This window comes from Pseudomonas coronafaciens pv. oryzae str. 1_6 (assembly GCF_000156995.2).
GTDB lineage: Bacteria > Pseudomonadota > Gammaproteobacteria > Pseudomonadales > Pseudomonadaceae > Aquipseudomonas > Aquipseudomonas tremae.
This window is the reverse complement of the sequence record NZ_CP046035.1, coordinates 5,410,001-5,467,671: the sequence shown is the minus strand read 5'-3', so window position 1 is coordinate 5,467,671 and position 57,671 is coordinate 5,410,001. Positions and strand designations below refer to the sequence as shown.

Sequence of the window (57,671 nt, the reverse complement as noted above, 5' to 3'; positions counted from 1 at the left end):
TCATTGAACCAGGCCGGTGCATTGATCGCTGGTGGGGCAGAAGCCGGCGACGAACTGCCGAAAATCGGGTTCTGTGTCGGCTGGCTGGTTTCACGCTGGTATGGCGCACCGGCAGGAGCCATTTTAGGCTGTTGCTGCTGACGACGGCGCGCGATGAAGCGGAAGATCAGGAAGGCGATCAGGCCCATGATCAGGATGTCGAACAGCTGCAGGCCGTTGAAGCCGTCGCCCATAAACATCGACGCCAGCAGGCCACCGGCAGCGATACCGGCCAATGGGCCTAGCCAGCGGGAGGCGCCGCTTGCGGCAGGGGCAGGGCGGCCAGCAGCGTTAGGTGCAGCGGCCGGAGCCGCCGGTGCGGTCTGGCGTGCCTGATGCGTAGGCGCCGAGCCCATACTCTTGCCGCCACCGAAGCGCGCGGCATTCACATCCAGGCTCATGGTGAGCCCGATGCAAAGCGCCATCGCGATGCTTAGAAAACGTTGCATAAGGGTATTCCCGTTTTGTGATTGCATGCGCGCCATGTTGCACAGCAGAGGCCTGTGTGACCAGCGCGTTAGTGTTTCGGACTTTTACACAAATAGCGTAGGACTTTTCAGCGCGCTTCGTAAGATGTGCATGAGGGTTATCGTTCATCACTTCAGCGTGGGAATGCGTTGGGTGACGCTTCGCGTCATAAATCTGCGTTGCACCGCGCATTCCAGCCCTAAGCAGAGCGTCTGGAACTGCATTACCACGCTGAGTGGGAACGATATTCACGTCCATGCCGTTCGGCCTACAACGGCACCAGCTTCGCATACCCCATCATCAGCCACTTGCTGCCTTCGGAGAAGTTGACCTGCACGCGCGCCTGAGCGCCTGCGCCTTCGAAGTTGAGGATCACGCCTTCGCCAAACACCGCGTGCTGCACACGCTGGCCCATGGTGAACTCGGTTTCCGGAATGCCGGTGCCGTTGAACAGGCTGCTGCTGTTGAACTTCGGCGTGCCACCGAACGGACGGTTGACGCTGTTGGACAAGCGCACTTCCTGAATCAGCGCAGGTGGAATCTCCCGCACGAATCGCGAGACCTTGTTGTAGGTCTCGCTGCCGTACAGACGACGCGTTTCGGCGTAGGTCATCACCAGCTGTTTCATCGCGCGGGTAATGCCCACGTAGGCCAGACGGCGTTCTTCTTCCAGGCGACCCGGTTCTTCCAGGCTCATCTTGTGCGGGAACAGCCCTTCTTCCATGCCCACCAGAAACACATGCGGGAATTCCAGACCCTTGGCGCTGTGCAAGGTCATCAACTGAATACTGTCTTCGTGTTCCTGCGCCTGCGTATCGCCAGCTTCCAGTGACGCATGGCCCAGGAAGGCCGCCAATGGTGTCAGATCTTCTTCGCTCTCGTGGTTCTCGAAGGCCCGTGCAGCGCTGACCAGTTCCTCAAGGTTTTCTACGCGAGCCTGGCCTTTCTCGCCTTTTTCCTGTTCGTGATACGCGATCAGCCCGGACTGTTCGATGACCGTCTGGGTCATCAGGTGCAGCGGCATTTCCATGACCTTGGCGGACAGGTTCTCGATGAGTTCGATAAACCCGCCCAGCGCAGTGGCCGCGCGGCCGGTCAGGCCCTTGTTGGCGACCAGCAGACGCATGGCTTCCCACATGGAAACGTCGGCATGACGCGCATGCTCGCGAATGGCTTCGACGGTTTTCTCACCGATGCCGCGCGCCGGTACGTTGATCACCCGCTCCAGCGCCGCATCGTTACCGCGGCCTTCCAGCAGGCGCATGTACGCCATCGCGTTCTTGATCTCGGCGCGTTCGAAGAAGCGCTGTCCGCCATAGATCCGGTATGGAATGCGCTCGCGCAGCAGTGCTTCTTCCAGCACTCGCGACTGGGCGTTGGAGCGGTAGAGAATGGCGATATCGTTGCGCGATATACCGGTTTTCAATGCGCTTTCAATGGTCTCGACCACGTAGCGCGCTTCGTCGTGCTCGTTGAAGGCGGCGTACAGATTGATCAGCTCACCATCACCGACATCGGTCCACAGCTCTTTGCCCAAACGACCGCTGTTGTTGATGATCAAGCCATTGGCGGCCTTGAGAATGCTCGCTGTGGAACGGTAGTTCTGCTCCAGACGTATGACTTCTGTGTCCGGGAAATCGGATGAATATTGGTGGATATTCTCGATCTTCGCGCCGCGCCAGCCGTAAATGGACTGATCATCGTCGCCGACCACCATCAGGCTGTCGCCACCTTGGGCCAGCAGACGCAACCAGGCGTACTGCACGGCGTTGGTGTCCTGGAATTCGTCGACCAATACGTGGCGGAAGCGACGCTGATAGTGCGCGAGCAGGCCCGGATTGTCGCGCCACAGGTCGAGCGCTCTCAGCAGCAGTTCGGAGAAGTCGATGACGCCGGCCCGCTGGCAGGCGGCTTCGTAGGCTTCGTAGACGCTTTTCATGGTGGTCAGGAAAAGGTCGCCGCTGGCCTGAATGTGCTTGGGGCGCAGACCCTCGTCTTTCTGACCGTTGATGAACCACTGGGCCTGACGCGCGGGCCAGCGTTGCTCATCCAGGCCAAGCTCGCGCATCACACGTTTGACCAAGCGTTGCTGGTCATCGCTGTCGAGAATCTGGAAGGTCTGCACCAGCCCGGCTTCCTGCCAGTGCGCACGCAACAGGCGGTGTGCCAGGCCGTGAAAGGTGCCCACCCACATGCCGGCCGGGCTGATGCCCATCAGCTGTTCGATGCGGTGACGCATCTCGGCAGCCGCCTTGTTGGTGAACGTCACCGACAGCACCGAATGCGGCGAGGCTTGCTCGACCTGCATCAGCCAGGCGATGCGATGCACCAGCACACGGGTTTTGCCGGAGCCTGCACCGGCCAGGACCAACTGACGACCCAATGAGGCGGCTACGGCCTGACGTTGGGCATCGTTGAGAGAATTAAGAAGAAGAGAGAGATCATCGCGCATCGGCGCATTCTAGGGTGCTGCGCCAAGGTCGGCAAACCATGCTTTGCGTCAGACAACAAAAAACAGACGGTGCAGACGACCGGTCATCGCCTGCGGTGCGCGTCGGATGTGCCCCGGCTACTTTTACTTATCGAGCAGCCCGCCAGGTGGGTTCGTCCTTTCCCATGATGTAGGATTATTCCCACATTTTTTTGCGAATTATCCTTTCAAAGCCTGTGCAGTGCGTCTCAGCGTCGTTTAACTGGGCGGTTTGCAGGTCATGTAGTATAACTACAAGAAAGCTACACCCAGCCCATAATCCTCTTGCCGAGTCTGCCTCTTGAATCTGCTGCAACACATCGCCCAGTCACGTGATCTGCTTCGCAAATCGGAGCTCAAGGTAGCCGACCATGTGCTGCTTGACCCTGCGGCCGTGATGCACAGTTCCATGGCTGATCTGGCGCACAGCGTCGGGATCAGCGAGCCGACCATTGTGCGGTTCTGCCGCGCCATCGGTTGCACCGGGTTTCAGGACCTCAAGCTCAAGCTGGCCCAGAGCCTGGCGGCGGGTGCCAGTTTTGGGCAGTTCGCGATTCATGAAGACGATTCGGTCGCTGACTACAGCCTGAAGATTTTCGACACCACGCTGCACACGCTGATGGAGGTGCGTGAAAACCTTGACCCTCACGCGCTGCAACTGGCCGTGACAGCGATGGCCGGTGCCAACCGGGTCGAGTTCTACGGTTTCGGTGCCTCTGGCGCGGTGGCTGCCGATGCGCAGCACAAGTTCTTCCGCTTATTGCTGACGGCAGCGGCCTATTCCGACCCGCACATGCAGGCCATGTCGGCCGTTACGCTCAAGCCCACCGATGTAGCCGTGTGTATCTCCCAGTCGGGGCGTTCCAAGGATTTGCTGATCACGGCCAATCTGGTTCGCGAGAGCGGTGCAACCCTGATCACGTTGTGCCCCAGCCAGACGCCGCTGGCAGAACTGTCCTCGGTCAATCTGGCCATCGACGTGCATGAAGACACCGAAATCTACACGCCGTTGACTTCCCGCATTGCGCATCTGGTGGTCATCGATGTGCTTGCGATGGGTGTCGCCATGGCGCGGGGCCCGAGCCTGGTCAATCACCTGAAGAGCGTAAAGCGCAGCCTGCGCGGCTTGCGCCTGTCGCCGAAGTCGATCAAGACCCACGAAGACTGATTACCGCTGACAGAGCAGAATTCATCGATTTGTCACCTGCGTGCCGCCTGACTGTCACTCGTGCGCCTCATTCTGATGCTCCCGTAAAACGTATTGGGAGACAGGACATGGCTCGGCATTACGATGATTTACCCAACAGCACCGTGAAAACCCGCCGTCAGCAGGAAGATCAGCGTCGCATGGAGTTTCGTCGGGCAATTGAGAGCTACAGTGAAGCGCGTCAGCTCAATCAGGAGCTTTGCGACTATATGGAAGGCATGCACAGCGCCGTCTGGCAGACTATCAAGTTGCCTGCGGTCGACCGTCGAAGCGCTCGACAAGCTGGGTGATCTGCGCACGTTCGGTGCGGATGAACGCCAGAAACGCATTCGCGACAGGCGAAAGGCGTTTGTCTCTGGCCTGAACCACGCACCAGCTTCGGTATAACGGCAGCTCCGCCACGGGCAGCTCCACGAGCGTGCCGGTGGCGAGTTCGTGGCAGACTGCGTGCCGCGTCAGCATGGCCAGGCCCAGGCCAGCCACCACGCATTCGCGTTGGGCCTCACTGGACGACACCTCAAGCGTCTGGGCGAAATGCACGTGTTTCTCTTTGAAGTATTCCTCGCAGGCTCTACGGGTGCCCGAGCCTGTTTCCCGGGTCAGCAGTGGCCACGGCTCGAGATCCCTCAAGTTCAGTGTTTCACGACTGCTCAGCGGATGATCCGGTGGCGCGATGGCGACTATCGGGTTATTCAGGAACGGCAGAAACTCTAGTCCCATGTCTAGTGGAACTGCTGACATCACTACCAGATCGTCGCGGTTATCCGACAATCGCCTGATGATCTGCGCACGATTGACCACCATCAAGCTGAGACTGACTTCCGGGTAGCGACGTTTGAACGCGGCGAACAGGTGCGGGATGAAATACTTGCAGCTCGACTCTACGGCCAGCTTCAGTTGGCCTTGCAGCGATCCCTGCATGTCCGACAGCTGCATGTCCAGATTTTCCAGGCGCCCGAAAATATCCCGGCTGGCCAGCTGCAGTGCTTCGGCCGCCTCGGTCAGGTAGAGCTTCTTGCCGACGTATTCGAACAGCGGCTGGCCGATCAGCTCTTCAAGCTGCTTTATCTGCAAGCTGACGGCAGGCTGGGTCAGCGACATTTCTTCGGCTGCGCGGCTGTATGAGCGCAGATCGCACACTTCGTTGAAAATGCGCAGCTGACGCAATGTCATGCGCATCAAGGACTTACGCATTCAAAAAGCCTTTTTGATCGTGTAGGAAAAGCAACTATAAGCTTTTACTTATGTACGACCCAATTTTTACTCATTTTTGTTAATCCCTGATCCGGACTAGGGTGTGCCTGCGACATCGAGTCACATGCCAGGTTACAAAAAAGTGCGGGTACAGCGCTTGCCTGGATGTGCTGACCGGTTTGGTCTTTAGGGTCGAGGAATCATCAGTGATAACAAAAATTCTGATCGCCAACCGCGGAGAGATCGCCGTCCGCATCGTGCGCGCGTGTGCCGAAATGGGCATTCGCTCGGTGGCGATATTCTCCGATGCTGACCGGCATGCCTTGCACGTCAAGCGTGCGGACGAAGCCTACAGCATTGGTGCCGAACCGCTGGCGGGCTACCTGAACCCGCGCAAGCTGGTCAATCTGGCCGTGGAAACCGGGTGCGATGCGCTTCACCCCGGTTATGGTTTTCTGTCTGAAAACGCCGAACTGGCTGATATCTGCGCCGAACGCGGCATCAAGTTCATCGGCCCTTCGGCGGAAGTGATACGGCGCATGGGCGACAAGACCGAAGCGCGGCGCAGCATGATCAAGGCCGGGGTGCCGGTAACGCCCGGCACCGAGGGCAATGTGGCCGACATTCAGGAAGCATTGGTCGAAGGCGAACGCATTGGCTATCCGGTCATGCTCAAGGCCACTTCCGGCGGTGGCGGGCGCGGCATCCGGCGTTGCAACAGCCGTGAGGAGCTGGAGCAGGCGTTCCCCCGGGTGATTTCCGAGGCGACCAAAGCCTTTGGCTCGGCAGAAGTCTTTCTGGAAAAGTGCATCGTCAACCCCAAGCACATCGAAGCGCAGATTCTGGGCGACAGCTTCGGCAATGTGGTGCATCTGTTCGAGCGCGACTGCTCGATACAACGTCGTAACCAGAAGCTGATCGAGATCGCTCCCAGCCCTCAATTAACGCCTGAACAGCGCGCCTACATCGGCGATCTTTCGGTGCGTGCCGCCAAGGCTGTCGGTTACGAAAACGCTGGCACTGTGGAGTTTCTGCTCGCCGAGGGCGAGGTGTACTTCATGGAGATGAACACCCGTGTGCAGGTCGAGCACACCATTACCGAAGAAATCACCGGTATCGACATTGTCCGCGAGCAGATCCGCATCGCGTCCGGACTGCCTCTGTCGGTCAAGCAGGAGGACATTATCCACCGCGGTTTTGCTTTGCAGTTCCGAATCAACGCCGAGGACCCGAAGAACAACTTCCTGCCCAGTTTCGGCAAGATCACTCGTTATTACGCGCCCGGCGGGCCTGGTGTGCGTACCGACACGGCTATTTATACCGGCTACACCATTCCGCCGTTCTACGACTCGATGTGCCTGAAGCTGATCGTCTGGGCGCTGACCTGGGAAGAAGCAATGGATCGCGGCCTGCGCGCTCTGGACGACATGCGCCTGCAAGGGGTGAAGACCACGGCGGCGTATTACCAGGAAATCCTGCGCAACCCGGAATTTCGCAGTGGTGAGTTCAACACCAGTTTTGTCGAGAGCCACCCCGAGCTGACCAATTACTCGATCAAGCGCAAACCCGAAGAGCTGGCTCTGGCCATTGCCGCCGCCATTGCCGCACACGCCGGTCTGTAAGGAATATTGAAATGTCCAAGAAGATTTTCGTAACCGATACCATCCTGCGTGACGCTCACCAATCGCTGCTGGCGACCCGCATGCGCACTGAAGACATGCTGCCGATCTGCGGCAAGCTCGACAAGGTCGGCTACTGGTCGCTGGAGGTCTGGGGCGGGGCAACGTTCGATGCCTGCGTGCGCTTTCTCAAGGAAGACCCTTGGGAGCGCCTGCGTCAGCTGCGCGCGGCGTTGCCCAATACGCGTCTGCAAATGCTCCTGCGCGGTCAGAACCTTCTCGGTTATCGGCATTACAGCGATGACGTGGTCAAGGCGTTCGTGGCCAAGGCGGCGGTGAATGGTATCGACGTGTTCCGGATTTTCGATGCGATGAACGACGTGCGTAACCTGCGCGTTGCCATCGAGGCGGTGAAAGCCGCCGGCAAGCATGCGCAGGGCACAATCGCGTACACCACCAGCCCTGTGCACACGATCGAGGCGTTCGTTGCGCAGGCCCGGCAGATGGAGGCGATGGGTTGCGACTCGGTGGCGATCAAGGACATGGCCGGCCTGTTGACGCCTTATGCCACGGGCGAGTTGGTCAGGGCGCTGAAAAGCGAGCAGTCGCTGCCGGTGTTCATTCACTCGCATGACACGGCCGGTCTGGCCGCGATGTGTCAGCTCAAGGCGATCGAAAGCGGCGCCGACCATATCGATACCGCAATCTCCAGCTTCGCTTGGGGCACCAGCCACCCTGGCACCGAATCGATGGTTGCGGCCCTCAAGGGCAGCGAGTTCGATACCGGTCTGGACCTGGAGTTGCTGCAGGAAATCGGTCTGTATTTCTATGCAGTGCGTAAGAAGTATCACCAGTTCGAAAGCGAATTCACGGCAGTGGACACCCGTGTGCAGGTCAATCAGGTGCCTGGCGGGATGATTTCCAACCTGGCCAACCAGCTCAAAGAGCAGGGCGCGCTCAATCGCATGAGCGAAGTGCTGGCGGAAATCCCCAGGGTGCGTAAAGACCTGGGTTACCCACCGCTGGTGACGCCGACCTCGCAAATCGTCGGCACTCAGGCGTTCTTCAATGTGCTGGCTGGCGAGCGTTACAAGACCATCACCAATGAAGTGAAACTCTATCTTCAAGGCGGGTATGGCAAGGCGCCGGGGCAAGTCGACGAGAAGCTGCGTCGTCAGGCGATTGGCAATGAAGAACTGATTGATGTTCGTCCCGCCGACCTGCTCCGGCCGGAGATGACCAAGCTGCGCGCCGACGTTGGCGCGCTGGCCAAATCCGAAGAGGACGTGCTGACCTTCGCGATGTTCCCGGACATTGGCCGAAAGTTTCTTGAAGATCGCGCGGCCGGAACGCTGACGCCGGAAGTGTTGCTGCCGATTCCCGAGGCCGGCAGCGTTGCCAAAGCGGGCGGCGAGGGTGTGCCGACCGAGTTCGTCATTGATGTACACGGTGAAACCTACCGGGTCGACATCACCGGTGTGGGCGTCAAGGCCGAGGGCAAGCGTCATTTCTACCTGACCATCGATGGCATGCCGGAAGAAGTGGTGTTCGAACCCCTCAATGAATTTGTCGGCGGTGGCGCCAGCAAGCGCAAGCAGGCCAACGCCCCTGGTCACGTCAGCACCGCCATGCCGGGCAACATCGTGGATGTGTTGGTCAAGGAGGGCGACATGGTCAAGGCCGGTCAGGCTGTGCTGATCACTGAGGCCATGAAGATGGAAACCGAAGTCCAGGCATCCGTCGCGGGCAAGGTCGCGGCAATCCATGTTGCGAAGGGCGACCGCGTCAATCCGGGCGAGATACTGGTCGAGATCGAAAGCTGATCAGCCGCCTCGGCTAATTCAACCGTTTACCTCAGGGAAGCACTCGTGGCTTCCCTTTTTTTTCTACAGGCGGGCTCAGCCGCAAAGGGGATGCAGAGTACCGGCACGATAGTCGAGATTCTCGTTCCGCACGCTCCAGCGTGGGAATGCAGTTCTTGACGCTCTGCGTCGCACGATAGTTGATGCCCGCAGGGCGTGGGAGTTTCAGGAGGTTACGATGGGCTGCGAAGCTGCCCTGAAACTGCCCGGTCGCTTGCTTCATCGAAACGCTTCAAGACCCTTGATCTGCTGCCCATTCGCAAAGTTATCCACAGCCAGCCAACTTTCAAATGCCCGTTGCATGGCTGGCCATTCGCTGTCGATTATCGAGTACCAGTTCGTGTCTCTGCTCTGTCCCTTCACCACCATGTGCTGGCGGAAGGTGCCTTCGTAGCTGAAGCCGAACCGTTCGGCAGCGCGTCTGGAGCGGGCGTTGTTGGCGTTGCATTTCCATTCCAGGCGTCGATTACCCAGCGCAAAGGCTTCTTTGGCCAGCAGGTAAATGGCCTCGGTGCCTTTTGGTGTGCGCTGCATGGCTGCGCTGAAGGTGACATGGCCTATTTCGATCCGGCCGTGCGCCGCCACGATCGACATCAGGCTGATGACGCCTTGCGCCTTGTCGGTATGTTGATCGACGATGGCATAAAACCAGGGGTCGCTGGTGGCCTGGTGCCCGGTCAGCCATGCATCAAACGCATCGCGGTCGATAAAAGGGCCACAAGGCAGATAGTCCCAAAGCTTCGGGTCGGCTCCCGGTCCTTGAAGCGCGGCCCACACGTCATCCCCGTGACGCGCAACATCGAGTTTTTCCAGGCGAATGAAACGGCCTTTCAGTGTTTGCGGTGTCGGCAGTGTGGCGGCCTGCCAGTCGAGCAGCGTGTCAGACATGGATTACTTCCCGTTTCAGAGCGCTTTGCGAAATTGGATTAGGCCAGGCCGCTCGGCAATCCGCTCGTACAACTGAATGGCCGTAGCGTTGCTTTCATGGGTCAGCCAATGCACCTTGTCGCAGCCATCGGCCTTGGCGGTGGCGTAGACGAACTCGATCAACTGCCTGCCGACGCCCGTACCACGATGCTCCGGGGCGACGAACAGGTCCTGCAGGTAGCACGCATTGTGGATGCTCCAGTTGGAGCGGTGATAGATGAAGTTCACCATACCCACCGCCTTGCCATCCAGCCATGCCAGCGCCGAATGGGTGGCTTCGTTCGGGTCGATCATGCGTGCCCAGGTCACTTCGCTCACGCCAGCAGCGAGTTCGGTCTTGTAAAAGCTCAGGTAGGCCTGCCAAAGGGGTAGCCAGGCCTGATGATGCTCGGCAGCGACGGGGCGGATGCGTATATCTTTCATGAATTTCTCCTTTCAGCTCATCCAGCGAGCGATTTGCTGGTCGTTTGCATGCTCGCTGGCAGCGAGGCCATCGCGCACGCCGGCAAGGTCCCGGGCATTGCGGTTCTGGCTGAGTTTGCGTTTGCCCTGCAGGCGCTGCACGGGAAGGGCAAACCCGACGATTGCGCCGAGCATTTTGGCGATGTAGTCCGCAGGCGCATCAGTGATCGACCATGGCTGTTTACGATCAGACTCGTGCCGATCGGTCAGGTCGCTCAACAATCGGTGCAGGCGTTCCGGGTCATTGAAGCCGCTGGCGTGACCGTAAGCGTGTACGGCCAGGTAGTTCCAGGTAGGTACGACCTTTCCGTGTTCAGCCTTGCTCGGGTAGAACGACGGGCTGACGTAAGCATCATCTCCCGGGAAGATCACCATCGCTTCGACGCCGGCGCTCAGTTGCTGCGATTGCGGGTTGGTCTTGGCCAGATGCCCGTAAAGAGTGCCATGAAGGCCTTCGCTACGCCGCAATAGCAGCGGCAGGTGGGTCGCATGCAGACCGTCCTTACCCTGCGTCACGAGAATCGCCAAGCGGGTTTGGTCCATTTGCTCATGCAGGTTGAGCGTTTCGTTTTCCTGGAAAGCATTCGGTATATACATGGTGATTTTCCTTGGCAGACCGGGGCCATCCTAGGCAAGGTATTGGTTCGTTGTAAGATCCACTTTCAGTCTATTTGATAGAGCCAATCGGATGCCCGCAGACCACGTTGTATTCCCGTCTACCCTCATCGGTGTGCAGCTGGACCCGCGCCAGGGGTTGAGTAAACAGCTTTATGCGGTTCTGCGTGAGCGCATCCTCGACGGCCGCTTGAGCGGTGCAACGCGGTTGCCGGCCAGCCGAGACCTGGCGAAGTCATTGGCTATTTCTCGCAACAGCGTGATGCGTGCATACGATCAGCTCTACGCGGAAGGTTTCATCGAGGGGCGGGTGGGCGATGGTACTTACGTTGCGCAGCTTTCCAGCAGCCGTCCTGCGCTTCAGGACAACCCTGGCAGAAAACTATCCACCAACTTGTCCACAGGTTTGCCCACAGGCTTATGCACAGCCTTGTCCACAGAAAGCGCAGAAAATCCTGCGGATATTGGCGAACAAGTTATCCACAGCCGGGCAATGAAGTTGATCGAAAGCCATCAGTTGCGCGACCCGTCAGGCGAAGGTCCCAAGGCGTTCAGGGTGGGCGTTCCGGCGTTCGATCTGTTCCCGTTTGCGCTGTGGGGCAGGCTGTATGCGGCTTTCTGGCGTAGGCCTGATCTTCACCAGTTAGGCTATGGCGCTGCTGCGGGAGAGTGGCATTTGCGAGAGCTGATTGCAGTCTATCTGCGTTCTTCGCGAGGGCTGCACTGTCGTGCTGAGCAAATTGTGATCACCAGCGGCGCGCAACATGCCATAAGCCTTTGTGCACAATTGCTGTTGGCGCCGGGGGAGGCTGTCGCCGTCGAGAATCCGGGCTACCGCGCTGCCGGTCATGCGTTCGCCGTGGCTGGTGCCCGATTGCAGGGTGTGGCTGTCGATGCTGAGGGTATGCGCTGCGCCGATCTAGACCAGTCGGATTGCAGGCTGGCGTATGTCACGCCTTCGCATCAATACCCCACAGGCGTGGTCATGAGTCTGGCGCGCCGGCTGGAACTGCTGGCTTGGGCCGAAAAGAACCAGAGCTGGATCGTCGAAGATGATTACGACGGTGAGTACCGTTACAGCGGCGCACCTTTGGCGCCGCTGGCTGCACTCGATCAGACGGGCCGTGTGCTGTATGTCGGCACGTTTGGCAAAATTGCTTTTCCGGCTTTGCGCCTTGGGTATCTGGTTCTCCCTGCAGCCCTGGTTCAGCCGTTCAGCCAGCGTAAGGCTGTGGACATGCGCCATACCGAAATCAGTGTTCAGGCGGTCATGGCTCAGTTCATGGCAGCTGGGCATTTTCAACGACACATCCGCCGCATGCGTCGTGCAGCGCTCAGTCGTCGAGATGCGCTGCTGGCCGGCTGGCCTGAGAATATTGCCGGCTGCCAGGCGATGCCCAGAGTCGTGGCGGGCCTGCATGTGATGATCAAAGTGGACAGCGTCGCGCGTGAGCAAGCGCTGATTGCCAAGGCCATGAGCGTCGGTGTCGAAATGAACGCCTTAAGTGAATACTGGCTACCCGACTCCTGCGAGCCTATGGATAACCGTGCCGGGTTGGTGCTGGGTTTCGCCGCAGTGCCGGAACCCGCGATTGCGGATGCATTGAACAGGCTACGCGTGGCTTGGTCGGAGTAGGTCGGCAGTACCCGTATACTCCGCACTTTCTGCTACCTGTCTTCGAGATACCCATGAACAACTCTCTTACTGCAACACCCGGACGCAAGTTCGGCGCGCCGCTGGCTGCGTTGTTCCTGCTGCTGATGGGCGCCCAGTTTCTGCTGCTCAGCGTTGGCACTCGCCAAGTCATGCTATGGATCGTGGGCGCCGCGCTGGGGATTGCGCTTTACCACGCAGCATTCGGTTTCACGTCGGCATGGCGGGTTTTCATCCGTGAACGGCGTGGCGCCGGCTTGCGTGCGCAAATGGTGATGCTGGCCGTCGCCGTAGTGCTGTTTTTTCCAGCGCTGGGCGCGGGCACACTGTTTGGCCAGCCTGTTACCGGTCTTGTCGCGCCGGTCGGCGTGTCGGTCGTGGTTGGTGCGTTTATTTTCGGCATCGGCATGCAACTAGGCGGTGGCTGTGCGTCCGGCACGTTGTTCACCGCAGGTGGCGGCAATGCGCGAATGCTGGTGACGCTGCTGTTTTTCATCCTGGGCTCGCTGATTGCCACCCATCATGTGGACTGGTGGTTTGCCTTGCCGTCGTTGCCGCCGATTTCAGTGGTCAAGACCTTCGGCGTACTGCCGGCGCTGATCGCCAATCTGGCGCTGTTTGCCTTGATCGCTCTGGTGACCATCAAGCTGGAAAAGCGCCGTCATGGTCAGCTCGAAGCGCCGGTCACCACTGAACATCGTGGTTTCTCTCGTGTGTTTCGCGGGCCGTGGGTTCTGATTTGGGGCGCCGTGGCGCTGGCGATTCTGAATTACGCGACGCTGGCACTGGCGGGGCGTCCTTGGGGCATCACCTCGGCATTCGCCCTGTGGGGCGCGAAAGCAGCCAGCGGTCTGGGCGTCGATGTCGGCAGTTGGGTGTTCTGGCAGAGCGCTGCGAATGCCAAGGCTCTGGCCGCGCCTGTGTGGGAAGACATCACCAGTGTGATGGACATCGGCATTATGCTGGGCGCCTTGCTGGCAGCCGGACTGGCCGGACGTTTTGCGCCTAGCCTGGATATCCCTGTGCGGTCGCTGGTTGCCGCGGTTGTCGGTGGGCTGCTGCTGGGTTACGGCTCCCGACTGGCTTACGGTTGCAACATTGGCGCCTATTTCAGCGGTATTGCGTCCGGCAGCCTGCACGGCTGGCTGTGGCTGATCGCTGCCTACATCGGCAACGTGGTCGGTGTCCGGTTGCGTCCGTTTTTCTTTACCGGAGAGCGGCCGCAAGTAGCATTGACTGGCTGCTGAAACGTTTCATACCCCGAGATAAAGCGGGCCGTTTGCGAACCATCTGCCGAATTGGCATTCAAACGCCAGGCAATAGCGATTCGAATGCGCGCTCGCTTAATCATCAATGGGGTAGTCCTGTGCAGCAAACGATCATTTCGAAAGTACGTTTTCTCGGCAAGACCATTGGTTACGTAGGTTGGTCGCTTTTTTGGCTGCTGATCTGGGATGTCATTGTCACTGTTGATTTCATGCTGTTTTTCGATCGAAAGATCAACCTGCCTTCGTTACCCCTGACCTTGCTCGGCTCAGCGCTGGTGGTGCTGACCAGCTTTCGTAATTCCAGTGCCTACAACCGCTGGTGGGAAGCGCGAACGCTGTGGGGCGCAATGGTCAACAGCTCGCGCAGCTTTGCTCGTCAGGTCTTGACGCTGGTCGAGGACGATGACGGTATCAACCCGGTCAAGCCTATTCTGCTGCGCCGCCACGTGGCCTACGTGAAGTGTCTGTCGGCACATTTGAAAGGTGTCGAGTGTGGCGAAGAGATCCAGCAACTGATCCCCCGCGAGGAATTCGAGCGCCGCCACGACACCAACAACTTTCCCAACGACGTGCTCAATGTGTCAGCTGCACTGTTGGCGAAGGAGTACCAGGCGGGGCGTCTGGACAGCATTCGGCTGGCGCGTCTGGAGTCGACCATGGTGGACCTTTCCAATTGCCAGGGCGGCATGGAGCGTATTGCCAACACGCCTTTGCCTTATCCGTACGTGGCATTCCCAAGGCTGTTCATCACGCTGTTCTGCGTGATCGTACCGATCGGTCTGGTGGAAACACTGGGCTGGTTCACGCCGCTGGCGTCCACCGTGGTGGGCTTCATGCTGTTGGCTATCGAGAAGATCGGCACCGACCTGCAAAGCCCGTTTCGTGCCAGTGAACACGTAATTCAGACGAATGCGCTGTGCAACAACATCGAACGCAACCTCGATTCGATGCTCAGATGCGCGCAGGAAGAAAGCAAGGCTTCGTAAGGAGGATGAGGCGTTCCGCATGTGCGGGACGCCTCGGACAAAGCAGGGCCGCTACAGCGGCTTAACGCAACTCGCCACACAGATCCAGTTCGACCAGGCGGCGAACGTCCTCGGTCGACAGGCCTGCGCCAAGCAATGCATGCAACTTGCCCAGCGCCGCCTCACGGGTCATGCCACCCCCGGAAAGCACGCCTGCGCTGCGCAGGCGGCTACCCGCTTCATACACGTCCAGCTCGACACCGCCTTCGTGGCATTGAGTGATCGCGACAACGCAGATGCCGTGCGCGCGCGCGTTTTCCAGACTGGCAATGAATTGCGGATCGTCGCTCGGCCCTGTGCCGTTGCCGAAGCATTCGAGCACCAGGCCCTGAATACCGCTGTTGATCAGGCCGTCGAGCTGCGCGGCGCCAATCCCGGGGAATAATGGCAGCACCGCGACATTGCCCAGCGTTCTGGGCTGACGGTAATCCAGCGCATCCGGTAGCGAAACGGCGGAGAAACCACCGCGCGAGCGTTGCAGGGGCGCAAACGGCTGACGCCCGAAGCTGCGGATTTTCGCGCAGCGGGTGGGCGCCATCAGTTGTCCGTGGAAGTACAGCTGCACGCCGGAAACCAGGCCTGAGCCCAGCGCGAGCAGGGCGCCATTGACGTTTTCCCAAGCATCGCTGTCCTGCACACCGGCAGGCAGCATCGAACCCGTGAACACCACCGGGGCGTCGAACCCCAGCAGCTGGAAGCACATGGCCGCAGCGCTGTAGGCCAGGGTGTCGGTGCCGTGCAGTACCAGCACCGCATCGCAACCGTCGACATCCACCGCCTCGATCACCGCGTCCCGCAGGCGCAGCCAGTAGGCTGGCGTCATGTTGGCGCTGTCGATCAGTGGCGACATCTCGCGAAAGTGCCACTGCGGTACGACCAGTTCAGGGTGCTCTGCCAGTTGCCCGGCCATCCGCGCCTCGAACCCCGAGGCGGGAGCCAGGCCGTTGGCGCTGGCTTGCATGCCGATGGTGCCGCCGGTGTAAAGAACCATCACGCGTCGAGCGGGTTTATGTGCATCAAGAGTCATGGTTCTTCTCCGGCGTAACGTCGCGTTTTATCGTGCTTCAGGCGCCGGCTTGGCGGCCATTTCGGCGTCGTGTGTCGACTGGCGAGTCGGGTTGGCCGGCCATGCGTTGCGGTCCAGGTCCAGGTCCGGGAACTGACTGGAGTCGAACACCGGCGTCTTGACGCCCGCACGGCGCTGAGCATCGTAGTCGTTGAGGATGCGCTTGACCACTTTGAACAGCATGGCCAACGCAATCAGGTTGACGAACGCCAGCATGGTCATGGTGATGTCTGCAAAGGCCAGCACGTCTTTCAGATCGACCACGGCACCCCACAGGATCAGTGCCAGAACCGCGATACGGTAAAGCACGATGGCCTTGAGCTTCTCGCCAAACAAAAACCGCAGGCTGTTTTCGCCCAGGTAGTAGTTGTAGAGAATCGAGGTGAAGACGAACAGCGCCAGCGCCACGCTGATGAAGATTCGACCCCAGTCACCGACCACGGCGGCCAGCGAGTTTTGCGCCAGTACGATGCCGTTGCCGTCGTAACCGATGTCGTAGATACCCGACAGCAGGATCAGCAGGGCGGTGCAGGTGCAGATGACGAAAGTGTCGAGGAATACGCTGAACGCCTGAACCACACCCTGCGCCACTGGGTGTTCTACGTGCGCCACAGCAGCTACGTTGGGCGCGCTGCCCAGGCCAGCTTCGTTGGCGAAGACGCCGCGCTTGACGCCCATCACGATCGCGCTGCCGATCAGGCCGCCAAACACTGGATCAATGCCGAAGGCGCTTCGGACGATGGTCATCAGCATGGCTGGAACGTGATCGATCTGCAGAACGATGACGTAGATGGTGACTGCGATGTAGATCAGGGTCTTGACCGGAACCAGCAGATCGGAAATAGCCGCGATACGCTTGATGCCGCCGATGAAGGCCAGGCCGAGCAGCACAACCAGGCACAGGCCGGTGGTCGTGGTGTCGATATTGAATGCGCTTTTCAACGAGTCCGTCACTGCGTGGGATTGCAGGCCGTTGAAGGCGAAACCGAATGTCACCAGCAGCAATACTGCCATGACCATACCCAGCCAGCGTTTACCCAGGCCGTGCTGGATGTAATACGCCGGACCGCCACGAAACTGGCCCTCGGAATCCTTGCGCTTGTAGAGCTGCGCAAGCGAACACTCGATGAAGCTGCTGGACATGCCGACCAATGCGGTGACCCACATCCAGAACACAGCACCCGGGCCACCGAGCGTCACGGCAATGCCGACGCCTGCAATGTTGCCCGCACCGACGCGGCCCGCAAGGCTGAGCATCAGGGCCTGAAACGAACTCAGCTGGCCGGCGCTACTGCGCAGACTGTCGCGAAAAACCGAGAACATGTGGAAAAAGTGTCGAAACTGGACGAAACGCGAGCGGATCGTGAAGTAACTACCCAGGCCAACGATAAGTACGATCAGTACCTTACCGGAGAGAAAGTCGTTAATCATTTCCAACATTTTTGTTATTCCTCGCTACTTTTGAGGGGGCGCACTATACCGGTGCAAAGTTTTTACGTCTGTAGTCGCGTTCTTGTGAGGCTGATTCTTCATTCGCGACACTGAATGAATATTCCTGCGAATGATGCCGCAGAAATAAGGGGCCTAAGGCTCTGGATCCAATATCTGAGTCCTGTGCCGGAGGCAAAAAAAAGGGCCTGGAGAATCACTTCCAGACCCTCAAAAAATTGAGGGGTGTCTAGGCCCTCAATCTGGTGAGCAGGTTGCGCAGCTCATTCCTGTCAGGCCTTCAACGGGGCCAGACGAGGGGCGATCATGTTTTCCGGACGCAGGATGTCGTCGAGCATGGCATCGTCGAGCAGGCCTTCTTCGCGGACCAGTTCGAGTACGCCACGGCCGGTTTCCAGCGCAATACGGGCGATACGGGTCGAGTTTTCATAACCGATGTATGGGTTAAGCGCGGTGACCAGACCAATCGAGTGCTCGACCAGTTCGCGGCAGCGCTGTTCGTTGGCGGTAATACCGACGATGCAATGCTCGCGCAGCATGTCCATGGCGCGTTGCAGCAGGCGGATCGAATCGAAAATCTTGTAGGCGATCAGCGGCTCCATGACGTTGAGCTGCAACTGGCCACCTTCGGCTGCCATGGTCAGCGACAGGTCGTTGCCGATGATCTCGAAGGCCACCTGATTGACTGCTTCCGGAATCACCGGGTTGACCTTGCCGGGCATGATCGAGCTGCCGGGTTGACGCGCTGGCAGGTTGATTTCGTTGATGCCGGTGCGCGGGCCACTGGACAGCAGGCGCAGGTCGTTGCAGATCTTCGACAGCTTGACTGCGGTGCGCTTGAGCATGCCGGAGAACAGCACGAACGCGCCCATGTCGGAAGTCGCTTCGATCAGGTCGGCAGCCGGCACCAGCGGCTGGCCGCTGATCAGCGCCAGACGGTCGACAGCGAGTTTCTGGTAGCCAGGGTCTGCATTGATGCCGGTGCCGATGGCGGTGCCGCCGAGGTTGACCTCAGTCAGCAGCTCGGGTGCCAGGCTGCGCAGGCGATTGAGGTCTTCTGTCAGGGTGGTGGCGAAGGCGCGGAATTCCTGACCCAGGGTCATCGGAACTGCGTCCTGCAACTGGGTGCGACCCATTTTCAGCACATGGTTGAATTCTTCGCCCTTGGCGGCAAACGCTTGAATCAGGCTGGAAAGGCTGGCAAGCAGCGCGTCGTGGCCCAGCAGCAGGCCCAGGCGGATCGCGGTCGGGTAGGCGTCGTTGGTCGATTGCGCCATGTTCACGTCGTTGTTCGGGTGCAGGTGTTTGTATTCACCCTTCTCGAAACCCATGGTTTCCAGCGCAATATTGGCGATGACTTCGTTGGCATTCATGTTGGTGGAAGTGCCGGCGCCGCCTTGAATCATGTCGACCACGAACTGATCGTGGAAGTCGCCGCGAATCAGACGGGCACAGGCCTCGCTGATGGCCGCATGCTTGGCGTCATTGAGGTGTCCCAGCTGATGGTTTGCATCCGCTGCAGCCTGTTTGACCATGGCCAGCGCCACCACCAGTTTCGGGTAATGCGACAGCGGCACACCCGAAAGGTGGAAGTTGTTCACTGCCCGCAGAGTCTGAATGCCGTAATAAGCGTTGGCAGGTACTTCGAGAACACCAAGCAGGTCTTTTTCGATGCGCGATGATGCAGGCGAGGACATGATAAGAAGAGTCTCAAAAAAGGCACGGACAATGCCGGAACGCCACGAATATTGGGCCTGCCGTTCCGGCTTGACCAATGCTGTTAAACGCTGGCCTATGCAATAACGGCATAATGGGTGTGTGACCTGGATTCCTCTCGTAGCGTAAAGAGGGCAAAATGTCGCACCTGGTTTGCGGTTCAATGTCGTCGGGTGATGGTCAGGTCATGTATCTGCACTGCGTTACCGGACGTCCCATCGAGGTCGCTTCAAACCGGTGCTTGCAGGGCATGCGCAGTCGCCTGTCGAGGCAGTCATCCATTGTCCGGGAGGACCTGATGAATCTGGAAAGCAAATGGCTGGAGGATTTCAGCGCCCTGGCGGCCACTCGCAGCTTTTCCCAGGCGGCCGATCGCCGCTTCGTGACCCAGCCCGCGTTCAGTCGACGTATCCGCAGTCTCGAGGCTGCGCTGGGGCTCACGCTGGTCAACCGCACACGCACACCGATCGAGTTGACTGCAGCCGGGCAGCTGTTTCTGGTCACGGCGCGTACGGTAATCGAGCAACTGGGCGAAGTGGTGCGCCACCTGCATCATCTTGAGGGTGGTCAGGGCGAAGTCATGCAGGTGGCGGCAGCTCACTCCCTGGCGCTCGGATTCTTCCCGCGCTGGATCGCCCAGTTGCGCAACGAAGGCCTGAACATTGCGACGCGACTGGTCGCCACCAATGTCGGGGACGCCGTGCATGCGTTGCGCGAAGGGGGATGCGACCTGATGCTGGCATTCTACGACCCCGACGCGGCGCTGCAGATGGACGCTGAGATCTTCCCTTCGCTGCATCTGGGGCATACCGAAATGCTGCCGGTGTGTGCCGCCGATGCCAATGGCCGGCCCTTGTTCGATATGGAAGGCGAGGCGAGCGTGCCGCTGCTCGCCTACAGCGCGGGAGCCTTTCTCGGGCGCTCGGTGAATCTGTTGCTGCGCCAGCGCAATCTGCGCTTCACGACGGTGTATGAGACGGCGATGGCAGACAGCCTGAAAAGCATGGCGCTTGAAGGGCTGGGCATCGCCTGGGTGCCGCACCTGAGTGTGCGCGCCGAGCTCGCACGCGGTGAGCTGGTGGTGTGTGGCGGACCGCAATGGCATGTGCCGCTGGAGATCAGGCTTTACCGTTGCGCACTGGTGCGCAAGGCCAATGTTCGCCTGCTGTGGCGCAAGCTGGAAAGCGCCGCTTCTTCTGAATGAGGCATGAGGGGGCTGGCGCGGTACTTCACGCCAGGCCGATTGCCTAGCGAACAGCCAGCTTGGCTACATAACTGCGAATCAGCGCCTTGTTGGCTTTGCTGAAGTAATGACAGGGGATGATCGAGGTGCTGGCGTTCCCCCACATGATGGTCTGGCAGGGGAAACCCGTTGCATCTTCATGTTCAGCGCCAAACAGGTGGCCTACCTCGTGCGCCAGCGTGTTGTCGTCTTTAAGGGACGTCACGGCGACGTGATAGTTTGTTGCCGCGACGCCATGTGTCACGCCATTGATTTTATTGGACGTCACCAGCACGTATTTATGCCGCTCCGAGGGGCGCGGCAGGTTCTTGGCGTTCGCGTATTCGATGCTCGCCTGGAACAACGTGTAGAGCAGTTTTTCCAGGTTGTCCCCGCGATAGTGGAAGTTTGTAAGGCCGGGCTCATCCTTGATAAATGTGACGGTCGTCCTGCGGCCGGTGATGTCGTGTAATTGGGCGAGCAGGGAGGGCAGGTAGCTTTCTTTCAGTTCGGCGCGTTCACGCTGTGTCAGCTGATCGTGCATGATCACGAAGAGGCCCAGATTGGGTTCATCCGCGCTGGCAAACGGCAGGTAAAGAAAGATTGCCAGGGTCAGCAAGATGTTCAGATTTTTTTGCATGTGTACGTTCTCATCCTTGAGAGTCAGGTCAAAAAGGCGACTTCAATGTCGTGGAAACAGTTAAACAAACGCTGACCAGCGCTGACAGTCGCACAGGCTGCTTCGATAAGCAGGACAAGGATTCTCGTGATGTAAGACGCAACGCCTGCGCGACGAATCTTCGGTTTCACCCTGGTAGTTATCAGGCTCGCATACCGACTGCAGCCAATGCTTGCGCCCCTGCCCGGCATTGCCGCTGACGGAAGGTGATCCGAGGTGCTTTAAACGCACCACTTTGCGGTATACTGCGCGGCCTTTGGCCGGCTAAATCGGTCATTATTCGTACAACAAGCCACGCCGGTTCCCCCGCGTGGCTTGTTGTTTTAAGACGCGCCTGCGGGCGCCCGATGAGAGGCACGACGATGAGCGCACTGGTTGGCGTGATCATGGGCTCCAAGTCCGATTGGTCCACCCTTAGCCACACCGCCGATATGCTGGAAAAGCTCGGCATCCCTTACGAAGTCAAAGTGGTGTCAGCCCACCGCACGCCGGACCTGCTGTTCCAGTACGCCGACGAAGCGGAAAGCCGAGGCATTGAAGTGATCATCGCAGGTGCCGGTGGTGCCGCTCACTTGCCGGGCATGTGCGCGGCCAAGACTCACCTGCCGGTGCTGGGCGTTCCGGTGCAGTCTTCCATGCTATCGGGTGTCGATTCACTGTTGTCCATCGTGCAGATGCCAGCCGGCATTCCGGTGGCTACGCTGGCCATCGGCAAAGCGGGCGCGATCAACGCGGCACTGCTGTCGGCGAGCATCCTTGGTGCAAAGCATCCTCAATTCCACGCAGCGCTGAAGAAATTCCGCACTGAGCAGACAGACAGCGTCCTGGACAATCCAGACCCGCGCCACGCCTGAGGTTTTTCCATGAAGATCGGTGTAATCGGTGGCGGCCAGCTCGGCCGCATGTTGGCCCTGGCAGGTACGCCACTGGGCATGAACTTCGCCTTTCTCGATCCTGCTCCGGATGCCTGTGCAGCTGCGCTGGGCGAGCATCTGCGTGCCGATTACGGCGATCTGGATCATCTGCGTCAACTGGCTGATGAAGTCGATCTGGTGACGTTTGAATTTGAAAGCGTCCCGGCTGAAACGGTCGCGTTCCTGTCGCAGTTCGTGCCGGTCTATCCGAGCGCCGAAGCGTTGCGTATCGCGCGCGACCGCTGGTTCGAGAAAAGCATGTTCAAGGATCTGGGCATTCCGACACCGGCATTTGCTGACATCCAGTCGCAGGCTGATCTGGATGCCGCAGTTGCCAGTATCGGGCTGCCAGCCGTTCTGAAAACCCGTACCCTGGGCTATGACGGCAAGGGCCAGAAGGTTCTGCGTTCTGCAGCCGATGTGGTCGGTACATTCGCGGAACTGGGCAGCGTACCTTGCCTGCTGGAAGGCTTCGTGCCGTTCACGGGGGAAGTGTCGTTGATCGCCGTTCGCGCGCGCGATGGCGAGACCCGTTTCTACCCGCTGGTTCACAACACGCATGACAACGGCATCCTGCGTCTCTCCGTTGCCAGCACCAATCACCCGTTGCAAGCCCTTGCCGAAGACTACGCTGGTCGAGTCCTGAAGCAGCTGGATTACGTCGGTGTGCTGGCCTTCGAATTCTTCGAGGTCGACGGTGGCCTGAAAGCCAACGAGATTGCACCCCGTGTGCACAACTCCGGCCACTGGACAACCGAAGGCGCCGAGTGCAGCCAGTTCGAAAACCACCTGCGGGCGGTTGCCGGCTTGCCGCTGGGTTCGACGGCCAAGGTCGGCGAGAGCGCCATGCTCAACTTCATCGGCGAAGTGCCGGCGGTGGAAAAGGTCATTGCTGTCGAGGATTGTCACCTGCACCACTACGGCAAGGCGTTCAAGGCTGGCCGCAAAGTGGGTCACGCCACTGTTCGCAGTGCCGACCGTGCCACGCTGGATCGGCAGGTGAAACAGGTCGAAGCGCTGATCAAACCATAACGCTCGTGCCGATGCTCTGCGTCCCCTTGCGACGCAGAGCATCGTGAACTGCATTCCCACGCTGGAGCATGCGGAACGAGTTTTTTAACTGTCGTGCCAACCCTTTGCGTTCAGCTTTTGATCGGTTCAGCCCCACCATTCATGAAGAATTTTCCACCTCGACCCCAACTCGCGATTTCGCCGGAACCATTCCCTGTCACTGTTCTCAGATAGCATTAGGTCAGGGCTGCTTTAGGCTCTGGCATGTTCACTTAATACAGAGGGAAATGGCATGGGTATCATTGGAACCATCTTTATCGGCCTGATCGTTGGTCTGTTGGCTCGCTTCCTGAAGCCGGGCGATGACAGCATGGGCTGGATCATGACCATCGTACTGGGTATCGCCGGTTCACTCGCAGCCACCTATGGCGGCCAGGCACTGGGTATCTACCATGCAGGCGAGGGCGCAGGTTTCCTGGGCGCGCTGGTCGGCGCAATCATCCTGCTGGTTATCTACGGCATGATCAAAAAGAAATAACGTTTAATGTTCAGCCCTCTGTTCTGCACAGCGCAGAGGGCTAGAATGCGCGGCAACTCTTTCCCCATTGCCGAGCTTTATCATGCGTTGCTATCTGTTGATGACTCTTCTGCTGGTATCCGGGCTTGCACACGCGCAATTGCCGGAGACAGACTGGCTTGAGCTGATGCCCAAGTCGGATCAAAAAGCCCTCGAAGCCATGCCCGAGATTGACCATAACTCTCCGGAAGCCATGGGCACGTTCGACAGCAAGGGTGGCTTGAAACAAAGCAAAGGTTTGCCTGCGGTCATGTATTCGACCAAGACCGTCCCTGCCATGAATAACAAGGCCATTCGCCTTGGCGGTTATCCTGTCCCCCTCGAAACCGACGCCAAAGGGCACAGCACGTTGTTTTTCCTTGTGCCTTATCCAGGTGCCTGCATCCACGTTCCGCCACCGCCGCCCAACCAGCTGGTACTGGTGCGTTACCCCAAGGGGCTGAAGCTGGATGACATCTACACCCCGCTGTGGGTCGAAGGCACGCTGAAGATCGAGAAGGTCAATAACGACCTGGCCGACGCTGCGTACGCGATGGATGCATCAAAGGTCCGCGTGGTGGTCGAGTCGGACCTTTGATGGCCAGGTTTTGATCAGAGCGCCTCGCTCCAGATACTCACACCCAGTACATGCATCTGGTCCGGCGCAAGCGTCACTACGTCGTCCAGTACGTTGGCGGTTTCAACGCAGACCATGCGCTGCCAGCCGTCCGCCGCCATGTCGGTGAACCTGGCGGTTTTCTCGACCCACGGGTTCCACACAATGGCTGATTTCGAACCAAGGCTGCGAACATGGATGCGTCGCTGCCACTCTGGGTCGAAGATGCTGAGCACGCCCGGCGTGTCCTTGTAGATGCGGTCGGTTTCGCCTGTGAATGTCAGGTCTCCGGCTTGTTCGCGCTCTTCCCAGTTTTCCAGAGTGTCGACGTAGTTCAGGCCGTCCAGCCCTTCGACGCTGACCTGGCGTATGTCGCTGATGGCGAAGTAGGTGTGCAGCGCCTGGCTGAGGGTGACGGGCTCTGTGCCGCAGTTATAGCTGACCAGGCTGACATTCAGGGCGTGGTCGAGGCGGATGCTCAGTTTGAGGGCGACGTTGTGCGGCCAGCCCGGCAGGTGGCCTTCGGCTTCGGGCAGGACAAACTCCACCAGCAGCGCATCGCCATCTTCGCCAATACCCAGCAGTTGCCAATCCAGCGCGCGTACTTCGCCGTGGGCCTTGGCGGGCTCGCTGCTGTCGCGCATGGCCTGCACGCTTTGCGGGTTGCGTTCGAGATTGCCGAACCACGGCCAGCAGATGGGCATGCCTGCGCGAATCGGTTTGCCTTTCTTGAACACAGCTTCTTCATTCAGCCACACCAGCGGCGGCTGTCCGGCCACTTGATAGCTGAGAATATGTGCGCCTTGCTGAGCGACCAGCAGTTCAGCTTCACCGTGGCGGATGCGCCAGCAATTAAGCTCATCGTACTGAACGGATTCAACAGAGGGTTCAACGGGGGATGTTGGCATGCAAAGTTCTCACTCAAGGACCGTGACGAAAATAGACCGCTCCACGTTCGATGAGTTTACCCGTGCAGCCAATCTCTAGCCGAACGATGATTTACCGCCGCGCGGGAACCGAGCGTGTCCGGCCGCTGGCGTCTATGGCCACAAACACGAAGGCTGCCTCTGTTACCTTGCGCCACTCGCTGGTGACTGGGTCATCGCTCCACACTTCGACCATCATCTTGATCGAGGTACGCCCCACTTCAAGGGTGCGGGTGTAAAAGGACAGTTGCTCGCCGACAGCCACAGGCACCAGAAACGCCATGCGGTCAATCGCAACGGTGGCGACACGCCCTCCAGCCACTTTGCTGGCCATTGCGGTGCCTGCCAGGTCCATCTGAGACACCAGCCAGCCGCCGAAGATGTCGCCAAAGCCATTGGTTTCGCGGGGAAGGGCGGTAATTTGCAGTGCAAGGTCACCTTGCGGAGTTGGATCTTCTTGTTCGAGCTCGATCATGCCTAGGGTGCCTCTGACCCATGACTCTCATTATTGTATGCCGCGGTTAACAGGGGGCCATTCAACACCCCGAGCATGAACATTGTGTGTTCAGCACGGGTGTGGCCTTTAAGGGAAACTCTGCGAAACCCCCTGATTCAGGCGTTTTCGCACAACTTCCCAGAGCGGCTGACGACCCGGGAGTATATCGGGCGTAGCGTCATAGAACGACTACCGGGTTTTCATTTCGTACTTGAACCGTTCTTGCCATGTGTTTTTCGAATCAATTTGCTATCGTGCTGGACCTCTACAGGTAACAAGACTGCCTGTACACGCAATTTTGGTGCCTATCTGCACAATTGCTCCGGACAATCGCTTCTGCACGCCACCCCGCAGCAGCCAGCGCAGCTGTCGCATGCCCTATCAAAGAACAAGCAAAGAGAAGCCTTGTCATGTCCCCTGTTCCTCCAAGTTCCACGCAACCTGCGCGGCCATTGACCCGCAGTGATTATAAAACCCTGTCGCTGTCTGCTCTGGGTGGCGCGCTGGAGTTTTACGACTTCATCATTTTCGTGTTTTTCGCGGCGGTGGTCGGGAAGCTGTTTTTCCCGGTGGACATGCCTGACTGGCTGCGCATGATGCAGACGTTCGGCATTTTTGCCGCCGGTTATCTGGCAAGGCCGCTGGGCGGCATTATCATGGCGCACTTCGGCGATCTGCTGGGGCGCAAAAAGATGTTCACCCTGAGCATTTTCATGATGGCCGTGCCTACTCTGATCATGGGCTTGCTGCCGACCTACGCGCAGATCGGCATGTGGGCACCCATCCTGCTGCTGTTGATGCGGGTCATTCAGGGCGCTGCCATCGGTGGTGAAGTACCGGGCGCCTGGGTATTTGTGTCCGAACATGTGCCGTCCCGTCGCGTCGGCTATGCCTGCGGCACGCTGACTGCCGGCCTGACGGCGGGCATCTTGCTGGGCTCGCTGGTGGCTACCGCGATCAACAGCATCTATACCCCGGTTGAAGTGTCCGACTACGCATGGCGTATTCCTTTTCTGCTGGGCGGGGTCTTCGGCCTGATGTCGGTTTACCTGCGCCGCCTGCTGCACGAGACACCGGTATTTGCCGAACTGCAACTGCGCAAGGCTCTGGCCGAAGAGGTGCCGCTCAAGGCGGTTTTGCGTGATCATCGCGGTGCCGTAGCACTGTCGATGTTGATGACCTGGCTGCTGTCGGCCGGCATCATCGTTGTGATCCTGATGACGCCGACCATCCTGCAGACCATTTATGGCTTTCCGGCGGCCACCGCATTAAAGGCCAACAGCCTGGCAATCGTCTTCCTCAGCATTGGCTGCATCGCGGCGGGCGCACTGGCGGATCGCTTCGGGGCCGGCTGGGTGTTTCTGCTGGGCAGTGCCGGGCTGCTGGTCAGCTCCTGGACGTTCTATCACGTCCTCGGCAGTCACCCTGAGGTGCTGTTTCCGCTGTACGCAGTGACCGGCCTGTTTGTCGGCACCATTGGTGCAGTGCCCTACGTGATGGTCAAGGCCTTCCCGCCGGTTGTGCGCTTTTCCGGGTTGTCGTTCTCCTACAACCTTGCTTATGCCATTTTCGGTGGCCTGACGCCGATGGTCGTGACGTTCATGCTTAAAAGCAGCCCGATGGGGCCGGCCTGGTATGTCGCGATTCTGTGTGGCCTGGGCATGGCCATCGGCGTGTTCCTGCTGGTCAGAAAGCGTTGATTGTACCGGTCTGAAATAACGGCCTGCGTGGCAATACAGAAAAGGCTGTCCCTTTGTTGAGGGGACGGCCTTTTCATCTTTTTGTCATAATCAATTCATACAGTAGTCACACGCTGGCCGGCGAGGCTGGTGGGCACCGACACACCCTGCCAGGAGCGCAAGGCATGACATTCAAGCGTTTGATGACAGCACTGACACTGGTGACCGCCGCAGTATCGGCAGCCAATGCGTTCGCTGCCGTCGATCCTGCCATCAAGGGTTATACCAAGACCTCCGGTGTGTCGGGCAACCTGTCCAGTGTCGGCTCGGACACTCTGGCCAACCTCATGACCCTGTGGGCCGAGGCCTACAAGAAAGAATACCCGAGCGTGAATATCCAGATTCAGGCGGCTGGCTCCTCTACGGCCCCGCCTGCATTGACCGAAGGCACCGCCAATCTAGGGCCGATGAGCCGCAAGATGAAAGACGGAGAGCTGTCGGCTTTCGAGCAGAAACACGGCTACAAACCGACGGCCATCCCGGTCGCGGTGGATGCACTTGCAGTGTTCGTCCACAAGGACAACCCCATAAAGGGCCTGACCCTGGAGCAAGTGGACGCGATTTTCTCTGTAACCCGGCTGTGTGGGGCAAGAGCTGATGCGAAGACCTGGGGTGACGTGGGGGTGACCGGCGATCTGGCAGGCAAGCCGATCCAGCTGTTTGGTCGCAATTCGGTGTCAGGCACTTACGGTTATTTCAAGGAAGAAGCCCTGTGCAAGGGCGACTTCAAAGCCAACGTCAATGAACAGCCCGGCTCGGCTTCGGTGGTCAGCTCCATCAGCAATTCGCTTAATAGCATTGGCTACTCGGGTATCGGCTACAAGACTTCCAACGTCAGAACCGTACCCTTGGCGAGGAAGGAGGGTGGCGAGTTTGTCGAAGACAACGAAGCCAATACCCTGAACGGCACTTATCCGCTGTCGCGCTTTCTGTACGTCTATGTGAACAAGGCGCCCAACCAGCCTTTGGCGCCACTGGAGGCAGAATTTATCAAACTGGTGCTGTCCAGGCAGGGCCAGGAAGTGGTGATGAAAGACGGCTACATCCCGCTGCCTGCCCGAGTGGTGGAAAGGACCATGACCGAACTCGGTCTGTCGCAAGGTACGAGTGATGTGATGGCCAGATAATCCTGATTCAGCGAGGCTAAATGGACTGGCCTGCGCACAATTTGAACAGTCCGCTGCCGGTTTTATCGGGCAGCGGGCTTTCTTGCGTCACCTTGCTGTAATGTTTTTGTCATACAAGGCGGTTACGGTGTGTGCGCATGAATGAGCTGTTCAAATCCTCGATGAATCAGAGTTCGCCTCCCGAGCGGATCGATTTCAACACGCCTGCGATGCTGCGCAAGCGTCGTGTTCGTGCATTCAAGGATCGCCTGACCCACTGGTATGTCGCTATTGGCGGCCTGGCCGTGCTGGCAGCCATCACCCTGATCTTCTTCTATCTGGCCTACGTCGTTGCGCCGCTGTTCAAGGGTGCAAGCCTGACCACCGAGCCTGCACTTAATGCTGGCTGGATGCAGGACGCCGGCAAGCCGCTGTTGATCACGATTGAAGAGCAGAACCTGATCGGTATGCGCATCTCCGACAAGGGCGAGGTGGTCTTCTTCAATATCAAGGACGGCACCGAACTGCATCGCGTGGCCTTGCCGCTCCCTGCCGGCGTGTCCGTCGCTTCCATCGGCAAGGATCAGCCGGGTGCGCCGCTGATCGCCTTGGGCCTGTCCAACGGGCAGGTGCTGATATTCAGGCATTCTTATCTGACCACCTACCCGGACAATCAGAAAACCATCACCCCGAGCATCGCCTGGCCCTACGGCGAGGCGCCGCTGGTGCTGGATGAGGCGGGGCGTGCGGTAGAGCATGTGACGGTCAGCGCGGATGCGGACAGCCTGAAAGTGGCAGGTTCCACCGGCACTCAGTTGCATGTCATGTCGCTCGCGCAAAAAGAAAACCTGATGACCGGCGAGATGACCCGCGAGCAGACGCGCATCGAGTTGCCGCAGACCTCCGCTGTCATCAAGGCGATCTATATCGATCCACGCCAGCATTGGCTGTATGTCATCAATGGCCGGGCGCAGGCCGATGTGTTCAGTCTGCGGGATCATTCCCTCAACGGTCGTTACAAGTTGCTGGAAGACGGTACTGCCGAGATCACTGCCAGTGCCCAGTTGGTGGGCGGCATTTCGCTGATCATCGGCGACTCCAGAGGCCGCATGGCCCAGTGGTTCATGGCCCGTGATACGGATGGCGAACAGCGCCTCATGCGCATCCGTGATTTCAAGATGAGTAGCGCCCCAATCGATCAGATCAAGGCCGAGCAGCGTCGCAAAGGGTTTATCGCGCTGGACACCTCGGGCAGGCTGGGCGTGTTCCACAGCACGGCTCACCGCACACTGCTGGTCGAAAAGGTCGCAGAGGGCCCCGGAATTCTGGCGATGTCGCCACGCGCCAATCATATTCTGATCGAAAGCTCGGGCAAGCTTTTGCCGCTGGCGCTGGATAACCCGCACCCCGAAGTGTCGTGGAGTTCACTGTGGGGCAAGGTCTGGTACGAGAATTACGACGAGCCCAAATACGTCTGGCAATCCACCGCGTCCAATTCCGATTTCGAGCCCAAGCTGAGCCTGGCGCCGTTGACCTACGGCACCCTGAAAGCTGCGTTCTACGCCATGTTGCTGGCCGCGCCTCTGGCCGTTGCAGCGGCCATCTACACCGCCTACTTCATGGCCCCGGGCATGCGCCGCAAGGTCAAGCCGGTGATCGAGCTGATGGAGGCGATGCCGACTGTGATTCTCGGCTTTTTCGCCGGACTGTTTCTGGCGCCTTATCTGGAAGGCCACCTGCCGGGGATTTTCAGCCTGCTGCTGCTTACGCCGATAGGGATTCTGCTGGCAGGGTTTTGCTGGGCCCGTCTGCCTGACTCCATTCGTCTGGGTGTTCCAGATGGCTGGGAAGGCGCGATTCTGATCCCGGTGGTGCTGTTGGTCGGCTGGTTCTCGCTGAGCATGAGCCCGCATCTGGAAAGCTGGTTTTTCGGCGGCGACATGAGCATGTGGATTCGCGAGGAACTGGGCATCACTTACGATCAGCGCAATGCGCTGGTGGTGGGTATCGCGATGGGCTTCGCGGTCATCCCGAACATCTACTCGATTGCCGAAGACGCCGTGTTCAGTGTGCCTCGCAGCCTGACCCTGGGTTCTCTGGCGCTAGGCGCGACACCTTGGCAGACACTCACGCGGGTGGTGATCCTGACTGCCAGCCCGGGTATTTTCTCGGCGTTGATGATCGGCATGGGGCGGGCAGTAGGCGAAACCATGATTGTGCTGATGGCCACCGGCAACACCCCGATCATGGACATGAACCTGTTTGAAGGCATGCGTACCCTCGCCGCCAACGTCGCAGTGGAGATGCCGGAGTCGGAAGTCGGCGGCAGTCATTATCGGGTGCTGTTTCTGGCGGCGTTGGTGCTGCTGATGTTCACCTTTGTGATGAACACCCTCGCAGAGCTGATTCGTCAGCGCCTGCGCAAGCAATACTCGTCGCTGTAAAGGAAGGTAGAAGTTCGTGAAACGGAACTCCCTCAAGAACTGGTTCAAAAGCGGCGCCCCCGGCGTCTGGATGAGCGCGGGTGCCGTTGCCATTGCTGTCATCATGACCATTGGCCTGCTGGCGGTGATTGCCGTGCGTGGCCTGGGGCACTTCTGGCCTTCCGATCTGATAGCCGCGCAATACGCGGTGCCTGGTCAGCAAGCCCATGTTCTGGTCGGTGAGCGCGTCGAGCAAGAGCAAGTGCCGCGTGCCCGACTGAAAAGCGCAGGCCTGCCGGTGCCTGATCAAGGGCCGGAGTTCATGACCCGCCAACTGCTCAAGGTCGGCAACCGTGACCTCAACCCCAGTGACTTCACCTGGGTAATCGGGGAGTGGCTGACCGAACAAAGCCGCCCCGTAACATTGATGACACTGGAGCGCCGCGAGTGGGGCAACTTCTACGGCTACCTGGTCAATGTCAAGGAGGACGGCAGGGTCGTGGCTGAGGGCGAAGCAGCCTGGCCGACTCTGCAGGAGCGGATCAAGCGCGTCGAAAAGCTCGCCGACGAGCTGTATAGCCTCGAAAAGAAAGACATTGGCGCCATCAACCACGGCATTGAGCGCTTGAGATTGCGCGCCCGCAAACTCGAACTGGCCGGCAGCCTTGATGCCGCTGCTCAGGCTGACATGGCAGCAGAGCGCGCCGAGCTGGATGCGCGTTACAACGTTATCGAAGAGCGTCTTGAGGGGCTGCATAAAGCCTTTGATCGCGACAGCCTGACCGCGCGCGATGCCAACGGGAAAACAATTGAAATCAGCCTGGGCAAGGTGGTGCACGCCTACCAGCCCAACGCGATGGACACCCAGGCCAAGCTGGGTTTCTACTTCCAGAAACTCTGGGAATTTCTCAGCGAAGACCCCCGCGAAGCCAATACCGAAGGCGGCATCTTCCCGGCGATCTTCGGTACGGTGATGATGACCTTGATCATGGCCGTGATCGTGACGCCGTTTGGCGTGCTGGCGGCGGTCTACCTGCGCGAGTACGCACGTCAGGGGCCGGTTACCCGGCTGATCCGCATTGCGGTGAACAACCTCGCCGGTGTGCCTGCGATTGTGTATGGCGTGTTCGGACTCGGCTTTTTTGTCTATGTGCTGGGCGGCTCGGTGGACCGTCTGTTCTTTCCCGAAGCACTGCCGGCGCCCACCTTTGGTACGCCAGGGCTGTTGTGGGCATCGCTGACACTGGCGCTGCTGGCGGTCCCGGTGGTGATCGTGGCGACCGAGGAAGGGCTGGCGCGGATTCCGCTGTCATTGCGCGAAGGCTCACTGGCGCTGGGAGCGACCAAGGCCGAGACGCTGTGGAAGATTGTGTTGCCGATGGCCAGCCCGGCGATGATGACCGGCCTGATACTGGCAGTGGCCCGTGCAGCCGGTGAGGTCGCGCCGTTGATGCTGGTCGGTGTGGTCAAGCTGGCACCGTCGCTGCCGCTGGATGGCAACTATCCTTACCTGCACCTCGATCAGAAGATCATGCATTTGGGGTTTCATATTTACGACGTGGGCTTTCAAAGCCCTAATGTCGAGGCGGCGCGTCCGCTGGTCTATGCCACTGCATTGCTGCTGGTGCTGGTGATCGCCTTGCTCAACCTGTCGGCGGTCAGCATCCGTAATCACTTGCGGGAAAAGTACAAGGCGCTCGACAACTGATCCGTGTGCCCCCTCTCAAGGAGGGTGGCCCGATGAACGAATGGTTCGCACAGGAGCAATCCATGCAACACGAAAGCCCGACCCGCGGCATGAGCATGTCGGCCCTGAGGCGTCACAAACAAGGCCTGGATCTGGCCGACGAAACCGTGGCCATCGAAGTGCCCGGTCTCAATCTGTTTTACGGCGACAAGCAGGCGCTGTTTGATATCGCCCTGAACATCCCGAAGCAGAAAGTGACCTCGTTCATTGGGCCGTCCGGTTGTGGCAAATCAACGTTGCTACGCAGCTTCAATCGCATGAACGACCTGGTCGATGGCTGTCGTGTTGAAGGCGCGATCAACCTGTACGGTCACAACATCTACACCAAGGGCGAGGAAGTTGCTGAATTGCGCCGCCGCGTCGGCATGGTGTTCCAGAAGCCGAATCCGTTCCCCAAGACGATTTATGAAAACGTGGTCTATGGGCTGCGTATCCAGGGGATCAACAAGAAGCGCGTGCTCGACGAAGCTGTCGAGTGGGCTTTGAAGGCCGCTGCATTGTGGGATGAAGTCAAGGACCGGCTGCATGAGTCGGCACTGGGCTTGTCCGGCGGCCAGCAACAGCGTCTGGTGATCGCCCGAACCATCGCCGTGGAGCCGGAAGTTCTGCTGCTCGACGAGCCTTGTTCGGCACTCGACCCGATTTCGACCCTTAAAGTCGAAGAACTGATCTACGAACTGAAATCCAAATACACCATTGTGATCGTTACCCACAACATGCAGCAGGCGGCTCGGGTGTCGGATTACACCGCATTTATGTACATGGGCAAGCTGGTCGAGTTCGGTGATACAGATACCTTGTTCACCAACCCGGCCAAAAAACAGACTGAAGACTACATCACCGGTCGTTACGGCTAGGACGTGCTTCGTCAGACCTGAACCACCGCTGCGTTTTCGCAATTAAACCGGACGTTCCAAGGACACCCAGCATGATCCACAAAGACAGCCATACGCATCACATATCCCAGCAGTTCAACGCTGAACTCGAAGACGTTCGCAGCCATTTGCTCGAAATGGGTGGCCTGGTCGAGAAGCAGGTAAACGATTCGGTCACGGCACTGATCGAGGCTGATTCCGGCCTGGCGCAGCGCGTTCGCGAGGTCGACGACCGGATCAACCAGATGGAGCGCAATATCGACGAAGAATGCCTGCGCATTCTGGCTCGTCGTCAGCCTGCGGCTTCCGACCTGCGTCTGATCATCAGCATTTCCAAGTCGGTGATCGATCTGGAGCGCATCGGTGACGAGGCTACCAAAATTGCCCGTCGTGCGATTCAGCTCTGTGAGGAGGGCGAGGCGCCACGCGGCTACGTGGAGGTGCGTCATATCGGTGATCAGGTGCGCAACATGGTGCGCGATGCTCTGGACTCGTTTGCGCGCTTCGACGCCGAGTTGGCCTTGTCGGTCGCGCAATACGACAAGATCATCGACCGCGAGTACAAAACCGCCCTGCGCGAGCTGGCGACCTACATGATGGAAGATCCACGCTCGATCTCCCGCGTGCTGAATGTGATCTGGGTGCTACGCTCTCTGGAGCGCATCGGCGATCACGCCCGCAACATTTCCGAGCTGGTGATCTATCTGGTGCGCGGTACCGACGTGCGACACATGGGTCTCAAGCGCATGAAGGAAGAAGTGCAGGGTATCTCGAGCGAAACCGCTAATGTTCCGGGCGCCGCTGACGATAAGTAAGATTGCCTGCGAGAAAAACGCCCAGCACGCGCTGGGCGTTTTTCATTGTGCAGCGCAATATTTCCGTCGCCTGCGGGTTAAAAAGTCGCGGCGCAGTCAATCAATATGGCTGTTGGCTATCAGTCAACGCTATGCTTGCCGAAACAAAGGGCGTGTTGGCATATCGCAGTTCGCCCTCAGGTGAACACGCCCGCAGGAGCGTCGATGAGTAAAGTCAGTGTATTGGTGGTGGATGACGCGACTTTCATTCGCGACTTGGTCAAGAAAGGGCTGCGCAATTATTTCCCCGGGATCCATACCGAGGATGCAGTCAACGGGCGCAAGGCTCAGGTTTTATTGAACAAAGAAGAGTTCGATCTGATCCTGTGCGACTGGGAAATGCCCGAGATGTCGGGCCTTGAGCTGTTGGCATGGTGCCGTGAGCAAGACAACTACCTGAAGACCGTCCCTTTCATCATGGTGACCAGCCGTGGCGACAAGGAGAACGTCGTGCAGGCGATTCAAGCGGGTGTGACCGATTTTGTCGGCAAGCCGTTTACCAACGAACAGTTGCTGACCAAGGTCAAGAAAGCGCTGGCCAAGGTCGGCAAGCTGGACGCGGTCATGTCCACCGCGCCGGCGCGCATGAATTCGCCGCTCAATGACTCCTTGAGCGCACTGACCGGTGGCAAGGCTGAAGTGGTTCGCTCTGCTTCAGCTGCAGCGCCTGCAAGCGCGCCCAAAGCCGCGCCTGCTGCGATCAAGTCGGCAGCGCCCACTGGCCGCGGGCAAGGCCAGCTGCGCCTGCCAAGTGGCACACAGCCCTGCGTGATCAAGGCGCTGACGCTCAAGGAAGCAACGCTGGTAGTGCGTCACAGCGACAACCTGCCGCAGGTCCTTGAAAGTGCTGTTCTGGACCTGGAGCAGGGCGAGAGCAATGAAGTGGCGCGTCTGAATGGTTATCTGCATTCGGTTGCGGCCTTCGAGCAGAAACCCGACAGCGAATGGCTGCAAGTGTCCTTCCGCTTTGTGGATCAGGATGCGCAGAAGCTTGACTACCTGTCGCGCCTGATTGCACGCGGTACGGCGCAGAAGCACTTCATTCCGGGCGCCTGATACCCGCGTCAGTCTGAAGATAGGTGACTTATCGTCATCGACAGGTCCTGTAGAGCCTTGGGTACGAGGCTCTCAGGCCTGGTCCTGCAAGGTGTGAGGGAAGGCTGCGTTGCAAATGACGAGTTTTTGTTGCGCCAGGACGACACCCCGCGTCGGCTTTTCCCGCATCTTTGGTGCGCATGTTCCGCTATCGCCGTAACTCGCCGTTCTATTTAGTTTTTCCAGTCGCATGAAAATGCAAATAACCACTGGAAAACACTTCAATGCCCCCAATAGCGCTTCAATCAGCCAGCAACACCGCCTCCGATCAGCCAGCCCCCGTCACCGACATACGCTCTGATCTGGGTCTTTTCTGCCAGGCCCTTGGCAGGCTGACGCCACCTGCCGAGTACCGTGACAAAGCCCTGTCGAGTTCGCTCACCCGACAACTGGCTTCGCCTGACGTGCAAGCGTCGATTGCACTCGGACTGGCAGCGATTCCCCGACACGAATGGGCCGACAGCGATTTGCAGGTTGATCCGGCAACTGCCATGGCAGCCGCGAACCGAGCCGAGTACCTGCGCAGCATGGCGACCCGCATCGTCAACCCGGGCAATGCCCCCTGGCTCAAGACGGCGATTCACAATGCAACCGAAGTGTCGGGGATGCGTGTGCTTTCGCTGGCCATCAGCCTCAGGCATGAGCACTCGATATTATCGTTCGAGTCCCTGATTGCGCTTGCTGCCGTATTGCTCATGCCTGTGCTGGATTCGAGCACCGAGGCGAACCAGCCGCTGCCCACTGCGCAGAGCCTGAATGTTGATGTCCCACGACTGGACATCTGGGGCACCGTTCATGATGTAGGCGCTTTGCTTCAGCAATCGGGCATTGAACTGCTGTGTGAACCCGGCACTCATGGCAGCGCGTTACGGTTCAGTGCCCAAGAGACATGGCATGCGCTGAGCCAGACGGCACAGTTCAAGTCCGCCTTTGCTCCGCTGCTCGATTACATGGGTTGGTACGGCGGTCAGGGTGATGAACAGACTTCATGGTTCATCACCCAGGCACTGGCCGGACGAGTGATCGCCGATCACCTGGCAGGCGCTGTGCAGATCGCCGGCCAGCCACTCGAAAAGGCTCTGCGCGGTGGCTGGGTCTGTGATTACAGCCATACGCAGTTGCACGACATGCTGGTGAAGCTGACGCACACCGGCTTTCCCGATGCTACGTCCAGCACGCTCGACATCATGTGCTACCTGTTCCTGCGCGAGGCGATGCCAGAGTTGCTGGTAGGCGGCGTTCCTGATCACCTTCAATACGGTCGTTCGTTGCAGAGTGTGGCTCTCCTTCAAGGCGTTGCACTGGCCGAGGCGCTGTCTCCGGGCCTTTCGCAGATCACTCCCTACGATGAGCTGATCAAGGTCAGCGTTGATCTGGGCCAATCCAGCGATGCTAATGTCCAGGCCCTGTGGACCAGAACGCTGATTGTCCCGGCGTTGCGTTACGCGATTACGCAGGGCGTCGTTCAGCAGCCGGTTAATGACGATATTCATCAGGCTGGTGCCGAGCAGGTCAGCCAGGCGCTGGCTTATCTGCACGCGCAGCAGGCGGCGCATGCTCGCGAGCTGAACAGCCTGCTTGGGTCCAGCCCTCCGGACCGCAAGCGTCTGGCACAGCACATGTTGAAAGAGGCGGGTGTCGACTGGCGGCTTTGGGACAAGAGCATTCGCATCGAGCACTGGCCGATATTGCAGGAGCACGGGTTCACGGTTGCAGCTTCATACTCCATCGACCGCTTGCTGGCTGCGGGTAGACCACAGGCGTCGGTTATCGAACTGGTGATGATGGGTGAGGTGTATATCGAGGGGCAGCCTGCGGTTCCTGAAGCCTATGCCAGTGCTTTCGATCTTTTTCAGGGGGCTATGGTCAGCGCGCAAGCTGGCATCATCGAACGATTGCTATCGGAAATGCAGCCGCGAGACCGGGCTGACCTGTTGAATTCGACATGCGAACTGAGTCGGGTCCGGTTCGGGTCGCAAGAAGGCACGCAGGGACTTTTTGTCCGGTGTCAGCGAGGCGACCACCTCAATGATTTTCAGGGCCACTCTGTGGTAGAGCGTTTTTTCCAGCTGATCCCGGCAGCGGGCGTCGCCGGTGAAGTCCATCAGGCGTTCACCTATGAAGTCGAGGACGTCACGTGGTCTGGCACTGTTTCGATCATCGAGGCGTTCCACCTTAAAGATGCACATCAGCGACGTATCGAAGAGGCCCGGGTCACGCCACTGCTTCCAATGGACAGCGACGCCTACCTTTCGGGTTCTGTTTCCCGCTCCACGCGGGCTTACCACAGGCCACAGCAAGGCATGCTCGTACCTTCTGCCGAACTGGTCTACTTCACCCAGGCTGATGAGCCGGGTAATTTGCAGGCCCTGGCGAACAAAGCGGCGTTACATTTGCTGGCTGACTTCCTTGAGCAAAGCAAAGTGCTGCATCTGCACGAGACCGAATGGGAAAAGACCTGGGCCAAGGAGCGCGAGTACGCTGACCTCGCTGCTCGTCTGGTCATTCCGTTCTACGGGTGCATCAAGGATCTTTCCGCCGGTGGCCGCTCAGGCGGGCTGATCATAAGCTGTGTGATGGATGCTGCCTTCTTGCTCATTCCTTTGGGGCAGTTTGCCGGATCGACTGCCCGAATCATCCTGCGGGCCGGTGAAATGAGTGTGGAATCAGTCGCCAGAGTTGCCGCTACTGCGGTCAAAACGCTGATCACCGGGCTGGCAAAACAGAGCGCGATATTCGCCCTGCACGACCTTGGCAAGGCGGGCCTGAGAATAGGCGCGCGAAGCTGGGCTGCTTTGCTGGACGAGCTGCCGTCTCTGCGTGACGTGTTTGCATCGCAGTCCGCACTTGAAGCCGGTATGCATCTCGACAAGGGGATGTACAGGCTTGCCGAAAACGCAGAGCAACTGCTGCCGGATGTCGCGGCTTCAGACCTGCTTGTGAAGGTGGATGGCAAGTCCGGTGTGGTCGTACGCAATGCCGGTACGCCGGAGCAGCCTGATTTCAGGTTATCCGATCCGCTGTCTGATGCGCCGTTCGGGAAAAGGCTGACGCCTGTGTCCGGTCACGATCTCAGCGAATTTTCGGTTTTTTCAGCGCAGGAGCGCATTGGCCCTGACCATTACCCGGCTATCGCCCCGCTTATTGAAGTTGAGGATGGTTTTTACGAGGTCTGTATTGCCGAAGACAGCCACGTGCTTGCAAGCGAAAGAGACGCGGGTGTTTTCCAGATACGTGTCGATGATCACCTCTACCGCCTGGACGCGTATGCGCCCGATGCTGCGCTGCGCAAGCTCACGGCCGAGAAACTTTCACAACGCTCGGAATGGTTGCTTGAGGCCGAAAACGTCTGCCGGGTCCGACGCGATCTGATCTCGCTGCCGTGTACCGATGGTGTAAGGCTGAAAACACCAACACCGGAGCCTGTAAGAGATGGCTCGACTTCACCCAAACGTACCGGCAAATACCCCAGCAACGCCATGGACGCTCGCGAGTTCAGGCTGGACAGGCTGAAGTCTGGTAACGAGTCCATTGATGTATTTGTCAACGAAGGCAAGATCTGCAAATGGGCCGATGCCGGAGAAGTGGTCGCTTCTACTTCAACGCAAGCGCCTGCCGGGAAAGTGGTCATGCCGCTTGCCGATGCTGAGCGGGCGCTGTTTGCCCTGCCGGAAGCGCCTGTGTACCTGCCCGAACTTGCAGGCGTGCTTGCAAGCGAAGGATTGCTGGGGCTGCCGGAGAATTTCGTCGTTTCTGATGCGCAATGGATCTATGAGCACATGCCGGTTGTCGAGGTTGGCCCCATCGCTTCCGGCATCAACGATGCCCGTACATTGCGCGGCATCCGTTTCGACACCGATGGGATGCCCTGGATTTTCATCGAACCTGACAGCGGGGTGTTCTACAAGGCGCCAGTCGTTGTCGAGGGTTCGACCGAGCTGAAGTTTTCTCGCGTGACCGTTGCTGAGGAGATTAGCGAATACCTTCGCCTATCCGAACAGTACCGACTGGTCCGTGACTTTCCACATGCCGAACAAGATCAGGAAAACATTGCGCGGCTGCTGTTTGATCTTCTGGACGACGCCGGGCGAGAAGCATGGAGCGTTGCCTGGGGGAAACAGATCACCCGCTACGAGGAGTACGCTGAGTGGTGTACCGCCAATCAGCAAAAAAACAGGCTTATGGGGTACGCCGCCAATATCCTCTCTGGCGAGCTCATTCAGAAACGATTCGTGGAGCTGACCAGAGACAGCATTCCGGACTTTCAGAAAGTCATCCAAAGAAGCTTGCCGGAACAGCAGCATATTGTGGAGGTCCTGAACCATCTGCTGCCTGCACAGGGCTCGCCGGTCCGATGGGAGAGGTTGGGCCTGGAGAGCATTGTGAAGCCCAAGGCAGCACGCAGCATCATGAATCAGGTCAAGGGAGCCAACCTTTCTTTCCTGCAGGCGCATACCGAGGCCGGTGAGCGGATCGTGTATTACGCGCTTTCCGGGGGGCGCAGAGCGAAAAGCCTCAAGCTTAAGCTCGATCTTGTCGATGAGACCGAGCGGGTCATTGACGGTGTGATCTATCGAGATGCGCGGGCCCGGATGGCGGGACGCGCGCCGGATCCGGGTTTCACCAGCCTGCCAGTGATACGCGATGCTGGTCGACTGGTGGTCAGTAAATTCGAGCGTCACCTTGATTCAGAGCGTCTTATCGCAACCATTTTCAAGGAAGACATGGCGTCTACCCGTCTGACGCATATCAAAGTGTTCACTGTGATGGACACGTGCCGCTCCTGTGGCGGATTCGTTTTACCTCGCTTGAAGCTGGACTTTCCGGAGGCACAGTTTTCCGTCACCTACCTGAAGGACTACCAGGGCAGTTGATCGCTGGCGCGGCTTTGTTGACGCGTTATTCATGTCCGATTGATACCGCCGAGTCCTATTCTGCCGGCAAGGCTGATAGGCTTGGCGTTCAGTGCCCATGAACCCGACCCTCACCGATGCTTGAACGCCTGCTCGTCCTGTTTGCCCTGACGTTGACTGTCCAGTCGGCGGGTGCTGTCACGATTTATAAATTTACCGATGCGGGTGGTGTGGTGTCGTTTTCGGACCGCCCTACGCCAGGTGCATCGGTGATGGTGTTTCGCGACCGCATGGTCGAGCGTATCGATCAGCAGGTGCATTTGAGTGTCAGACGCGACCGGGGCATACACAGCCTGTATGTTCGCAACGACCTGTATGCACCGGTCGAAGTGGAGGTCAGGCTCTCCAGTGTGACCAACGTGCTGGGCGTCGCTGGCTCTTCAACGACATTGCGTCGTACGATTCCGGCACGCAGCAACCAGCGGGTTGTGGTGCTGAGCCCCAAAGTGGCAAGCAAACCAATGAATTACGCGTCGATGCTGACCTCGACGCTGGGCGACCCGAAAGGCAGGGTACAGGCCTATAAATACCCACTGCCCTGGATTGGCGGTCCATTCCGTCTGACCCAGGGACCGAATGGCAAATACAGTCATTTCGGGATCAAGGGTCGTTACGCGATGGACATCGCCATGCCTGAAGGCACGCCGATCATCGCGGCGCGTGGCGGCACGGTGGTGAAGATCGAAAATAGCCAGTCTGGGCGTGGCTCGAATCCGTCGGGCAATTTTGTGCGGATCCTGCATGAAGACGGCACGATGGGCGTTTATCTGCACCTGATGCAGGGTTCTGTGAGCGTCCGTGAAGGTCAGCGGGTCAATGTGGGCACTGCGCTGGCACGCTCAGGCAATACCGGCAACAGCACCGGCCCGCACCTGCACTTTGTCGTACAGCGCAATAACGGCAGTGAACTGGTATCGATCCCCTACGAATTCGCCACCCCGGTGCAGAGCCTGCCCAACTTTGCGGTGGGCGGGAATTAGCCGCAGAGCTGCCTGCACTCACATAACTCTGCGTCCTAAATATGCCCTCACGCACGTTCAAGGTCGGACGCAGAGCGCGTCCAGAACGGCATTCCCACGCTGGAGCGTGCGGAGCGATAGGTGTTAGAACCCTATCGTGCCAATGCTCCGCGTTGGCATGCAGTTCATGACGCTCTGCGTCATATAGATATGTGCCGCGCTGCACACCAGAATGTGAAACTCTCACGCTCTGTGTATCAATCCAGTTTCAGCACTTTGGCCAGGACAATTTTCGGGCCTCTCATCTTCTTGATGATGATGCGCAGGCCTTCGACTTCCATCTGCTCTTCTTCTTCCGGCACCCGCTTGAGGGTTTCGTAGATCAGGCCTGCCAGTGTTTCGGCTTCGATGTGGTCCAGGTCAATGCCCAGCAAGCGTTCGATCTTGAACAGCGGCGTGTCACCACGCACCAGCAGCTTGCCCGGCTGATAGGCCAGAATGCCCCGCTCTACCTTGCGGTGCTCGTCCTGAATATCGCCGACCAGCACTTCGAGCACGTCTTCCATGGTCAGATAACCCACGATCTTGCCGTCAGCCTCTTCGACCACGGCAAAGTGTGCTCCACCTTTGCGGAACTGCTCCAGCAACTGCGACAGCGGCATGTGCCGCGAAACGCGCTCCAGCGGACGAGTCAGCTCCGCCAGGTTGAAGGACTCTGGAATATGATCCAGCGCCGCCAGCTCCAGCAGCAGGTCCTTGATGTGCAATAGCCCGACAAACTCGCCGCGTTCGGCGTCGTACAGCGGATAACGGCTGAATTTGTGGCGACGGAACAGGGCGAGGATTTCCTTGAGCGGCGCATTGAAATCCAGCGAGACCATGTCTTCGCGGGAGTTGGCCCAGTCGACCACTTCCAGCTCGCCCATTTCGACCGCTGAAGCCAGCACGCGCATGCCCTGATCGCTGGGGTCCTGGCCACGGCTGGAGTGCAGAATCAGTTTCAGTTCATCACGGCTGTAGCTGTGTTCATGATGCGGGCCGGGCTCACCCTGGCCAGCGATGCGCAGAATGGCATTGGCGCTGGCGTTGAGCAGGTAGATTGCCGGGTACATAAGCCAGTAGAAGAAGTACAACGGAGCCGCCGTCCACAACGACAGCAGCTCTGGCTTGCGGATGGCCCAGGATTTGGGGGCCAGCTCACCGATGACGATGTGCAGATAGGAGATGATGAAGAAGGCGGTGAAGAACGACACGCCCTTGATCAGTTCCGGAGTGTCCACGCCCAATGCAGCGAGCAATGGCTCCAGCAGGTGTGCAAAGGCCGGCTCGCCGACCCAGCCCAATCCGAGCGAGGCGAGAGTGATCCCCAGTTGGCAAGCTGACAGGTAGGCATCCAGCTGGCCGTGAACCTTGCGCAGAATGTGTCCGCGCCAGCCGTTCTTGTCGGCGATGGCTTCAACCTTGGTCGAGCGCAGTTTGACCATGGCGAACTCTGCCGCAACGAAAAAGCCGTTGAGCAGGACCAGAAACAGCGCAAAAAGAATCATGCCGAAGTCGGCGAAGAGTGAAGACAGGTTAAAACTAGGGGAAGGGTCCATGATGGGGTTTTGCAGGGTCCGTATTGACAGGAAGAGGGTATTGTCGCGTCACAAGACGCCATGAACCCGGCAATGTAGCGGCTGAAAGCACGATTGCCTAGTCGTCGTTCGAGGGTTTGGACAATTGGCCGCTGGCAAAGTGACAAGTAAATACGCTGCCCTTGCCAAGAACGCTGTTGATCTCGAGATTGCCGCGGTGGCGCAGCAACACATGTTTGACGATGGCCAGGCCAAGTCCGGTGCCGCCAGTGTTGGAAGCGCGGCTGGTATCGACGCGATAAAAGCGTTCAGTAAGGCGCGGCAAATGTTTGGTTTCGATGCCGATCCCGGAATCCTGCACGCTCAGGTGCGCGCCACGTTCGTCGGCCCACCAGCGGATATGGATGACGCCCTCTGCCGGGGTGTATTTGACCGCGTTGAAAATCAGATTTGAAAACGCGCTGCGCAACTCGCTTTCACTGCCTTTGAGGCGCATGTCGCTTTCGAGGCTGAGGTGGATCTGCTGGTTCTTGCTGCCTGACAGGGCGTTGGCGTCAGCCGTGATGGTCTTGAGCAGCGTCTTGACGATTACCGGATTGTTGTCCGAAGGGTAATCCGTGGCTTCCAGCTTGGCGAGCAACAGCAGGTCGTTGAGCAGCGTCTGCATGCGCCCGCCTTGCTGGTGCATCTGTTGCAGCGCACGAACCCAGCGTGGGTTCACTTCTTCCACGTTATCGAGGAGTGTTTCCAGGTAGCCGAAGATAACGGTCAGTGGCGTGCGCAACTCGTGGGAAACGTTGGCGACGAAGTCTTTGCGCATCTGCTCCAGTTGATGGATGCGGGTGACATCGCGTACCAGCATCAAGTGTTCGTTATTGCCGTAACGGGTAATCAGCAACTGGATGCGCAGACGGTCGTTGGTTGGCGAAGGTATTTCCAGAGGCTCGCTGTAGTCGCCCAGCGCAAAATACTCTTTGAAGCGTGGGTGCCGCACCAGATTGGTGACGGGCTGGCCACTGTCCTGCGGTGTTTTCAGGCCTAGCAGGGTTTCGGCTGCGCGGTTCCACCATTCCAGGTTGCCATCGCTGTCGAGCATGATGACAGCGTCGCGCAGGGCCGCCGTCGATTCCTGAACCCGGTCGATGACCGCCTGCAGGCGCCCGCGTACACGCTGGTCGCGGCGCTGCAGGTGATAGATGCTGTCGAACACTTCACCCCACAACCCGTAACCGTCCGGAGGCGGCTCGTCTGCTTTGTGGCTGCTCAGCCAGTCGTGCAGGCGCAGAAGCTGTTTGAGGGTCCAGGCCAGATACAGGCCCAGCCCGGTGGCCAGGCTCCAGCCATATTGCCCACTGATCAGACCGACTATCAGGCAGGCAGTGACCAGTAACAACATGTGGCGTATCAGAGTGCCGTGCCAATTTTGATTCAATTAAGGGTAAATCCTTGTCTGATCCGCACTGCCCACATTGCCTGCGCCGACAAAGCAGCTGTCAGCTTTTCGTGGAAAAGCGATAGCCTGTGCCGCGCACGGTCTGCACCAGATTTTCATAGGCATCGCCCAAGGCCTTGCGCAGGCGACGGATGTGGACATCAACGGTGCGTTCTTCGACATACACGTTGCCGCCCCAAACCTGATCCAGCAGCTGACCACGGGTGTAGGCGCGCTCCTGATGGGTCATGAAAAATTGCAGCAAGCGGTATTCGGTGGGGCCCATTTCTGCCGGCTTGCCATCGATCGTCACACGGTGGCTGATCGGGTCAAGCAGTAGACCGCCGACTTCTATCGGCGCTTCACCATCCGTTGGGCCTGCGCGGCGCAGTACGGCCTTGAGGCGCGCAACCAGCTCGCGAGGAGAGAAGGGCTTGGTGATGTAATCGTCAGCGCCTACTTCCAGGCCCTGGATCTTGTTGTCCTCTTCGCCCTTGGCAGTGAGCATGATGATCGGGATATCCCCGGTCAGTTCGTCACGCTTGAGGCGGCGAGCCAGTTCGATACCGGACGTGCCTGGCAACATCCAGTCGAGCAGAATCAGGTCCGGCTTGCGGTCGACGATGATCGCGTGGGCCTGCTGAGAGTTTTCGGCTTCAATACAGTCATAGCCGGCCATTTCCAACGCAACGGCGATCATTTCGCGAATAGGCGCTTCGTCGTCAACGATCAGAATGCTCCTGCCAACCATGCTTGAACCTCTTGTCATTTAACTGTCTTGGGGCGCATTAGATAACGGAATTATTGCAGTCGTGTGACAGGTTTGAATGAGGCTAGCACGCTAGGCGTACAATGAGGTCGGCATGGCTTTCTTATTCACGTTTAGCAGCAGATGACACCGGCTGCCTCAGCGCACTGCGTAGTCGGCCACGATGCCGAGAAATATGGCCAGTCCGGCCCAGTGATTGTGCAAGAAAGCCTTGAAGCAGGCATCCCGTTCGCGCAAGCGGGTACTCCAGAACTCCCAGGCGAAGCACCCCGCGGCGGTCAGCAACCCCAGATAGAAGCAGGCGCCCAGTTCGAAACGCGTGCCGGCCAGCAACAGACAGCCCAGCGCCAGACCCTGCAGCGTCGCAATGATCACGCGATCAGCGTCACCGAACAGTACAGCGGTGGATTTCACGCCGATTTTCAGGTCATCGTCGCGATCCACCATGGCGTAGTAGGTGTCGTAGCCCACCGTCCAGAGCACGTTGGCGATATACAGCAGCCATGCGGCGGCAGGCAGGTCGCCGGTCTCGGCGGTGAACGCCATTGGCATGCCCCACGAGAACGCCGCGCCCAGCACCACCTGTGGGTAATAGGTGTAACGCTTCATGAACGGGTAAGTGGCGGCGAGGGCCAGGCCGCCGAATGACAGCCAGATGGTGGTCGGATTGGTGAACAGCACCAGCACAAAGCTCGTAACGACCAGCACTGCAAACAGCGCCAGCGCTTCGCGAGCGCTGATTTTGCCGCTGACCAAGGGGCGTTGCTCTGTACGTTTGACGTGACCGTCTACCTTGCGATCGGCGAAGTCATTGATCACGCAGCCAGCCGCTCTCATCAGGAACGCGCCGACCACGAATATCACGACGGTCTTCAGTGAGGGCGAGCCTTTACCTGCGATCCAGATGGCCCAGAGGGTGGGCCACAGCAGCAGGTAAAAGCCGATGGGCCTGTCGATGCGCGTCAACTGAATGAAGTCCCAAGCCCGTGGGCTCAGGCGATTGAGTGATTTGAGCAGTGACAGGTACATCAGACGCAATCCTTGTTTTGAAGCTTGTTGCACAGGGCGGGTAGAAAGACTTCGGCGACCAGCACGCTCAGCGCGCCGCGACTGAACACCGAGCGGCGTGCCCATAGCGCTGGTGTCATTTGCGAGGCGGCGTCGGCAGGGGGCAGACCGCCTTCAGGGTAATGACACACCTCAAGCATGCCACGCGTGAACGCGGGGTCGCTGAACAGCAACTCGCCCAGCGAACGCGTGCCCAACCGGTCCATCTGCAAGCCGTCATCCTCCAAGGCGCTGCGAGCGGCTACGCTACGAGCGAACACCCAGTTGCAGCCATTGCCGCGCAGATACACTTCGCGCACCCAGCCTTCTCTGGCGAGTGGCAGGTTCAGGGCCAGGCATTCGTCGTTGCGTAAAGGCTGCCAACCCTCAAACAGCGGCAGCACACTGAAACCGCCGTCGGACAGACGGTCAAGCCTGCGCGTGAGCGAGTCCGGATGGAACAGCCAGTCGAGAATCTCAGGCTCGGGCGCATCGATCAATTGCTCTCGCGAAAGCCAGATCGGGCTAATGGATACGGGAGAATGCTGGGTCACGGTAAGTCATTTTCGACGGCCAACGAGGTCGCGAGCTTAGCATGATTGACAGCCTTCACCGACGACCGGTCGAACAGCTCGTTATAGATTCAGGCTTGCATACTGGACTGCCGATCAGTACAACGCCCCTTCAGACGGCGAACGACCGTCATATAACTTTCAGCCTGATGGAAAAGAGAACCTGATATGAAGAAGTGGCAGTGCATCGTTTGCGGCTTGATCTATAACGAAGCCGACGGCTGGCCGGACGACGGGATCGCGCCTGGCACGCTTTGGCAGGACGTACCCGAAGACTGGCTGTGCCCGGACTGCGGCGTGGGCAAGATGGACTTCGAAATGATCGAAATCGGCTGATTGTGCCTGAAGATCAGGCGTGGCAATGAATAGGAAAGAACAATGAACGCACCTGTCGTCATCATCGGCACCGGCCTAGCGGGCTATAACCTTGCGCGCGAATTTCGCAAGCTGGACGGCGACACACCGTTGCTGCTGATTACTGCCGATGACGGCCGTTCCTATTCCAAGCCGATGCTTTCCACCGGTTTCGGCAAGAACAAGGAGGCCGATGCATTGAGCATGGCCGAGCCGGGCGCGATGGCCGATCAGCTCAAGGCCGAGGTCCGCACGCACACGCGGATCAGCGGTATTGATCCCGGTCACAAACGCCTGTGGGTCGGTGAGGAAGCGGTGTACTACCGCGACCTGATACTGGCGTGGGGTGCCGAAGCAATACGAGTGCCGGTGGAAGGCGACGCAGGCGATGCGATTTTCCCGATCAACGACCTTCAGGATTACGCCCGTTTCCGCACTGCGGCGGCCGGCAAGCGTAGGGTCTTGATTCTGGGGGCAGGGCTGATCGGCTGCGAATTCGCCAATGACTTGATCCTGGGCGGCTATGAGGTTGACCTCGTGGCACCCTGCGAGCAGGTCATGCCGACCCTGCTGCCGCTCGCTGCGGCAACGGCGGTGCAGACCGGCCTCGAGAGTCTGGGCGCGCGTTTTCACCTGGGCCCGGTGCTGACTCGACTGCAGCGCAGTGGTGACGCACTACAAGCGAATTTGTCCGATGGACAGATCATCGACTGCGATCTGGTGGTGTCTGCGATCGGGCTGCGTCCGCGCATCGAACTGGCGGCTGCCGCTGGCTTGCAAACGGGCCGTGGCATTCTTGTCGACCGTCACCTGCAGACTTCCCACGCCAATATCCACGCGCTGGGCGACTGCGCTGAAGTCGATGGTCTCAACCTGCTGTACGTGATGCCATTGATGAGCTGCGCCCGTGCACTGGCCCAGACGCTGACCGGCACACCGACTGCCGTGAAGTACGGGCCTATGCCTATCACGGTAAAGACCCCGGCGTGCCCGCTGGTGGTTTCGCCACCACCCCGCGGAAAAGAAGGCCACTGGCATATCGAGGGGCAGGGGAGCGACATCAAAGCGCTTTGTCATGACGCCGAAGGCAATCTGCTGGGCTACGCGCTGACTGGAGCGGCCGTTATGGAAAAACTCGCACTGAACAAGGTTTTACCTGCGTTATTGGCATGATTTCGACGCATTTTGTCGGATAGTCGCCATATTTTCGCCAAAAAACGTCTTCGATGCACTGGCGCGGCTCAGTCCAGCATGCCATTCTCGTTACCGTCGGCCGCGACGTAGAGCCGTCGCAGCGCCTTGTAGCCGTTTTTGACAGCGGCGCGGGACATAAAAACAAAAACCGTAAAAAGAGGCTTCATATGCGTAAACCAGAAGTTGCAGCCGCTATTGCTGAAAAGGCGGATATCACCAAAGACCAGGCCAAGAAAGTCCTGGATGCCATTCTTGAAGAGATCACCGGCGCACTGCACCGCAAGGAAAGCGTGACGCTGGTCGGCTTCGGAACGTTTCTGCAACGCCATCGCGGCGCACGCACCGGTAAAAACCCACAAACCGGGGAGCCGGTAAAAATCAAGGCTAGCAACACTGTCGCCTTCAAACCGGGCAAATCCCTGAAAGACAGCGTCAACCCTTGATACCCTGTTGCGCGCCTCTCGCAGGTGCGCTTCTCGAAAACGGGCACACCAATCAGATTGGGTGCCCGTTTTTGTATGCGTCATGTGGTACCGATTACGCGCCTGCACTGCCTGCGAGAATTGTCCTACTCGTTTTCGTATCAATACCTTCCTGAAACCCAGCTCTGCCTGACTTCTTCTTGTTGCGCTTTCCCCTAGAGTGCGGCCTTTGCTGCACCCCTTAAAACCACTCTTGGGAAATCTCAAATGAAAACGCTTTCGAAGTTTGCTGCTGTTGCGGCCCTGATCGCTACGACCAGCGGCTGTGTCAGCTACAACGTCAGCCAGCCAAGCGTCCCGCTTGAAGGCAGTGTCAAGACTGACCTGAAGGCGGACGTCAAGGTCGGCGGCACCATCAGCGGCGAGTCCTCCACCAATGTGCTGTTCAATTTCCTGAGCTTTGGCGGCGATAGCCAGTTTGCCGATGGCGTCACTTATGGTGGCTCGAGTGGCGGCGGCCTGGGTCTTTCCCTGCCTGATCCTGTCTCGAGCGCCAAGGCAGCTGCTGCGTACAAGGCTGTCAAATCTTCGGGTGCCGATCTGATCGTTGCGCCGCGCTACGAAGTCAGCGTTCAGGACTACTTCATCTTCAAGAAGGTCAACGTGAAAGTGACCGGCAGCAAAGGCAGCATCAACAGCATTCGCTGATGCAGTCGCGGTGCTGCTTCCCACGTGAAGCAGCATCCGGATATAAGAAAAGGTTTAATGTGCCGATCTCCGTCGAAATAGATGTTTTTATGCAGGGTTTTGTGGGTAAACCGCTACACTGTCATGAATCTCCAGTATCCGGACAACCGGACCTGGTCTGAGCCGAGGCCTGTATGAAATTTCGCTTTCTTCTTTGGATGTTGGGCCGGCTTATGGCCCGCGCCAGTCGAGACAATCCCGATTTCCAGCAGCAGTTGGCTGGCAAGAACCTGACCTTCCAGTTACAGACTACAGATGGCAAGGTCGCACGCCACTTCGTGGTAGAGGACCAGCGTATTCGCAGTGCGAGCGGTATGGTCGCCGATCCTGACTTTGCCATTGCGTTTCGTGATTCAGCGTATGGCTTCGCTACGCTGCAGGCAAAAAACAAGCAGTTGGCTTTCATGAGGGGAATTCAGGACAAGGACATCCAGATCAAGGGCAGCCCGGCCCTGGTGATCTGGTTCCAGGGCCTGACCAAATACCTCAAGCCCAGGAAGAAAGAAGCCTGATCATGGCAGTTGCAGGCCACCCGCTGCCTTATGCAACGCGCGAAGGTGTTCGCCCATCTGTTTTAGGTTAGCTTCGTTGGCCGTAATTTCTTTGGCTCGGTCGGGCTCCAGCAATGCGCGTACTTCCTTGTCTAGATCACCTGTCAGGCGCTTGAGCTGTTTTTGCCGCTGGCTGCTTTCCGCTTCCAGACGCTGCCATTCGCTCGCCTGTGGCAAGCCGTAGCCGCCGCTGCCCAGAAGTTCTGCCGGACGACTCAGGAACCCGCTGTTGGCAAGAATCTCCTGTAGCGTCGTGGTCGCCTTGGAGACTCTGCCATCCTTCAGTTCTCGCGCACCTAGGTAGCGTTGCTTCACTTCATCCTGAGCCAGCAGCAGTTGTCGGCGCAGGCTGGCCTGTTCCAGCAAAAGGATAGCGGCACTGGTTTGCAGGTCAGCCTTGTCAAACCACTGGCTGCGTTCGCTTGCCGGTAGCGTCAGCCACTCTTCCACCGTGTCCTGTTTGATCGGTAAATGTTTCTTCAGTACTTCGAACATCGCCTGATAGCGATCACGGTAGGAATCGAATCGATAGCCCAGACGCAGAGCTTCTTTGGGATCGTCCAGCACGCTGGTGTCGGCCAGGCCTCGGCCTTTCAGAACTTCCAGCAAGCCGTTGGGCAGAATGCTGTCCAGACCGACGAGCTTGGGGTTGTGGGTACCGCTACGCAGCAGCTTGAGGTTTTCAACGGCGCAATTATTCGACAGGAAGTAGTAGTTACCGTCGTAGCTCCAGTGCATCTCGGCTGCATGCTGGACCAGCCCTTCGATTTCCGGGCGTGACAACTTGATCGGCACCGACGCAAGGCTGCGCAACTCGGTCTTGGTGTATTCGTCGATGACCTGAGCCAGCGGAAGCACAAAAAGCCGTGAGGGGTAGGCGCCCATCAGGCCATCCCAGCTCGAAAGCTGCACGTCGCCCACAAACGCCCGGTAAGACAACACCAGGTGCTGGTCCAGGTCGAGGCGGCAATCCGGGCCGCGTGGACGGCCGGGTTTGCAGATCACCAGGCGCAACATGCTGTGGCCCCAACGGCTGGCCCAGTTCTGATTGGCCTCGGCCAGCAGGTAGTCCACTGCATAGACGCGTTCCGGGTCCAGCTTGCCGAGCGGTTCTCGGCCGAAGTCGTTACCGGCATTCAGATACGGGTAGAACGTAGGGCACTCGGCTCGTGCGGCAGGCGCCCAGCCAAAGCGCTCCTTGTAATAGGCATAGAGCGCCGGGCGACGGCAGGCGTAAGCCGGGTCGAGCAAGAAATACTCCATGTTGACCGCCACAAATTCCAGCGGGCTGGTGGTCTCGTAGATATCGGGACTGCGTGCAACCTGGCCGTTATGTGCCTCGCGATCACCGCGCCGTCCGACATATTGCTGCCAGCCTGCAAGGTCCAGCAGGCGCGGGTCATCGCTCAGGGTAAAGCGCCGCTCGGTCTGGCCGCGGCAGTTGTCCGGGAGGCCGACCTTGCCCAGTGAGCTGCCGCGCGATGCGCAACGAAACAAGACCGTCCGTTCTGCCGCTGACCATAGGCGAGCGCGGTCATATACGTGCGTCAGCTCATGCAGGACGGTGGCGAGAAGTTCGCGGCGAACGGTGCCGTGGGGCCTTCCTGTCTGGGCGGTGGCGGCGGAGCCGTCGGTCAAGGAAGCCAGCAGATGGCTATTGAGGTACAGCTGATAAGGACCGGCAGCCTGGCCATAGGCATTTTGCGGCATGTCGCCGGACCAGGTGACTTCGACGGTTCTGTCCAGGGCCTCGACGAAGCTGGGCGGCAATGCCTGCATGGCTTCGTCGAGTAGCGTCTGGCTGGCTTGCTGTTGGGCGGCGTCAAGGCCATCGGTGTGCAGTTCCAGCTTCAGGCTGGCGAAAGCATGCGTTGTGGCCAGCGACAATGCGCCAGCAAGCAGCCAGGCGCGAAGTCGCCTCACAATGCGAGGATTGCTTCAGCCAGGGTCTGGTCGCTGGCACCACGTGCTTCCGGCACGCGGGTACGCAGCGTATCGAAGGCTGCGTCGAGTTGCGCGCCGTGGATATCGCCACCGCTGGCCACGTAGCTGGCGGCGTCGTCCTTGGCCTGGATCACAACCTTGGAGTCACGGATCGATGTAGTGGTGTCGGAAGTGAAGTCGATGGTACGGCCGAACGCACGAACAATGATGTTGCTTGTGGCGACCACAGTCTGGGCCTGAGCAAGATCGGCCAGCAACAGCAGGCCAAGGGAAGCAGCAATCAGCGGGGTACGCATGTAGTGACGTCTCCAGTTACGCAAAGAGGGGAAAGTGGCTATTGGACGAGGATTGCCTGCGCCAGTTCAAGGTCGCTGGCGTGAAGTTTTGCGTCCGCTTGGCGCAGGGTGTGCAAGGCCGCCTCGAGCCTCGCGCCGCGCATGTGTCCGTCGCTTGCAACAAACACGGCAGCGTCATCCCGGGCAGCCATGATCAGTTTGTTATCAAACGGCGCCGTCGTGATCTGACTGGTGGCATAGCCAGTCTTTACCAGCCCTTGAGTGGTTGTATCGAACGCCTGAACCTGACCGACAAACATCAGGCTGGCAAGCGCTGCAATAGGCAGAAGATGCAGTAAGCGCATGGCTTTCACGGAGCGAAAAAACAAGCGTCAAGGCTAGCGCAATGCTCCGGCCAGAGCTACCCCGGCCGGATCACCGATAGCTTCGAGAAGTTTCTCAGATGGTCAGGATGGCCTGTGCCAACTGGTCGTCGGTGGCTTGCAGTTCAGGAAGCTGCTGGCGAATGTGCTGCAGTGCGCTTTCCAGTTGCGCCCCACGAATTTCGCCGGAGCTGGCCACGAAGCTGGCTGCATCCCCACGCGCGGCCTGAACAATTTTGTCGTCTTTCAATGAGGAGGACAAATTGGACGTGGCGCGGGTCGATGCGTTGAATGCATCGACCAATGCATCGGTGGTCACGATGAAGCTGGAGGCGTGGGCGCCTGCCGCAGCGGTCAACAGAAGGGCAGCGCCAAGGTTACGTAGCAGAGACATGATCGAATTCCATTGTGGACAAAAGGGCACAGGCTGCTTGCGAAGCCAAAGGGCTGATATAGAGCGCTAGACTATCCCACCGATACAGCACTTGTCATAACTGTCAGTGACGCTCTATCGACTGATCGTCGAGAGTAGGCGTCTGTACTGTTGTTTTATAGGCTTTTTTGAAACTGTACCGGTATTGGTGTATTGGCTTGATCTCTTTCATAAACGACAAAACCCGCCTCGATTTCCCGAGACGGGTTTTGTGTGAAGCAATTCGGGGTGCTGGTGGGAGACCTTTGAAGGCCTGGGACCAGCGAGCGCTAAGTTAGCGCCAGAACGGCTTGCTCAGCTCTTCGTAACGCTGCGATTCGCTGATACCGGCGTCAGCCAGCAAGCGTGAATCCAGACGAGCCAGTTGATGGCGGCTGGACAGGCGACGCTGCCAGAGCATCAGATTGGCGAATACGCGCAGAGGCAAAGAAGCTTTTGCGGAGTTGACGGTGCTTTCGCTGAACAGATCGGAACTGAGTGTACGTTCCATGGTGTGACTTCCTTCCGCTTGTGGCGGCATAAGTGAGTTGCTTGACTGGTGCCCATTTTCCTCGCACGCGTCCAGATTCCATAGGCACAGTTCACTTGTATTGTGCTGGTTCAGTTAACTGTTAAAGAGCACTGTTTTGTTCATAAATGGGGCAACTGTACCGGTCGGCACGCTTATGGTGCGTTTTGTGGGCCATTGTGGTGAATATCGCCTTTTCTGGCAGTTTTATGACCGGTACAGAAGTACAGTTTTAGTGAAAGCGCAGCAGGTCAGTTAGCGGGTGGTACAGAAAAGCGTGTATTCACTTCAAACTGTCCTGCCTATACCGGCAGCATTCGTCCTGTCTCCTCAAGGTTGATGTGCCAACTCAGTGCTTCGCGCAGAATGTGTGGCGTGTGCCCACCGAGTGCGCACGCTGCGCTGAAATAAGCGTCGAGGGCCTCCCTGAAGTCCGGATGCACGCAGTTGTCAATGATCACTCTGGCGCGTTCGCGTGGTGCCAGGCCGCGCAGATCTGCCAGGCCTTGTTCGGTGACCAGAATGTCGACATCGTGCTCGGTATGATCAACGTGACTGACCATCGGCACCACGCTGGAAATCGCGCCGCCCTTGGCAATCGATTTGGTGACGAAGATCGCCAGATGCGCATTGCGAGAGAAGTCACCGGAACCGCCGATCCCGTTCATCATTCGCGTTCCGCAAATGTGAGTGGAATTGACGTTGCCGTACAGGTCAAATTCCAGCGCGGTGTTAATTCCGATGATCCCCAGGCGACGAATGACCTCCGGGTGATTGGAAATTTCCTGAGGTCGCAGCACCAGTCTCGATTTGTAACGGTTGAAGTCGGCAAAGACTTCAGCATGTTTGGCGGCCGACAGAGTCATGGAGCTTCCTGAAGCGAAGGTCAGTTTGCCGGCGTCGAACAGGTCGAACGTTGAATCCTGCAGCACTTCCGAGTACATGGTCAGGTCGTTGAAAGGCGATGCCAGCAGGCCGTGCATAACAGCGTTGGCGATATTGCCGATGCCGGCCTGCAGTGGCATCAGCTTGTCGGTCAGCCGGTCCTCGCGCACTTCTTTCTTGAAGAACTCGACCAGGTGATTGGCGATCGCCTGAGTGTCAGCGTCCGGTGGCGTGACGGTGGAGGGTGAGTCGGGCTGGTTGCTGATGACGATGCCGACAATCTTCGCCGGGTCGATCTTCACCGCATGACTGCCGATACGCGAGTCTGCCTCAAGCACCGGGATGGGCAGGCGAGTGGGGCGGTAGCTGGGGATGTAGATGTCGTGCAGGCCTTCCAGCTCAAGAGGCTGGGAAAGGTTGATTTCCACGATGACCTGTTTGGCGAGGATGGCGAAGCTGGCCGAGTTGCCCACGGAGGTGCTGAGCACCAGATGCCCTTCTTCGGTGATCGCGACGCACTCGATGACCGCCAGGTCCACAGCCTTGATCTGCCGGTTGCGCAGCATTTCAACGGTGTCCGACAAATGCTGGTCAATGAACATCACAGTGCCGTTGTTGATGGCTTTGCGCAGGGTGCTGTCGACCTGAAAGGGCATGCGTCGGGAAAGTACACCGGACTCAGTCAGTTGCTTGTCCAGGTCGTTGCCCAGACTGGCGCCGGTCATCAGGCTGATTTTCAGCGGTGTCACTTTGGCGCGCTCGGCCAGTGCGTGAGGCACTGCTTTGGCTTCGCCTGCGCGGGTGAAGCCGCTCATGCCGACGGTCATGCCATCTTCAATCAGCGCGGCAGCGTCGGCTGCGCTCATGACCTTGCTCATCAGGGAGGGCAGGCGGATACGGTCAGGGTACATGGGGTCTGTCTCTGGGTGGCAGCAAAGCGACAAGTCTAGAGCGTCGGGCGGGATTCGTCCTGCTACCAAGGTCGCATTGGAGGCCTCTAATTAAAGGCTTCCAGCACAAAACACTGTTACCTGAAATGCAAAAGGCTGCGCGTGGAGCGGCCTGACCTCGCAGTTGCCGGCAGCGCTATGTCCTCTTGAGCGGCTTGATGTTGTCCTTGGGCAGCTGATAGTTGCGGGCCTGCCCGACCAGCCAGTCTCGAAACGCGGAGAGGGACGCTGACTCGACTTTGCGTTCTGGAATCATGAGGTGATAAGCCTTGGTGTCGGGCAGTGACCGAGGATTGGCGATTACCAGGCGCTGTTCGTGCAATTCGCGCTGGATCAGAAAGGGCGGGATCAGCGCTACGCCCATGTCGTGCATCGCCGCCTGCGCGAGCATCGAGAACAGCTCGTAACGAGGCCCTGTCATGTCGCGTGCCACATCCTGGTTTTGCGCGTTGAACCACTGGCGCCATGCGTAGGGTCGGGTCGTTTGCTGAAGCAGCGGGAGCTCGGCCAGTTCAGTTGCCGCCAGGCTGTCCCGCCCGTTCAGAAACGACGGGCTGCACACGGGCATGGAGTTTTCGCCCATCAATCGGTGCGACTCGGTGCCTGACCAGTCGGCATCGCCAAAGTAGATCGCAGCATCGAAGTCAGTGTCAGCGAAAAGGAAAGGGCGCGTACGGTTGGTCAGGTGAACCGTAACGTCAGGGTGCTTGTGCTGGAAATCTTTAAGGCGCGGCAACAACCATTGAGTACCGAAGGTGGGAACTACCGCCAGCTCGATTGCATTGGCGCCCTGCTGACCCATGACCGATAGCGTGTCTCGCTCGACGGCGTCCAACTGCTGGGCAACGCGTCTGCTGTATGAAAGCCCTGCTTCTGTCAGCTTTACGCCTCGTCGAGAGCGTCGAAACAGCTCGATGCCAAGATACGCTTCCAGCCCGCCGATCTGCCGACACACAGCGCCTTGGGTCAGGGACAGCTCGTGCGCCGCCTTGGTGAAGCTCTCGTGCCGCGCTGCTGCCTCGAAACTCACCAGTGCGGTAGTGCTGGGTATCTTGCGTCTCATGTACTTTCTTCTCACTGGTATTTTCAGAAAAGCGCTTTAATAACGGCTTCGGAGTGAGAAATTAGCACAACACCTTGATAAAACCTCGTTTGTCGCGGGACTGAACCGGGTCTAGGATCGTTACAAGACTTTTCGACTGGATACGAGGAACGGGCATGAGCGGCAAGGCAAGCTTCAACTGGATCGATCCATTGCTTCTGGATCAGCAGCTCACCGAAGAAGAGCGCATGGTTCGCGACACTGCAGAGCAATTCGCCCAGAGCAAGCTGGCCCCGCGCGTGCTGGAAGCGTTTCGTCACGAGAAGACCGACCCGGCGATTTTTCGCGAAATGGGCGAAGTGGGCCTGTTAGGCGCGACGATCCCTGAAGAATTCGGCGGCAGCGGTTTGAATTATGTCTGTTACGGGCTGATCGCTCGTGAGGTAGAGCGTGTCGATTCGGGCTATCGATCGATGATGAGCGTTCAGTCCTCGCTGGTGATGGTGCCGATCAATGAGTTTGGTACTCAAGCCCAGAAAGAGAAGTACCTGCCCAAACTGGCATCGGGCGAGTGGATTGGGTGTTTCGGTCTGACCGAGCCGGATCACGGCTCCGACCCAGGCGCGATGATCACTCGAGCGCGCAGTGTCGAGGGCGGCTATCGCTTGAGCGGCAGCAAGATGTGGATCACTAACAGCCCGATAGCGGATGTGTTTGTGGTGTGGGCCAAAGACGATGCAGGCGACATTCGCGGTTTCGTTCTCGAGAAAGGCTGGGCCGGGCTGAGCGCTCCTGCCATTCATGGCAAGGTCGGTTTGCGTGCGTCGATCACTGGCGAGATCGTCATGGATAACGTATTTGTGCCCGAAGAGAACATCTTCCCGGACGTGCGCGGGCTCAAAGGGCCTTTTACCTGCCTCAACTCAGCGCGTTATGGCATTTCCTGGGGGGCGTTGGGGGCGGCGGAGTTCTGCTGGCACACTGCTCGGCAGTACACGCTTGACCGCCAACAATTCGGACGGCCGCTGGCAGCTAATCAGCTGATTCAGAAAAAGCTCGCGGACATGCAGACCGAAATCACACTGGCGCTGCAAGGCTGCTTGCGCCTGGGCCGGATGAAAGATGAAGGCTCGGCTGCTGTGGAAATTACCTCGATCATGAAGCGCAACTCCTGCGGCAAATCGCTGGATATCGCGCGTTTGGCTCGTGACATGCTGGGCGGTAACGGCATCTCGGACGAGTTTGGTATTGCAAGGCATCTGGTCAACCTTGAGGTGGTGAATACTTATGAAGGGACGCATGACGTGCATGCGTTGATTCTGGGGCGTGCGCAGACCGGTATTCAGGCCTTCTATTAAGGAGGGCCGATCATGGGTGCGCTTTCACATATAAGGGTGCTTGACCTGTCACGTGT

The 57,671-nt window shown here is 58.7% G+C and carries 52 protein-coding genes (2 of these 52 running past the window's edge); 28 read left to right on the top strand and 24 right to left on the bottom strand.

From position 1 onward, the window contains the following. Nucleotides 1–488, bottom strand: the 5' portion of a protein-coding gene (locus POR16_RS24945; protein WP_005895038.1) for a Tim44 domain-containing protein. It extends 355 nt beyond the left edge of the window; only the first 488 of its 843 coding nucleotides appear in the window; the start codon lies at nt 486–488; the stop codon falls past the left edge of the window. A 287-nt stretch (nt 489–775) separates the two neighbouring features. Beyond that, nucleotides 776–2,959, bottom strand: a complete 2,184-nt coding sequence (gene uvrD / locus POR16_RS24935; RefSeq protein ID WP_005895041.1) for a DNA helicase II — start codon at nt 2,957–2,959, stop codon at nt 776–778. Between the two features lie 319 nt (nt 2,960–3,278). Here uvrD and hexR point away from each other — a divergent pair, with 319 nt between their 5' ends. Both hexR and POR16_RS24925 read left to right on the top strand, forming a co-directional pair. Continuing rightward, nucleotides 3,279–4,145: a transcriptional regulator HexR gene (gene hexR, locus POR16_RS24930; protein ID WP_005895044.1), complete on the top strand. Its 867-nt coding sequence runs from the start codon at nt 3,279–3,281 to the stop codon at nt 4,143–4,145. Between the two features lie 143 nt (nt 4,146–4,288). Beyond that, nucleotides 4,289–4,474 carry a PA3496 family putative envelope integrity protein gene (locus POR16_RS24925; protein WP_005895046.1) on the top strand — a complete coding sequence of 62 codons (186 nt, stop codon included), beginning with the start codon at nt 4,289–4,291 and terminating at the stop codon, nt 4,472–4,474. Here the strand turns inward: POR16_RS24925 and POR16_RS24920 are convergent. Next, nucleotides 4,428–5,378: a LysR family transcriptional regulator gene (locus tag POR16_RS24920; RefSeq protein ID WP_005895051.1), complete on the bottom strand. Its 951-nt coding sequence runs from the start codon at nt 5,376–5,378 to the stop codon at nt 4,428–4,430. The genes POR16_RS24925 and POR16_RS24920 overlap by 47 nt on opposite strands. 206 nt (nt 5,379–5,584) lie before the next feature. Between POR16_RS24920 and POR16_RS24915 the strand changes: the two genes are divergently transcribed. Then, nucleotides 5,585–7,000 (top strand): acetyl-CoA carboxylase biotin carboxylase subunit, encoded by a 1,416-nt coding sequence (locus tag POR16_RS24915; protein ID WP_005895054.1) that lies wholly within the window; start codon nt 5,585–5,587, stop codon nt 6,998–7,000. A gap of 11 nt (nt 7,001–7,011) precedes the next feature. Then, a complete protein-coding gene (oadA, locus tag POR16_RS24910; protein ID WP_005895057.1) occupies nt 7,012–8,820 on the top strand; it encodes a sodium-extruding oxaloacetate decarboxylase subunit alpha in 1,809 nt (602 codons plus the stop codon). A gap of 258 nt (nt 8,821–9,078) precedes the next feature. On the opposite strand, the gene POR16_RS24900 is transcribed toward oadA, so the two are convergent. Genes POR16_RS24900 through POR16_RS24890 form a run of 3 tightly spaced genes read right to left on the bottom strand, consistent with a single transcriptional unit; the run spans nt 9,079 to nt 10,845 of the window. Continuing rightward, nucleotides 9,079–9,747: a GNAT family N-acetyltransferase gene (locus POR16_RS24900; protein ID WP_005895060.1), complete on the bottom strand. Its 669-nt coding sequence runs from the start codon at nt 9,745–9,747 to the stop codon at nt 9,079–9,081. Between the two features lie 15 nt (nt 9,748–9,762). Further along, a complete protein-coding gene (locus tag POR16_RS24895) occupies nt 9,763–10,209 on the bottom strand; it encodes a GNAT family N-acetyltransferase (protein WP_005895063.1) in 447 nt (148 codons plus the stop codon). Nucleotides 10,210–10,221: 12 nt separating this feature from the next. Further along, nucleotides 10,222–10,845, bottom strand: coding sequence for an FMN-binding negative transcriptional regulator (locus POR16_RS24890; RefSeq protein ID WP_053479802.1), 624 nt, complete (start codon nt 10,843–10,845; stop codon nt 10,222–10,224). A gap of 91 nt (nt 10,846–10,936) precedes the next feature. Between POR16_RS24890 and pdxR the strand changes: the two genes are divergently transcribed. From pdxR to POR16_RS24875, 3 genes are all read left to right on the top strand, one after another. Continuing rightward, on the top strand, nt 10,937–12,499 hold the full coding sequence (pdxR, locus tag POR16_RS24885) for a MocR-like pyridoxine biosynthesis transcription factor PdxR (RefSeq protein WP_024690209.1): 1,563 nt from the start codon (nt 10,937–10,939) through the stop codon (nt 12,497–12,499). A gap of 53 nt (nt 12,500–12,552) precedes the next feature. Further along, nucleotides 12,553–13,764, top strand: coding sequence for a YeeE/YedE family protein (locus POR16_RS24880; protein WP_005895075.1), 1,212 nt, complete (start codon nt 12,553–12,555; stop codon nt 13,762–13,764). A 119-nt stretch (nt 13,765–13,883) separates the two neighbouring features. Further along, entirely contained in the window at nt 13,884–14,771 is an 888-nt protein-coding gene (locus tag POR16_RS24875; RefSeq protein ID WP_005895078.1) for a bestrophin family protein, read from the top strand. 61 nt (nt 14,772–14,832) lie between these two features. On the opposite strand, the gene POR16_RS24870 is transcribed toward POR16_RS24875, so the two are convergent. The 3 genes from POR16_RS24870 to aspA form a co-directional block, all read right to left on the bottom strand. After that, a complete protein-coding gene (locus tag POR16_RS24870) occupies nt 14,833–15,837 on the bottom strand; it encodes an asparaginase (RefSeq protein ID WP_005895080.1) in 1,005 nt (334 codons plus the stop codon). Between the two features lie 27 nt (nt 15,838–15,864). After that, nucleotides 15,865–17,316 (bottom strand): alanine/glycine:cation symporter family protein, encoded by a 1,452-nt coding sequence (locus tag POR16_RS24865; protein WP_005895082.1) that lies wholly within the window; start codon nt 17,314–17,316, stop codon nt 15,865–15,867. Nucleotides 17,317–17,597: 281 nt separating this feature from the next. Next, nucleotides 17,598–19,022 (bottom strand): aspartate ammonia-lyase, encoded by a 1,425-nt coding sequence (gene aspA / locus POR16_RS24860; RefSeq protein ID WP_003432831.1) that lies wholly within the window; start codon nt 19,020–19,022, stop codon nt 17,598–17,600. A gap of 317 nt (nt 19,023–19,339) precedes the next feature. On the opposite strand from aspA, the gene POR16_RS24855 reads away from it, so the two are divergent. Next, nucleotides 19,340–20,245 carry a LysR substrate-binding domain-containing protein gene (locus tag POR16_RS24855; protein WP_005895087.1) on the top strand — a complete coding sequence of 302 codons (906 nt, stop codon included), beginning with the start codon at nt 19,340–19,342 and terminating at the stop codon, nt 20,243–20,245. A gap of 43 nt (nt 20,246–20,288) precedes the next feature. Here the strand turns inward: POR16_RS24855 and POR16_RS24850 are convergent, their stop codons facing one another. Then, a complete protein-coding gene (locus POR16_RS24850; RefSeq protein WP_005895089.1) occupies nt 20,289–20,903 on the bottom strand; it encodes a M12 family metallo-peptidase in 615 nt (204 codons plus the stop codon). A 401-nt stretch (nt 20,904–21,304) separates the two neighbouring features. On the opposite strand from POR16_RS24850, the gene purE reads away from it, so the two are divergent. The 4 genes from purE (at nt 21,305) to POR16_RS24825 (ending at nt 24,021) form a co-directional block, all read left to right on the top strand. Continuing rightward, entirely contained in the window at nt 21,305–21,796 is a 492-nt protein-coding gene (gene purE, locus POR16_RS24845) for a 5-(carboxyamino)imidazole ribonucleotide mutase (protein WP_005895091.1), read from the top strand. A 9-nt stretch (nt 21,797–21,805) separates the two neighbouring features. Then, nucleotides 21,806–22,888 (top strand): 5-(carboxyamino)imidazole ribonucleotide synthase, encoded by a 1,083-nt coding sequence (locus POR16_RS24840; protein ID WP_005895093.1) that lies wholly within the window; start codon nt 21,806–21,808, stop codon nt 22,886–22,888. Nucleotides 22,889–23,159: 271 nt separating this feature from the next. Further along, nucleotides 23,160–23,405 carry a GlsB/YeaQ/YmgE family stress response membrane protein gene (locus POR16_RS24830; RefSeq protein WP_003378385.1) on the top strand — a complete coding sequence of 82 codons (246 nt, stop codon included), beginning with the start codon at nt 23,160–23,162 and terminating at the stop codon, nt 23,403–23,405. Nucleotides 23,406–23,487: 82 nt separating this feature from the next. After that, entirely contained in the window at nt 23,488–24,021 is a 534-nt protein-coding gene (locus POR16_RS24825; RefSeq protein WP_005895095.1) for a DUF3299 domain-containing protein, read from the top strand. Nucleotides 24,022–24,035: 14 nt separating this feature from the next. Here POR16_RS24825 and POR16_RS24820 read toward each other — a convergent pair whose 3' ends face one another. Together POR16_RS24820 and POR16_RS24815 are read right to left on the bottom strand one after the other, a co-directional pair. Further along, a complete protein-coding gene (locus POR16_RS24820) occupies nt 24,036–24,947 on the bottom strand; it encodes a D-hexose-6-phosphate mutarotase (protein ID WP_005895097.1) in 912 nt (303 codons plus the stop codon). Between the two features lie 91 nt (nt 24,948–25,038). Beyond that, the gene (locus POR16_RS24815) at nt 25,039–25,440 is read right to left on the bottom strand and encodes an acyl-CoA thioesterase (protein ID WP_005895099.1); all 402 of its coding nucleotides are present in this window, start codon (nt 25,438–25,440) and stop codon (nt 25,039–25,041) included. 431 nt (nt 25,441–25,871) lie between these two features. Between POR16_RS24815 and POR16_RS24810 the strand changes: the two genes are divergently transcribed. The 9 genes from POR16_RS24810 to POR16_RS24770 all read left to right on the top strand — a co-directional run bounded on the left by POR16_RS24810 (nt 25,872) and on the right by POR16_RS24770 (nt 41,193). Continuing rightward, nucleotides 25,872–27,161, top strand: a complete 1,290-nt coding sequence (locus tag POR16_RS24810; RefSeq protein ID WP_005895101.1) for an MFS transporter — start codon at nt 25,872–25,874, stop codon at nt 27,159–27,161. Nucleotides 27,162–27,325: 164 nt separating this feature from the next. Continuing rightward, nucleotides 27,326–28,327, top strand: coding sequence for a phosphate ABC transporter substrate-binding protein PstS family protein (locus POR16_RS24805; protein ID WP_005895103.1), 1,002 nt, complete (start codon nt 27,326–27,328; stop codon nt 28,325–28,327). A 137-nt stretch (nt 28,328–28,464) separates the two neighbouring features. After that, nucleotides 28,465–30,750 (top strand): ABC transporter permease subunit, encoded by a 2,286-nt coding sequence (locus POR16_RS24800; RefSeq protein WP_005895106.1) that lies wholly within the window; start codon nt 28,465–28,467, stop codon nt 30,748–30,750. Between the two features lie 70 nt (nt 30,751–30,820). Further along, nucleotides 30,821–32,437, top strand: coding sequence for a phosphate ABC transporter permease PstA (pstA, locus tag POR16_RS24795; protein WP_173402280.1), 1,617 nt, complete (start codon nt 30,821–30,823; stop codon nt 32,435–32,437). Between the two features lie 62 nt (nt 32,438–32,499). Next, nucleotides 32,500–33,333: a phosphate ABC transporter ATP-binding protein PstB gene (gene pstB, locus POR16_RS24790; RefSeq protein WP_005895112.1), complete on the top strand. Its 834-nt coding sequence runs from the start codon at nt 32,500–32,502 to the stop codon at nt 33,331–33,333. A gap of 71 nt (nt 33,334–33,404) precedes the next feature. Next, on the top strand, nt 33,405–34,166 hold the full coding sequence (gene phoU / locus POR16_RS24785; protein WP_005895114.1) for a phosphate signaling complex protein PhoU: 762 nt from the start codon (nt 33,405–33,407) through the stop codon (nt 34,164–34,166). Between the two features lie 204 nt (nt 34,167–34,370). Next, a complete protein-coding gene (locus POR16_RS24780; RefSeq protein ID WP_005895116.1) occupies nt 34,371–35,261 on the top strand; it encodes a response regulator in 891 nt (296 codons plus the stop codon). A gap of 263 nt (nt 35,262–35,524) precedes the next feature. After that, nucleotides 35,525–40,174 (top strand): deaminase domain-containing protein, encoded by a 4,650-nt coding sequence (locus tag POR16_RS24775; RefSeq protein WP_042932809.1) that lies wholly within the window; start codon nt 35,525–35,527, stop codon nt 40,172–40,174. Nucleotides 40,175–40,290: 116 nt separating this feature from the next. Then, complete coding sequence (locus tag POR16_RS24770) at nt 40,291–41,193, top strand: peptidoglycan DD-metalloendopeptidase family protein (protein WP_005895120.1); 903 nt, start codon at nt 40,291–40,293, stop codon at nt 41,191–41,193. Nucleotides 41,194–41,429: 236 nt separating this feature from the next. Here POR16_RS24770 and POR16_RS24760 read toward each other — a convergent pair whose 3' ends face one another. From POR16_RS24760 to POR16_RS24740, 5 genes are all read right to left on the bottom strand, one after another. Next, the gene (locus tag POR16_RS24760; RefSeq protein WP_005895122.1) at nt 41,430–42,770 is read right to left on the bottom strand and encodes a hemolysin family protein; all 1,341 of its coding nucleotides are present in this window, start codon (nt 42,768–42,770) and stop codon (nt 41,430–41,432) included. Between the two features lie 97 nt (nt 42,771–42,867). Then, nucleotides 42,868–44,145 carry a phosphate regulon sensor histidine kinase PhoR gene (gene phoR / locus POR16_RS24755; RefSeq protein ID WP_230855615.1) on the bottom strand — a complete coding sequence of 426 codons (1,278 nt, stop codon included), beginning with the start codon at nt 44,143–44,145 and terminating at the stop codon, nt 42,868–42,870. Between the two features lie 97 nt (nt 44,146–44,242). Next, nucleotides 44,243–44,932 carry a phosphate regulon transcriptional regulator PhoB gene (phoB, locus tag POR16_RS24750; RefSeq protein WP_004881608.1) on the bottom strand — a complete coding sequence of 230 codons (690 nt, stop codon included), beginning with the start codon at nt 44,930–44,932 and terminating at the stop codon, nt 44,243–44,245. Nucleotides 44,933–45,088: 156 nt separating this feature from the next. After that, nucleotides 45,089–45,979 (bottom strand): 4-hydroxybenzoate octaprenyltransferase, encoded by an 891-nt coding sequence (ubiA, locus tag POR16_RS24745; RefSeq protein WP_005895126.1) that lies wholly within the window; start codon nt 45,977–45,979, stop codon nt 45,089–45,091. Continuing rightward, on the bottom strand, nt 45,979–46,551 hold the full coding sequence (locus POR16_RS24740; RefSeq protein WP_042932813.1) for a chorismate--pyruvate lyase family protein: 573 nt from the start codon (nt 46,549–46,551) through the stop codon (nt 45,979–45,981). Before POR16_RS24740 ends, ubiA begins: the two co-directional genes overlap by 1 nt. 186 nt (nt 46,552–46,737) lie before the next feature. Between POR16_RS24740 and POR16_RS24735 the strand changes: the two genes are divergently transcribed. The 5 genes from POR16_RS24735 to POR16_RS24715 all read left to right on the top strand — a co-directional run bounded on the left by POR16_RS24735 (nt 46,738) and on the right by POR16_RS24715 (nt 49,798). After that, nucleotides 46,738–46,905, top strand: a complete 168-nt coding sequence (locus tag POR16_RS24735; protein WP_002555879.1) for a rubredoxin — start codon at nt 46,738–46,740, stop codon at nt 46,903–46,905. Between the two features lie 42 nt (nt 46,906–46,947). Beyond that, nucleotides 46,948–48,096: an NAD(P)/FAD-dependent oxidoreductase gene (locus POR16_RS24730; protein ID WP_005895129.1), complete on the top strand. Its 1,149-nt coding sequence runs from the start codon at nt 46,948–46,950 to the stop codon at nt 48,094–48,096. A gap of 188 nt (nt 48,097–48,284) precedes the next feature. Beyond that, nucleotides 48,285–48,560: an HU family DNA-binding protein gene (locus POR16_RS24725; protein ID WP_005895133.1), complete on the top strand. Its 276-nt coding sequence runs from the start codon at nt 48,285–48,287 to the stop codon at nt 48,558–48,560. 246 nt (nt 48,561–48,806) lie between these two features. Continuing rightward, the gene (locus POR16_RS24720; RefSeq protein WP_005895135.1) at nt 48,807–49,247 is read left to right on the top strand and encodes a hypothetical protein; all 441 of its coding nucleotides are present in this window, start codon (nt 48,807–48,809) and stop codon (nt 49,245–49,247) included. A 173-nt stretch (nt 49,248–49,420) separates the two neighbouring features. Continuing rightward, a complete protein-coding gene (locus POR16_RS24715) occupies nt 49,421–49,798 on the top strand; it encodes an SCP2 sterol-binding domain-containing protein (protein ID WP_005895137.1) in 378 nt (125 codons plus the stop codon). On the opposite strand, the gene POR16_RS24710 is transcribed toward POR16_RS24715, so the two are convergent. From POR16_RS24710 to POR16_RS24680, 7 genes are all read right to left on the bottom strand, one after another. Continuing rightward, nucleotides 49,799–51,760 (bottom strand): DUF7844 domain-containing protein, encoded by a 1,962-nt coding sequence (locus POR16_RS24710; RefSeq protein WP_005895139.1) that lies wholly within the window; start codon nt 51,758–51,760, stop codon nt 49,799–49,801. Continuing rightward, nucleotides 51,757–52,077: a DUF2388 domain-containing protein gene (locus POR16_RS24705; RefSeq protein WP_005895141.1), complete on the bottom strand. Its 321-nt coding sequence runs from the start codon at nt 52,075–52,077 to the stop codon at nt 51,757–51,759. Before POR16_RS24705 ends, POR16_RS24710 begins: the two co-directional genes overlap by 4 nt. Before the next feature lie 38 nt (nt 52,078–52,115). Next, a complete protein-coding gene (locus POR16_RS24700; RefSeq protein WP_042932879.1) occupies nt 52,116–52,421 on the bottom strand; it encodes a DUF2388 domain-containing protein in 306 nt (101 codons plus the stop codon). Nucleotides 52,422–52,515: 94 nt separating this feature from the next. After that, on the bottom strand, nt 52,516–52,833 hold the full coding sequence (locus tag POR16_RS24695) for a DUF2388 domain-containing protein (protein WP_005895144.1): 318 nt from the start codon (nt 52,831–52,833) through the stop codon (nt 52,516–52,518). Between the two features lie 313 nt (nt 52,834–53,146). Beyond that, a complete protein-coding gene (locus POR16_RS24690; RefSeq protein ID WP_005895146.1) occupies nt 53,147–53,362 on the bottom strand; it encodes a DUF1127 domain-containing protein in 216 nt (71 codons plus the stop codon). Nucleotides 53,363–53,682: 320 nt separating this feature from the next. Further along, nucleotides 53,683–55,176, bottom strand: coding sequence for an acetyl-CoA hydrolase/transferase family protein (locus POR16_RS24685; protein WP_005895147.1), 1,494 nt, complete (start codon nt 55,174–55,176; stop codon nt 53,683–53,685). 175 nt (nt 55,177–55,351) lie between these two features. Continuing rightward, entirely contained in the window at nt 55,352–56,278 is a 927-nt protein-coding gene (locus tag POR16_RS24680) for a LysR family transcriptional regulator (protein WP_005895149.1), read from the bottom strand. Between the two features lie 155 nt (nt 56,279–56,433). On the opposite strand from POR16_RS24680, the gene POR16_RS24675 reads away from it, so the two are divergent. Together POR16_RS24675 and POR16_RS24670 are read left to right on the top strand one after the other, a co-directional pair. After that, on the top strand, nt 56,434–57,615 hold the full coding sequence (locus POR16_RS24675) for an acyl-CoA dehydrogenase (RefSeq protein WP_005895151.1): 1,182 nt from the start codon (nt 56,434–56,436) through the stop codon (nt 57,613–57,615). A 9-nt stretch (nt 57,616–57,624) separates the two neighbouring features. Continuing rightward, nucleotides 57,625–57,671, top strand: the 5' portion of a protein-coding gene (locus tag POR16_RS24670) for a CaiB/BaiF CoA transferase family protein (RefSeq protein WP_183132243.1). 1,177 nt of this gene lie beyond the right edge of the window; 47 of the gene's 1,224 nt are visible here — the first part of the coding sequence; the start codon lies at nt 57,625–57,627; its stop codon lies beyond the right edge, outside the window.

Coding starts and splice junctions, on each gene's coding strand:
- POR16_RS24730 (WP_005895129.1), top strand. CDS start 46,948: ATGAACGCACCTGTCGTCATCATCGGCACCGGCCTAGCGGGCTATAAC.
- phoU (WP_005895114.1), top strand. CDS start 33,405: ATGATCCACAAAGACAGCCATACGCATCACATATCCCAGCAGTTCAAC.
- pstA (WP_173402280.1), top strand. CDS start 30,821: ATGAGCGCGGGTGCCGTTGCCATTGCTGTCATCATGACCATTGGCCTG.
- POR16_RS24865 (WP_005895082.1), bottom strand. CDS start 17,316: ATGTTGGAAATGATTAACGACTTTCTCTCCGGTAAGGTACTGATCGTA.
- aspA (WP_003432831.1), bottom strand. CDS start 19,022: ATGTCCTCGCCTGCATCATCGCGCATCGAAAAAGACCTGCTTGGTGTT.
- POR16_RS24820 (WP_005895097.1), bottom strand. CDS start 24,947: ATGCCAACATCCCCCGTTGAACCCTCTGTTGAATCCGTTCAGTACGAT.
- POR16_RS24855 (WP_005895087.1), top strand. CDS start 19,340: ATGAATCTGGAAAGCAAATGGCTGGAGGATTTCAGCGCCCTGGCGGCC.
- pdxR (WP_024690209.1), top strand. CDS start 10,937: ATGCCCGCAGACCACGTTGTATTCCCGTCTACCCTCATCGGTGTGCAG.
- POR16_RS24890 (WP_053479802.1), bottom strand. CDS start 10,845: ATGTATATACCGAATGCTTTCCAGGAAAACGAAACGCTCAACCTGCAT.
- POR16_RS24870 (WP_005895080.1), bottom strand. CDS start 15,837: ATGACTCTTGATGCACATAAACCCGCTCGACGCGTGATGGTTCTTTAC.
- ubiA (WP_005895126.1), bottom strand. CDS start 45,979: ATGTACCTGTCACTGCTCAAATCACTCAATCGCCTGAGCCCACGGGCT.
- POR16_RS24810 (WP_005895101.1), top strand. CDS start 25,872: ATGTCCCCTGTTCCTCCAAGTTCCACGCAACCTGCGCGGCCATTGACC.
- POR16_RS24725 (WP_005895133.1), top strand. CDS start 48,285: ATGCGTAAACCAGAAGTTGCAGCCGCTATTGCTGAAAAGGCGGATATC.
- POR16_RS24735 (WP_002555879.1), top strand. CDS start 46,738: ATGAAGAAGTGGCAGTGCATCGTTTGCGGCTTGATCTATAACGAAGCC.
- POR16_RS24720 (WP_005895135.1), top strand. CDS start 48,807: ATGAAAACGCTTTCGAAGTTTGCTGCTGTTGCGGCCCTGATCGCTACG.
- POR16_RS24830 (WP_003378385.1), top strand. CDS start 23,160: ATGGGTATCATTGGAACCATCTTTATCGGCCTGATCGTTGGTCTGTTG.
- POR16_RS24895 (WP_005895063.1), bottom strand. CDS start 10,209: ATGAAAGATATACGCATCCGCCCCGTCGCTGCCGAGCATCATCAGGCC.
- POR16_RS24900 (WP_005895060.1), bottom strand. CDS start 9,747: ATGTCTGACACGCTGCTCGACTGGCAGGCCGCCACACTGCCGACACCG.
- POR16_RS24715 (WP_005895137.1), top strand. CDS start 49,421: ATGAAATTTCGCTTTCTTCTTTGGATGTTGGGCCGGCTTATGGCCCGC.
- POR16_RS24760 (WP_005895122.1), bottom strand. CDS start 42,770: ATGGACCCTTCCCCTAGTTTTAACCTGTCTTCACTCTTCGCCGACTTC.
- POR16_RS24800 (WP_005895106.1), top strand. CDS start 28,465: ATGAATGAGCTGTTCAAATCCTCGATGAATCAGAGTTCGCCTCCCGAG.
- uvrD (WP_005895041.1), bottom strand. CDS start 2,959: ATGCGCGATGATCTCTCTCTTCTTCTTAATTCTCTCAACGATGCCCAA.
- POR16_RS24920 (WP_005895051.1), bottom strand. CDS start 5,378: ATGCGTAAGTCCTTGATGCGCATGACATTGCGTCAGCTGCGCATTTTC.
- POR16_RS24850 (WP_005895089.1), bottom strand. CDS start 20,903: ATGCAAAAAAATCTGAACATCTTGCTGACCCTGGCAATCTTTCTTTAC.
- POR16_RS24805 (WP_005895103.1), top strand. CDS start 27,326: ATGACATTCAAGCGTTTGATGACAGCACTGACACTGGTGACCGCCGCA.
- POR16_RS24880 (WP_005895075.1), top strand. CDS start 12,553: ATGAACAACTCTCTTACTGCAACACCCGGACGCAAGTTCGGCGCGCCG.
- POR16_RS24840 (WP_005895093.1), top strand. CDS start 21,806: ATGAAGATCGGTGTAATCGGTGGCGGCCAGCTCGGCCGCATGTTGGCC.
- POR16_RS24770 (WP_005895120.1), top strand. CDS start 40,291: ATGCTTGAACGCCTGCTCGTCCTGTTTGCCCTGACGTTGACTGTCCAG.
- oadA (WP_005895057.1), top strand. CDS start 7,012: ATGTCCAAGAAGATTTTCGTAACCGATACCATCCTGCGTGACGCTCAC.
- POR16_RS24825 (WP_005895095.1), top strand. CDS start 23,488: ATGCGTTGCTATCTGTTGATGACTCTTCTGCTGGTATCCGGGCTTGCA.
- POR16_RS24815 (WP_005895099.1), bottom strand. CDS start 25,440: ATGATCGAGCTCGAACAAGAAGATCCAACTCCGCAAGGTGACCTTGCA.
- pstB (WP_005895112.1), top strand. CDS start 32,500: ATGCAACACGAAAGCCCGACCCGCGGCATGAGCATGTCGGCCCTGAGG.
- POR16_RS24680 (WP_005895149.1), bottom strand. CDS start 56,278: ATGAGACGCAAGATACCCAGCACTACCGCACTGGTGAGTTTCGAGGCA.
- POR16_RS24775 (WP_042932809.1), top strand. CDS start 35,525: ATGCCCCCAATAGCGCTTCAATCAGCCAGCAACACCGCCTCCGATCAG.
- purE (WP_005895091.1), top strand. CDS start 21,305: ATGAGCGCACTGGTTGGCGTGATCATGGGCTCCAAGTCCGATTGGTCC.
- phoR (WP_230855615.1), bottom strand. CDS start 44,145: ATGTTGTTACTGGTCACTGCCTGCCTGATAGTCGGTCTGATCAGTGGG.
- POR16_RS24695 (WP_005895144.1), bottom strand. CDS start 52,833: ATGTCTCTGCTACGTAACCTTGGCGCTGCCCTTCTGTTGACCGCTGCG.
- POR16_RS24685 (WP_005895147.1), bottom strand. CDS start 55,176: ATGTACCCTGACCGTATCCGCCTGCCCTCCCTGATGAGCAAGGTCATG.
- POR16_RS24690 (WP_005895146.1), bottom strand. CDS start 53,362: ATGGAACGTACACTCAGTTCCGATCTGTTCAGCGAAAGCACCGTCAAC.
- POR16_RS24780 (WP_005895116.1), top strand. CDS start 34,371: ATGAGTAAAGTCAGTGTATTGGTGGTGGATGACGCGACTTTCATTCGC.
- POR16_RS24700 (WP_042932879.1), bottom strand. CDS start 52,421: ATGCGCTTACTGCATCTTCTGCCTATTGCAGCGCTTGCCAGCCTGATG.
- POR16_RS24705 (WP_005895141.1), bottom strand. CDS start 52,077: ATGCGTACCCCGCTGATTGCTGCTTCCCTTGGCCTGCTGTTGCTGGCC.
- phoB (WP_004881608.1), bottom strand. CDS start 44,932: ATGGTTGGCAGGAGCATTCTGATCGTTGACGACGAAGCGCCTATTCGC.
- POR16_RS24675 (WP_005895151.1), top strand. CDS start 56,434: ATGAGCGGCAAGGCAAGCTTCAACTGGATCGATCCATTGCTTCTGGAT.